The 57,671-nt window shown below is 59.4% G+C and carries 49 protein-coding genes and 1 tRNA gene (2 of these 50 only partly in view); 30 read left to right on the forward strand and 20 right to left on the reverse strand.

Annotated features, from left to right (window positions below; all coding sequences use genetic code 11):
- The 18 genes from VJU77_10670 to VJU77_10755 all read left to right on the forward strand — a co-directional run.
- Positions 1–159: the final stretch of a hypothetical protein gene (locus VJU77_10670; protein HKP03806.1), read on the forward strand. It extends 579 nt beyond the left edge of the window; the window shows 159 of its 738 coding nt (coding positions 580–738); its start codon lies off the left edge, out of view; it ends in the stop codon at positions 157–159.
- Between the two features lie 907 nt (positions 160–1,066).
- A complete protein-coding gene (locus VJU77_10675; protein HKP03807.1) occupies positions 1,067–2,374 on the forward strand; it encodes a DUF4255 domain-containing protein in 1,308 nt (435 codons plus the stop codon).
- Positions 2,371–4,320 (forward strand): AAA family ATPase, encoded by a 1,950-nt coding sequence (locus VJU77_10680; GenBank protein ID HKP03808.1) that lies wholly within the window; start codon positions 2,371–2,373, stop codon positions 4,318–4,320. The genes VJU77_10675 and VJU77_10680 overlap by 4 nt, the downstream gene beginning before the upstream one ends.
- Positions 4,321–4,418: 98 nt before the next feature.
- Positions 4,419–4,640: a hypothetical protein gene (locus VJU77_10685; GenBank protein ID HKP03809.1), complete on the forward strand. Its 222-nt coding sequence runs from the start codon at positions 4,419–4,421 to the stop codon at positions 4,638–4,640.
- Positions 4,640–6,211 (forward strand): DUF4157 domain-containing protein, encoded by a 1,572-nt coding sequence (locus VJU77_10690; GenBank protein ID HKP03810.1) that lies wholly within the window; start codon positions 4,640–4,642, stop codon positions 6,209–6,211. The genes VJU77_10685 and VJU77_10690 overlap by 1 nt, the downstream gene beginning before the upstream one ends.
- Positions 6,212–6,465: 254 nt before the next feature.
- Complete coding sequence (locus VJU77_10695) at positions 6,466–9,123, forward strand: DUF4157 domain-containing protein (GenBank protein ID HKP03811.1); 2,658 nt, start codon at positions 6,466–6,468, stop codon at positions 9,121–9,123.
- Positions 9,124–9,195: 72 nt separating this feature from the next.
- Positions 9,196–11,073, forward strand: coding sequence for an alpha-amylase family glycosyl hydrolase (locus VJU77_10700; GenBank protein HKP03812.1), 1,878 nt, complete (start codon positions 9,196–9,198; stop codon positions 11,071–11,073).
- A 189-nt stretch (positions 11,074–11,262) separates the two neighbouring features.
- Entirely contained in the window at positions 11,263–11,898 is a 636-nt protein-coding gene (locus VJU77_10705; GenBank protein ID HKP03813.1) for a hypothetical protein, read from the forward strand.
- Between the two features lie 23 nt (positions 11,899–11,921).
- Positions 11,922–12,224 (forward strand): hypothetical protein, encoded by a 303-nt coding sequence (locus VJU77_10710; protein ID HKP03814.1) that lies wholly within the window; start codon positions 11,922–11,924, stop codon positions 12,222–12,224.
- An 8-nt stretch (positions 12,225–12,232) separates the two neighbouring features.
- Positions 12,233–13,348 (forward strand): hypothetical protein, encoded by a 1,116-nt coding sequence (locus tag VJU77_10715; GenBank protein ID HKP03815.1) that lies wholly within the window; start codon positions 12,233–12,235, stop codon positions 13,346–13,348.
- On the forward strand, positions 13,345–13,845 hold the full coding sequence (locus tag VJU77_10720; protein HKP03816.1) for a phage baseplate assembly protein V: 501 nt from the start codon (positions 13,345–13,347) through the stop codon (positions 13,843–13,845). The genes VJU77_10715 and VJU77_10720 overlap by 4 nt, the downstream gene beginning before the upstream one ends.
- Positions 13,845–14,165: a hypothetical protein gene (locus tag VJU77_10725; GenBank protein HKP03817.1), complete on the forward strand. Its 321-nt coding sequence runs from the start codon at positions 13,845–13,847 to the stop codon at positions 14,163–14,165. The genes VJU77_10720 and VJU77_10725 overlap by 1 nt, the downstream gene beginning before the upstream one ends.
- Entirely contained in the window at positions 14,162–14,530 is a 369-nt protein-coding gene (locus VJU77_10730) for a GPW/gp25 family protein (GenBank protein ID HKP03818.1), read from the forward strand. Before VJU77_10725 ends, VJU77_10730 begins: the two co-directional genes overlap by 4 nt.
- Entirely contained in the window at positions 14,527–16,980 is a 2,454-nt protein-coding gene (locus tag VJU77_10735) for a putative baseplate assembly protein (GenBank protein HKP03819.1), read from the forward strand. Before VJU77_10730 ends, VJU77_10735 begins: the two co-directional genes overlap by 4 nt.
- A complete protein-coding gene (locus tag VJU77_10740) occupies positions 16,977–19,724 on the forward strand; it encodes a putative baseplate assembly protein (GenBank protein HKP03820.1) in 2,748 nt (915 codons plus the stop codon). The genes VJU77_10735 and VJU77_10740 overlap by 4 nt, the downstream gene beginning before the upstream one ends.
- The gene (locus tag VJU77_10745; GenBank protein HKP03821.1) at positions 19,721–21,805 is read left to right on the forward strand and encodes a hypothetical protein; all 2,085 of its coding nucleotides are present in this window, start codon (positions 19,721–19,723) and stop codon (positions 21,803–21,805) included. Before VJU77_10740 ends, VJU77_10745 begins: the two co-directional genes overlap by 4 nt.
- Before the next feature lie 21 nt (positions 21,806–21,826).
- A complete protein-coding gene (locus tag VJU77_10750; protein HKP03822.1) occupies positions 21,827–25,117 on the forward strand; it encodes a DUF6519 domain-containing protein in 3,291 nt (1,096 codons plus the stop codon).
- Positions 25,118–25,151: 34 nt separating this feature from the next.
- Positions 25,152–25,664, forward strand: coding sequence for a hypothetical protein (locus VJU77_10755; protein ID HKP03823.1), 513 nt, complete (start codon positions 25,152–25,154; stop codon positions 25,662–25,664).
- An 87-nt stretch (positions 25,665–25,751) separates the two neighbouring features.
- Here the strand turns inward: VJU77_10755 and VJU77_10760 are convergent.
- A tRNA-Arg gene (locus VJU77_10760) sits at positions 25,752–25,825 on the reverse strand.
- A 92-nt stretch (positions 25,826–25,917) separates the two neighbouring features.
- Between VJU77_10760 and VJU77_10765 the strand changes: the two genes are divergently transcribed.
- From VJU77_10765 to VJU77_10775, 3 genes are all read left to right on the forward strand, one after another.
- Positions 25,918–27,126: a hypothetical protein gene (locus VJU77_10765; GenBank protein HKP03824.1), complete on the forward strand. Its 1,209-nt coding sequence runs from the start codon at positions 25,918–25,920 to the stop codon at positions 27,124–27,126.
- 64 nt (positions 27,127–27,190) lie between these two features.
- On the forward strand, positions 27,191–27,475 hold the full coding sequence (locus tag VJU77_10770; protein ID HKP03825.1) for a 4a-hydroxytetrahydrobiopterin dehydratase: 285 nt from the start codon (positions 27,191–27,193) through the stop codon (positions 27,473–27,475).
- An 8-nt stretch (positions 27,476–27,483) separates the two neighbouring features.
- Complete coding sequence (locus tag VJU77_10775) at positions 27,484–27,624, forward strand: hypothetical protein (protein HKP03826.1); 141 nt, start codon at positions 27,484–27,486, stop codon at positions 27,622–27,624.
- A 40-nt stretch (positions 27,625–27,664) separates the two neighbouring features.
- Here the strand turns inward: VJU77_10775 and VJU77_10780 are convergent, their stop codons facing one another.
- Positions 27,665–28,087 carry a DUF5069 domain-containing protein gene (locus tag VJU77_10780; protein HKP03827.1) on the reverse strand — a complete coding sequence of 141 codons (423 nt, stop codon included), beginning with the start codon at positions 28,085–28,087 and terminating at the stop codon, positions 27,665–27,667.
- Between the two features lie 59 nt (positions 28,088–28,146).
- Here VJU77_10780 and VJU77_10785 point away from each other — a divergent pair, with 59 nt between their 5' ends.
- Positions 28,147–29,583, forward strand: a complete 1,437-nt coding sequence (locus VJU77_10785; protein ID HKP03828.1) for a proteasome accessory factor PafA2 family protein — start codon at positions 28,147–28,149, stop codon at positions 29,581–29,583.
- Between the two features lie 67 nt (positions 29,584–29,650).
- On the opposite strand, the gene VJU77_10790 is transcribed toward VJU77_10785, so the two are convergent.
- The 7 genes from VJU77_10790 to VJU77_10820 all read right to left on the reverse strand — a co-directional run bounded on the left by VJU77_10790 (position 29,651) and on the right by VJU77_10820 (position 38,792).
- Complete coding sequence (locus tag VJU77_10790; GenBank protein HKP03829.1) at positions 29,651–31,156, reverse strand: PDZ domain-containing protein; 1,506 nt, start codon at positions 31,154–31,156, stop codon at positions 29,651–29,653.
- On the reverse strand, positions 31,156–32,736 hold the full coding sequence (locus tag VJU77_10795) for a trypsin-like peptidase domain-containing protein (protein ID HKP03830.1): 1,581 nt from the start codon (positions 32,734–32,736) through the stop codon (positions 31,156–31,158). The genes VJU77_10790 and VJU77_10795 overlap by 1 nt, the downstream gene beginning before the upstream one ends.
- 143 nt (positions 32,737–32,879) lie before the next feature.
- The gene (locus VJU77_10800; protein HKP03831.1) at positions 32,880–33,794 is read right to left on the reverse strand and encodes a cation diffusion facilitator family transporter; all 915 of its coding nucleotides are present in this window, start codon (positions 33,792–33,794) and stop codon (positions 32,880–32,882) included.
- A gap of 76 nt (positions 33,795–33,870) precedes the next feature.
- On the reverse strand, positions 33,871–35,031 hold the full coding sequence (locus VJU77_10805) for a hypothetical protein (protein ID HKP03832.1): 1,161 nt from the start codon (positions 35,029–35,031) through the stop codon (positions 33,871–33,873).
- A 65-nt stretch (positions 35,032–35,096) separates the two neighbouring features.
- Positions 35,097–36,272 carry a hypothetical protein gene (locus tag VJU77_10810; protein HKP03833.1) on the reverse strand — a complete coding sequence of 392 codons (1,176 nt, stop codon included), beginning with the start codon at positions 36,270–36,272 and terminating at the stop codon, positions 35,097–35,099.
- A 168-nt stretch (positions 36,273–36,440) separates the two neighbouring features.
- Positions 36,441–37,031 (reverse strand): acyltransferase, encoded by a 591-nt coding sequence (locus VJU77_10815; GenBank protein HKP03834.1) that lies wholly within the window; start codon positions 37,029–37,031, stop codon positions 36,441–36,443.
- A gap of 15 nt (positions 37,032–37,046) precedes the next feature.
- Positions 37,047–38,792, reverse strand: coding sequence for an ABC transporter ATP-binding protein (locus VJU77_10820; GenBank protein ID HKP03835.1), 1,746 nt, complete (start codon positions 38,790–38,792; stop codon positions 37,047–37,049).
- A 105-nt stretch (positions 38,793–38,897) separates the two neighbouring features.
- On the opposite strand from VJU77_10820, the gene VJU77_10825 reads away from it, so the two are divergent.
- From VJU77_10825 to purB, 3 genes are all read left to right on the forward strand, one after another.
- Positions 38,898–39,542 carry a DedA family protein gene (locus tag VJU77_10825; GenBank protein ID HKP03836.1) on the forward strand — a complete coding sequence of 215 codons (645 nt, stop codon included), beginning with the start codon at positions 38,898–38,900 and terminating at the stop codon, positions 39,540–39,542.
- 150 nt (positions 39,543–39,692) lie between these two features.
- A complete protein-coding gene (locus VJU77_10830; GenBank protein ID HKP03837.1) occupies positions 39,693–39,872 on the forward strand; it encodes a hypothetical protein in 180 nt (59 codons plus the stop codon).
- Between the two features lie 114 nt (positions 39,873–39,986).
- Entirely contained in the window at positions 39,987–41,282 is a 1,296-nt protein-coding gene (gene purB, locus VJU77_10835) for an adenylosuccinate lyase (protein HKP03838.1), read from the forward strand.
- A 112-nt stretch (positions 41,283–41,394) separates the two neighbouring features.
- Here purB and VJU77_10840 read toward each other — a convergent pair whose 3' ends face one another.
- The 7 genes from VJU77_10840 to VJU77_10870 form a co-directional block, all read right to left on the reverse strand.
- Positions 41,395–43,434, reverse strand: a complete 2,040-nt coding sequence (locus VJU77_10840) for a response regulator (GenBank protein HKP03839.1) — start codon at positions 43,432–43,434, stop codon at positions 41,395–41,397.
- A gap of 101 nt (positions 43,435–43,535) precedes the next feature.
- Positions 43,536–44,771: an ABC transporter permease gene (locus VJU77_10845; GenBank protein HKP03840.1), complete on the reverse strand. Its 1,236-nt coding sequence runs from the start codon at positions 44,769–44,771 to the stop codon at positions 43,536–43,538.
- 90 nt (positions 44,772–44,861) lie between these two features.
- Positions 44,862–46,112, reverse strand: a complete 1,251-nt coding sequence (locus tag VJU77_10850; protein ID HKP03841.1) for an ABC transporter permease — start codon at positions 46,110–46,112, stop codon at positions 44,862–44,864.
- Positions 46,113–46,832: an ABC transporter ATP-binding protein gene (locus VJU77_10855; protein HKP03842.1), complete on the reverse strand. Its 720-nt coding sequence runs from the start codon at positions 46,830–46,832 to the stop codon at positions 46,113–46,115.
- Between the two features lie 65 nt (positions 46,833–46,897).
- On the reverse strand, positions 46,898–48,250 hold the full coding sequence (locus VJU77_10860; protein HKP03843.1) for an efflux RND transporter periplasmic adaptor subunit: 1,353 nt from the start codon (positions 48,248–48,250) through the stop codon (positions 46,898–46,900).
- A 183-nt stretch (positions 48,251–48,433) separates the two neighbouring features.
- Positions 48,434–49,474 carry a tRNA epoxyqueuosine(34) reductase QueG gene (gene queG, locus VJU77_10865; protein ID HKP03844.1) on the reverse strand — a complete coding sequence of 347 codons (1,041 nt, stop codon included), beginning with the start codon at positions 49,472–49,474 and terminating at the stop codon, positions 48,434–48,436.
- Positions 49,475–49,524: 50 nt separating this feature from the next.
- Positions 49,525–50,046 (reverse strand): shikimate kinase, encoded by a 522-nt coding sequence (locus VJU77_10870; protein ID HKP03845.1) that lies wholly within the window; start codon positions 50,044–50,046, stop codon positions 49,525–49,527.
- A gap of 82 nt (positions 50,047–50,128) precedes the next feature.
- Between VJU77_10870 and purE the strand changes: the two genes are divergently transcribed.
- The 5 genes from purE (at position 50,129) to VJU77_10895 (ending at position 55,836) form a co-directional block, all read left to right on the forward strand.
- The gene (gene purE / locus VJU77_10875; GenBank protein HKP03846.1) at positions 50,129–50,623 is read left to right on the forward strand and encodes a 5-(carboxyamino)imidazole ribonucleotide mutase; all 495 of its coding nucleotides are present in this window, start codon (positions 50,129–50,131) and stop codon (positions 50,621–50,623) included.
- Complete coding sequence (locus VJU77_10880; GenBank protein ID HKP03847.1) at positions 50,620–51,618, forward strand: L-threonylcarbamoyladenylate synthase; 999 nt, start codon at positions 50,620–50,622, stop codon at positions 51,616–51,618. The genes purE and VJU77_10880 overlap by 4 nt, the downstream gene beginning before the upstream one ends.
- A 410-nt stretch (positions 51,619–52,028) precedes the next feature.
- On the forward strand, positions 52,029–53,255 hold the full coding sequence (locus VJU77_10885) for a hypothetical protein (protein HKP03848.1): 1,227 nt from the start codon (positions 52,029–52,031) through the stop codon (positions 53,253–53,255).
- A 174-nt stretch (positions 53,256–53,429) separates the two neighbouring features.
- Positions 53,430–54,533, forward strand: coding sequence for an acyltransferase (locus VJU77_10890; GenBank protein HKP03849.1), 1,104 nt, complete (start codon positions 53,430–53,432; stop codon positions 54,531–54,533).
- A gap of 163 nt (positions 54,534–54,696) precedes the next feature.
- Positions 54,697–55,836, forward strand: coding sequence for a membrane dipeptidase (locus VJU77_10895; protein HKP03850.1), 1,140 nt, complete (start codon positions 54,697–54,699; stop codon positions 55,834–55,836).
- Here VJU77_10895 and VJU77_10900 read toward each other — a convergent pair.
- From VJU77_10900 to VJU77_10915, 4 genes are all read right to left on the reverse strand, one after another.
- A complete protein-coding gene (locus VJU77_10900) occupies positions 55,833–56,231 on the reverse strand; it encodes a hypothetical protein (protein ID HKP03851.1) in 399 nt (132 codons plus the stop codon). The genes VJU77_10895 and VJU77_10900 overlap by 4 nt on opposite strands.
- A 32-nt stretch (positions 56,232–56,263) precedes the next feature.
- Entirely contained in the window at positions 56,264–56,665 is a 402-nt protein-coding gene (locus tag VJU77_10905) for a VOC family protein (GenBank protein ID HKP03852.1), read from the reverse strand.
- Between the two features lie 131 nt (positions 56,666–56,796).
- Positions 56,797–57,201 (reverse strand): hypothetical protein, encoded by a 405-nt coding sequence (locus VJU77_10910; GenBank protein ID HKP03853.1) that lies wholly within the window; start codon positions 57,199–57,201, stop codon positions 56,797–56,799.
- Between the two features lie 291 nt (positions 57,202–57,492).
- Positions 57,493–57,671, reverse strand: the final stretch of a protein-coding gene (locus VJU77_10915; GenBank protein ID HKP03854.1) for a CTP synthase. It continues 1,429 nt past the right edge of the window; the window shows 179 of its 1,608 coding nt (coding positions 1,430–1,608); its start codon lies off the right edge, out of view; it ends in the stop codon at positions 57,493–57,495.

A 57,671-nucleotide genomic window follows, 5' to 3' on the forward strand; every position in this document is an offset into this window, starting at 1 on the left:
GACGTCGTTTCGTTTTTGTGGACCGAGCTGAACGCCTGGGCGCTCCGGCTTTTGCGCGACATCCATCTTCTGGCGTCCACTTACGGCTGGCGCGAAGGCGAGATTCTTTCGCTCAGTCCCACCCGGCGGCAGACCTATCTGGATCTGATTCAGGGATGAGCGATTATCTGAGCCGCGTCGCAGAACGGGCGAGTGGCGTGCCCACCGGGGTCCGGCCGCTGCTGCCTTCCCTTTTCGATCCGGAAAAAGCGTCCGCTATTTTTGCGCCGGAATTCGCTGAGGCAAATGCGGCCGCTCCCGAAGCGCGACCGCGGCGAAGAAAAGACCCGGCGCACTTGGAAGACGAGATCTCGTTCGTGCAGGAGCGCGTCGCTGGAAGCAAAGCAGCGCCGGTTGAATCGCCGGTCGAGTCGTTCGCTCGCGACGAGAAGAATGCCGCCCCCGATATTTCCGGGCCCTCGATTATCGCGCCGGTTATGGAACCAAAACCCGAAAAACCGGCCGCGAGAAAACCACCCGCTCGCCAGGTGTCTTTAGAAAGTCGAGAGCCTGCGCCTGAAACCGCATCGGATAGACCGGCGAAGCTTTCGCACGCTCGGCCAGAGTCGCCGGCGCACCTCCGTTCCTTTCTTCCAGCGCTCGAAGCTCTTCCCGCCAAATCGCATTTGGAAAAAATTCCTGCAGACGCCGAGGTGCCCCCGCCGCGGCGTCCGGCAGCGGACAACGTTTTCAGACCGCCGGCCGAACCTGTGAAAACAGATGCCGCAGCGTCCACGAAAGGGAGCCCGCAAAAGGTTTCCCCGGCGCTTGAGCGACAAGGCGCGGTAGTTCCGGCATTCGTCTCCGTTCCGCGCGAAAGCACGGCGCGATTGAGCCACGCAATGCGGGAAAATCAATCGCTGGCCAAGGAATCTTCCGCCGCGCGCACGATCCGAGTCACCATCGGACGGATCGAAGTGCGCGCCATCCACCCACCGCCCGAACCGCCGCGGCGACCGCGGCCAGTTCCTGCCGCCCCGAAAATGTCTCTGGACGATTATTTGCGTTCCCGCAATGGAGGCACCGGATGAGCAACGCCCTCGCCATCGCTGGCGTGAGCGCGGTCTTGCGGGACCTGCTCAACAACGGACTGATCGATCACCAGGTCAGTAGTTCGGTCGGGGGACCGGTAACCGTAAGCGTGCTCTCGCCGGACCGAGTGAAACTGGACGGGCAGGAAAAGGCGCAGCTGAATTTGTTCCTTTATCAGGTCACCCCGAATGCGGGCTGGAGCAATGTCGCGCTTCCGTCGCGGGACGATCGCGGTGCGCGCGTGACTAACCCGCCGCTCGCGCTCGATCTTCATTATTTGTTGACGGCGTACGGCGAGAAGGATTTCGAAAGCGAAGTCTTGCTCGGTTACGGGATGCAGCTTCTCCACGAAACGCCAGTCTTGGCGCGGGACGCGATCCGCACCGCGCTCGGGACGGGCACGGGAGGGATGCCGGTCAGCGGCACGCTCGGCGATGGCACAATCATCCCGCCCGGGCAGCTCTCTGCTTCGGATCTCGCCGATCAAATCGAGCAGATCAAGATTTCGCTGCAAACCTTGAACGCGGAGGAAATGTCGAAGCTCTGGAGCGCGCTCGGAGCGCATTACCGGCCGACAGCCGCCTACCACGTCTCGGTGGTCCTGATCGAAAGCAGCAAATCGACGAAGACCGCCCTTCCGGTCCGCAGCCGGAATGTTTACGTGCTGCCTTTCGAACAGCCGTTCATCGAGAAAGTCGCTTCCGCTGCGCCGAGCGACGCCGATCCGCGGATCACCATTAACAGCACGGTGGTGGTGACGGGCCGAAAGTTGAAAGGTGAAACCACCCTCGTTCGTGTCGGAGATGCAGAAGTGCCGGCGACCGCGCTCACCATCACCGATAGCCAAATCAGTTTTCCGCTCACTTCCATAACTTCGCTTCGTGCCGGCGCCCAAACTGCGCAGGTCGTTCAGCAACTTTCCCTGGGCACCCCGCCGGTGGCGCATCGCGGCTTCGAATCGAACGCGGTGGCGTTCATGCTGCAGCCAACCATTACGGCGGCAGTGGATAGTTCAAGTCAGGTGACTCTCACTTTCGTCCCGCGCGTCGGCCGCACTCAACGCGTGACTTTGTTGCTGAATGAATTTGATGCGCCGAACAACCGGCCGGCCCGCGCCTACAGCTTTCCCGCGCCGGCCAACAATGGGATCACCAATCAGGATCCCGACACCGATAAAATCTCATTCGCAGTGAACAGCGTGACCCCCGGCGCTTATCTCGTGCGTGCGCAGGTCGATGGCGCGCAAAGCCTGCTCGACGATACCGCTGGAAAATACGACTCGCCGAAGATCACGATTTCATGAGCGAGCAAACGAATAACTGGCCGGAGGAGAACCAGCGTTTGTTGATGGCGGCAGTCGCCACCGTGCGCGCCGCTCTGGAACGCCACGCGCACCGGACAGACGCGGAGCCCGCGCGGGAGGAAGCGCAGCCGCCAATCGCCGCCTCCGACGACTCGGCCCTGAGCAATCTTTGCCGCGCGTTTGGGCTCTCGGCCTTCGAGCGTAGCGTGCTCCTGCTCTGCGCCGGGATGGAATTGGATTCGGGTTTCGCCACGCATTGCGCCAGCGCCCAGGGCGATCCGCGCAAGACGTATCCGACTTTCAGTCTCGCGCTCGCGGCCTTGCCCGAACCGCATTGGAGCGCGCTTCTGCCCACCGCCGCGCTGCGTCATTGGCGACTGGTTGAAGCAAGCGGCGGCGACTCGCTCACCACCAGTTCGCTGCGGATTGACGAACGGATTCTCCATTATCTAACCGGCCTTTCCTATCTCGATGAACGGCTCCACGCCTATTTTCAGCCGCTCCGCGTTTGCGCCGACCTGCCGCCATCCCACACCGTCATCGCGAATCGCGCCGCTGCGTTGTGGCAGGACCAGAACGGAACTGGCTTGATCGAACTTTTCGGCGAAGACGATTCCGCCAAGCGCGCGATCGCCGCCGCCGCCAGTTCCGCGCTTGGACTGCAATTGCGCGTCTTGCGCGTCGGCGATATTCCAGCGCCGCCGGTCGAGCGCGACACCTTCATCCGGCTTTGGGAACGGGAAACCATGCTCAGCGGCGGGGCGCTCCTGGTCGATTGTTGCGGAGAAGATGATTCGACCGAAAACAAGACTCATCTGACTGCATTGCTTAGACGACTGCGAGGCCCGGTCGCGCTGGCGACACGCCAACCGCTGCGAGATATCCCGCGTCCGGTTGTTCGCCTCGAAGTGCGCCGGCCGGCGCTGGCCGAACAGCGCACGCTCTGGCGCGACGCGGTCGGGGATCTGACCCCCGCGTTAAATGGTGAACTCGACGGGATAACCGCGCAGTTCAGTCTCGGCGTCGAAGCGATTTACGCGGCCCGGGCTGAGATCAAGGAACGCCTGGAGGCGCCCGAGGCCGGGTCGGTCAATCTTGCCTTGTGGGATATTTGCCGCAATCAGACGCGGCGCGGTCTCGAAAATCTGGCTCAACGGATCGAGCCGGCGGCGACCTGGGACGATCTCGTTCTGCCCGAGGCGCAACGTCAGACCTTGCGCGAAATGGCAGCGCACGTCCGGCAACGGACCACCGTTTACGAGCGCTGGGGTTTCGCCGCCCAAAGTTCGCGCGGGCTCGGCATCAGCGCGCTCTTTGCCGGCAGCAGCGGCACCGGCAAAACCATGGCTGCCGAAGTCCTGGCGAACGAGCTCCGTCTGGATTTGTACCGGATCGATCTCAGCTCCGTCGTGAGCAAATACATCGGCGAGACCGAGAAAAATTTGCGCCTCGTGTTCGACGCCGCCGAGCAAGGCGGCGCGATCCTGCTCTTCGACGAGGCCGACGCGCTCTTTGGCAAACGAACCGAAGTAAAAGACAGCCACGACCGTTACGCCAACATCGAAGTGAGCTACCTACTCCAACGCATGGAAGCCTATCGCGGCCTCGCCATTCTCACTACGAACCGGAAGGAATCGCTCGACTCCGCCTTCCTGCGCCGGCTCCGTTTCGTGGTTCAATTCCCTTTCCCCGACGCCGTCCTCCGCGCCGAAATCTGGCGCCGCATTTTCCCGGCGAACACGCCGACCGAAGACCTCGATCCGCTGAAACTTTCCCGTCTCAACGTCGCCGGCGGCAACATCCGCAACGTCGCCCTGAACGCCGCCTTTCTCGCCGCCGACGCCAACGAGCCCGTCCGGATGAAACATCTCCTCCGCGCCGCCCGCGGCGAGTACCTGAAACTCGAAAAACCGCTCACCGAATCCGAGATCGGAGGCTGGGCATGAGGAGACGGAGGTCAGAGGTCAGAGATCAGAGATCAGAGCCAAACTCTCAACTCTCAACTCTCAACTCTCAACCTGCTGTCCAACTGCACATCGAGGAATTGGTCCTCCACGGCTTCGCGCCCGGCGATCGCCACCGCATCGGCGAAGCTGTTCAGCGCGAACTGACACGGCTCTTCACGGCCGAGCAAATGCCAGGGCCCTTAACGAACAGCGCCGCGATCGACCGGCTCGATGGCGGCTCGTTTCAAACAACTGGAACCGCCAAACCCGAAGCCACCGGCGCCCAAGTCGCGCGCGCCGTGTTTGGAGGATTGAAGTAATGAGAGCCGCACTTCAAACTAAACCCAAGGCTTCATCGAGCGCGTTCCCGACTTTTACACCAGTTGGGAGCCATCTTCTGCAACGCAAGTGCGCCTGCGGCGGCACGACGGGGCCAAGCGGTGAGTGCGAATCCTGCCGCAAGAAGAAGCGTCAGCGCCGTTCAGAGAATCTCGATCTATCCTCCATCGGCCATCCTCGATCCTCTGTCTCGGAGATTCCGCCAATCGTGGACGAAGTATTGCGGTCACCAGGCCAACCCCTCGATTCCAATACGCGTGCGTTCATGGAACCGCGCTTCGGGCATGATTTCAGCCAAGTGCGCATACACACCGACACTCGTGCGGATGAGTCCGCACAGTCCATTAACGCTCTAGCCTACACGGTAGGAGAGAACATGGCCTTCCGTGCAGGGCACTTCAGGCCCGCCACCGATTCTGGACGCCGCTTGCTCGCGCACGAGCTCACTCACGTCCTACAGCAAAAAATGGGTCACGTTGGATCAAAACAGACTGGGACAGCCGCAGCACGAATTGGGGCAAACGTAACGTTTGAGCGAGAGGCCGATGCTTGGGGGGAAAGAATCGTCCTCGACATCCCCTTTTCGAACATCCTTCGTGCCCCTCAGGTTAGTCCCTATTCTCTCTCGGGCAGCATGCTGGCAGTGCAACGACAGCAGTCGAAAGACGTCGCGAAATTTCCAGAAACTAAGACGCAAACGCCTCTCGAACAAGCGACAGAGCTGGTCGGGGAATCTCCTTCCACGGTTAAGGACCGCGCCTCTTGGATTCTTAAGGCCGCGGACCAAGGCTTCGTCACGTTCAATACTACTACGGCGAAAAATAATCTACAGGATGTGCGAGACGAAAAGAAGGTCGAGAAACTGGATCCGACCGCCGCTGGCTACGACGTACCTATTCTGGAAGTGGAGGTTGGACTCGCCAAGAAGATCATCCAGCGATGGGTCGATGCCAATGGCGCCGGCACGAAACCAAGCATTCAGTTTGGCAGCATGATTCGATCTTCCGCTGATCCGCACGGCAAAGGTAAGGCGATAGATATTAATGCGCTAAACATGGCCACCTCGGTTGATCCGACCGTCACAATTCTGAACGACTTGGACAAGAGCATTCACGCCTCGTACGGACTGGGTTTTCCCTTCCAGGGAGACTTTTTTGATCCGGCCGACAACATAGAAACGAAGAAGCGCGCCGCAGAACGCAGTGCGGCCCCTTCCGTCGAGGCGAAAACTGAGACGAGCGAAGCGGCAGTCAGCAAACCTGCTACAAATGCCCTAGTTGCGGAGAAGCCGGCAGGAAAGCCGGTGACGGCGCAAATAGAGAACGCCCTGGAAAAGAGGTCTTCACATATTTGGAAGGCAAGCGGGACGATGGGAGCGAGCGGGAAATGGTTGTGGGAAGAGAAGGACAAGATAAAGCAAGTTGGAGGTGGAGCCTACACCCGTCTCAAGAGCCAGCAGCTAAAAGACACTTTAGCCGCTCGGCGCAAAGATGGCTTCAGTTTCGTCATTTTCCCAGACAATGATAATCATCTTCATTTGGACGAGCGGTGACTAACCGGTATGCGCCGGCGCGAGAAGAAATGGTATTTCAGTGGAACCGAGCGACGCACGCGCGCCGGAGCGCGAAAAGGGGGGAAGGGTTGGAGGTGATGAAGAAATTGCGCGCTCAATAAAAAGCCATACTGCCTCCATCCTTTTCACCATACCACGCAGATAGACGGGATGAGCAACGGTGCTTTCTTAGGTTTATGACCCTCCGCCTAGCCGTTCATGCGTAACGCTCCAAGATCCGACACGCCGTCAAGATGAAAGCCCTCCTAAAAAAGCAATCTCAGGCCAAAACCGAACGGTTGATACCTTCCTCCGTAGCGTCGCAACGCAAAGACAACACATCCTCCGCCGAATCGCAGCACCAAATTGGCGTGCCAGCGACTGTGCCCGAAGTATTGCGCTCGCTAGGTCAGCCCTTGGATTACGAAACGCGCGCCTTCATGGAGCCACGCTTTGGTCACGACTTCAGTCTCGTGCGTTTGCATAACGAGAGACACGCACAAGGATCGGGGACAAAAGGTGAACCGCCTACCAGGGTATTGCCGCGCTTTGCCGACGTCTCCAAGCGCATACCCAGCCATCCGAATGCGTATTCAACCATTCAACCAAAGCTTCAGGTTGACACCTCGGGCAGCGCCGAGGAGCAAGAAGCTGATCGGATCGCAGAAGAGGTGATGCGAATGCCCGAACCGCAGTTAAGCAGCGGCGCAGGCTCAGGATGTAAGGATGAGCAAGCTAGCCGCGTGCCCTTGCAAACAAAGCGTGTCAAAGCACATGGCTCTAGGGAGGTGGCGGCGCCGCCCATCGTTGACGAGGTGATACATTCAGCCGGCCAGCCATTAGCCCCCTCTACGCGAGAGTTTATGGAGCCGCGCTTTGGGCATGACTTCAGCTGGGTGCGCGTACACACCGATGCACGCGCCGTCCAAGCCGTGTCAGCAGTCAACGCGCGCGCTTTTGCGGTGGATCGCAACATTGCGTTCGGCGTCGGCGAATATGCGCCGCAGACCGCCACCGGACGCCGTCTTCTTTCGCATGAACTGACGCACGTTCTGCAACAACGAAGCAGCGATTCCAAGCCGCTCGTCACCGGCGCGCCATTAGTCGTCGGAGGCACGTCGTCTGTGTTACAAGCCGCTCCGTCAGCAGCCATCACACTTTCGAAAGGTGTGGGCGTAAATGGGCCAAATGTTGTCACTGATTTGAAGCAGATACAGGCCAAACTGCTCGAAATGGGATTTTTGTCGCCGACAGACTACACCTTGGAAGGCGTCACTTTGCTCAAAGAGCTAAAGGACACTGACAAGGTTGGAGCAAAGAACATTCCCAAAACCATAGCAGCCATCAAGCAATATCAACGTGTCGTAGAGTATCGAGATGATACCTCTAAGTACAACAAACCTACTGGGCAAATTTCACTCACCGGAATTTCGCTAAGTTTGATGAACGCTCAGATTGCAGCTCCGACCCAAACAGAACTCACTGCAATCAGCAAGAATCGTGGGAGCCTATCTTCGACCGTAAAGGTGGGCGGAGAGCTGAAGTTGACGGGCAAAGTGGGGAGAGTCAGTGACGGAAACAATGAGGGCGACCTGACTGCCGTGCAGCAGCGATTGTCGGCCGTCGGGAAATTGGACAGCAAAGATCGTGCGGTCGAAACTCCCGCCGCCATCAAGACAAAGTATTTCCTTCAATACAAAACCGGGATCGCGAGCATAGATCAGGCACACATTCCTAAGACGATCAAGGCGATCGAGAAGTTCCAGACTGAGGGACAGTTTGAACATAAGTACTGGAGCAGGAAGAAATTTGCGGGTCAGGACTTGGGAACTCTCACCTGGACAAGTGGCGTCGTCGCCGAAGGAGGTTTGTCTGAGTTCATTCTTTCCCACTACCAAGAACTCACGTTTGGATTCAAAGATGACAAGCGGGTAGAGAAGACTGTCTCCGCAGGTAATTTTCAAAGAGCTGGCTCTAATACCAAAGACGCTGTCGGTGTGTCAATATTGGGGACAGCGGAACCCGCAAGTTTCACCGTTGATGAATTCAAAACCTACGGGATTACAGATGTTGAGGTCAGCGCTTTGCTGTTTGTCTCGAAAAACGAAGGAAAGTTCAATGGGCTCAATACCTATGACCGCACGGCCATAACTTTCGGATTTGTCCAGTTTGCAGGTGGCTCCGGCGGGGGAACATTTCCTAAATTATTGGCTAATTTGAAAAAGGACTCGCCCACCGTATTTGAGGAAAGGTTCCAGAAATATGGGATTGATGTCGAATACGTGGAGAATCAAAGCAATGTCTCCATGGCGACAGTTGTTGCAATAGACCCCGCTGGCGGCAAGGTGATGCGCGGGCGAGATGCCGAAGAGTACATCAGGAAAATGCCCGCGCTGTTGCCCGCTTTCCTCACCGCTGGTCACAGTAAAGAAGTACAACAAGCACAGGTGAAAACGGCTGTTAGCGATTACGTGATTCCGAGCCGCAACTTAAAGTTCGACAAGAACTCCTCCAACGATGTGCTCAAGTACAAGAAAGACAAAAAGGAGGTGCTGTTGGTGGGAAAAGAGGCCGAAACTTTCGCCAAGAGTCCCGAATACATGGCGTTACCACCGAGCGACAAGGAAGCCTTGACGACCTTTTCGCTTATAGGTGAAAAAATATCCGACTACCTCAGTTCCGAAAAATCTCGCGCCGTCATCATCGACCTAAGCATCAACAAAGGACTTAGCGGAGGTGCAACTGCGATCTCGCAGGGAATGGGCGCTTACATCGTCGCAAATAAGCAAATTTCTAAAGGAGCACTCAAGGCCGCGACAGAAACGGATATCCTAGCAAGTATCCAACCCTTTGCTTCTATACCCTCCAGAGTCGAGAAGGCAATCAATGATGCTTCGCTCTCTGGGTCGTAATGGGTGGTGATGTAGACGATCAACTAGAGGTAGACTCGAAGCAACTGTGAGGAGAATGCGAAGGGAAAGCCGATGCCTGGGTCCATAAACAACCGTGAGGTGCGGGAAGTCTTTGAAGGAGCGCTGACGCTGCAATCAAAGCGGGTGATGGTCGATGGCAGGGCGGTCGATGTGGCGATGCCGTTTCCGTCGCCGGAGGATTGGCGGGACCAGTGGATTTATTTTTTGATGGTCGATCGGTTCAACAATCCGAGTGCGCCGCCGAAGCATGCGCCGTTCGATGGAACGCATGGGGTGTTTCAGGGAGGGACGCTGAATGGAGTCCGCCAAAAGCTCGATTATCTGAAGGAGCTTGGGGTGGGGGCGATCTGGCTTTCGCCGGTGCAGAAGAATTGCCAATACAATCCGTTCACGTTTCACGGATACGGAATCCAGGATTTCCTAGAGATCGATCCGCGGTTCGCGTCGGATCCGGTGGCGGCGAAGGCAGACCCGAAGCCGGCGGAAGACGAGTTGCGCGCGCTGGTGGATGAGGCGCATGCGCGCGGCATCTACGTGATCTTCGACATCGTGCTCAATCATGCGGGCGATGTCTTCGAGTATGTCCTGAATGATGGACGCCGCGCGGCGGAGACGGATTTTCGGGATCAGCCTTACACGATCAACTGGCGCGATGAGACGGGGCGCGGCCGGCCGGATTGGACGGAAGCTCCCGCGGATCCGCCGCGAGACGCCGCGATTTGGCCGGCGGAGCTGCGGCGCAATGATGCTTTCCGGCGCAAAGGCCGCGGCGGAGAGGCGGGCGGCGATTTTTCTTCGCTCAAGGAAATGGTCACGGACCTTCAAGTGGTTGACGACGCGATCGGACGGCATTTCCCGGTGCGTAACGCGCTGATCCGCGCCTACCAGTATCTGATCGCGAAATTCGACGTGGACGGTTTCCGGATCGACACGCTGAAATACATCGAGCCGGAGTTCGCGCAGTCTTTTGGCAACTCCATGCGCGAATTTGCGCTCGCGATCGGCAAGAAAAACTTCTTCACCTTCGGCGAGGTTTACGACAACGAAGAGCAGATCACGCGATTCATCGGCCGGCAGGCGACCGAGCAGGGCGATCTCGTAGGAGTGGATGCTGCGCTCGATTTCCCTCTTTTTTTCAAACTCCCGGGCATGGCGAAAGGACAAACGCCGCCGGCGGAAGTGGTTCAGATGTTCGAGCATCGCAAAGAGCTGGAGCGGGGCGTCATTAGCTCGCACGGGGAAGCGAGCCGGTTTTTTGTGACGTTCCTGGACAATCACGATCAGCAGGAGCGCTTCTATTTTAGCGGGGAAGACGCGCCGGGCCGATTCGAGGACCAACTCATTCTGGGCATCGGCTGCTTGTTCACGCTCCAGGGCATTCCGTGTTTGTACTATGGGACGGAGCAAGGGCTGCATGGCCGGGGCAATGGCGACGCCGCTGTGCGCGAAGCGTTATGGGGAAAGCCGAACGCGTTCGACGAGCAGACAGAGTTGTATGGAAAGGTGCAACGGCTGGCAGCGGTTCGCGGCGCGCAACCGGCCCTGCGTTATGGCCGGCAATATTTTCGTCCGATCTCCTCCCGCGGCGGCGCCCAATTTGGGATCTCGCCGTTCTCCCCGGGCGTCCTGGCTTTTTCCAGGATCTTGAACGACCAGGAAATCCTGGTGGTCGCGAACTGCAACACCGAGGCGAGCTGGACCGGCGAGGTGATCGTGGATTTTTCACTTAACCCGGCGGGCTCGACCTACGAGGTGCTCTTCACGAACAAGACTGTGGCGGGGGCGGCCGCGCCGGGACCGGTTGTAGAGAGAAGCGCCGGAAGCATCGAGATTCACGAGGTGAACGGAAGTATAACGAATGGCCCAACGCGGGTCCTGTCCCTCACGCTTCGGGAAATGGAAATCCAAATCCTCGGTAAGCGCAGCTGAACTGGCCGCTGCTTCCCGAACAAGAAATTTCGTGCTGGAGATTTTGGCGGACGCCTGCGCATTATGCGCAAGCGATCAACCCCCGTTCGATTAGGTGCGGAATTCAATGACCTCCCCAGATATCCAACTGCTCGTCGAAGCAAAGCGGCGGATGCCGGAACATGATCTCCCGGGAGGCAGGCCCGCGCGATGAGCAGCTTCTCTGGTTCCCCGAAAGTAAGGAAGGGCGCGATCATCGGGATGGATGTGTTCAATCCATTGGCGAGCGTGATCGTCTTTCAATACAACCCGGAGAAGCTGACGCGAACGCTTACGGCCCGAACGACGGGAAGCGATAGCCCGGATTCGGACGAAGCGTTGCGCCTGACGGGACCTCCGGAGGAGACGATCACGCTCGACGTCGTCATCGATGCGGCGGACCAGCTCGAATTGGCCAGGGCACCGGCCACGAAATTGGGACTGCATCCGACGCTGGCGTCACTGGAACTGCTGCTTTATCCGAAGTCCGCGCTGTTGATCGCGAACGAGGTCCTGGCGCGGGCCGGCATTATCGAAGTGGTTGCACAAAAGGCGCCGCTAACGCTGTTCGTGTGGGGACCCAAGCGGACGCTGCCGGTGCGGATAACCAGCTTCACGATCACCGAAGACGCGTTCGATACGAACCTGAACCCGATCCTGGCTACGGTGGCGCTGAGTTTGCAGGTGTTGAATTATCAAAGCCTGGGATTCCCTAGCGTCGGGGGCGCGTTGTTCCTGGCCCATCAAGTCGCGAAGGAAGTGATGGCGACGATCGCCGGCGTGGGCGCGCTTGCCGGCGGACCCTGATTCCCCCTCCGGACGATAACCCCATGTTCGATCCCACGAGCCGCTATCAGGACACCGCCATCGCCACGCTGACGGTCACCGACAGCGACGGCCTGCCGCGCGAGATCAAGTACGTGAAACGGCGCTTCATTCCGCCGGCGGGTGACGGGACGACCCTGGTCGAACACACGGTGACCCAGGGAGAGCGTCTCGATAACATTACCGCCCGCTATCTCGACGATCCCACTGAGTTCTGGCGGGTCTGCGATGCCAACAACGTGCTCCGGCCTGACGACCTGACGGACACGATCGGAAACGTGATCGAGATCGCGCTCCCGCAAACCTAAAACTCACCATGCTCTCTGACCGGCTCGGCATTCGTCTCGTTTTGTTGATCGGCAAAACCGTTCCGTTACCAGCTTCCGCAGAGGTGACGAAGGCGCTCATCAACCTGGAGGTCACCAACGACGCGAAAGGCGGCGACGGGTTTCAAATGACCTTTTCGCTGGCCAAGGGAATCGTCGAATACAGTCTTCTCAAGGGAGGCAAATTTTCTCCGGGAACGCGCGTCGTCATCGCTGTCCTGCTGGGCGTAAGACCGGAGGTGCTGATCGACGGCATCATCACTCATCACCAGGTGAAGCCGAGCAACGAGCCCGGGATGTCGACCCTCACTGTCACGGGCAGCGATCTCAGCGTTATGCTCGATTTGAAAGAGAAGAACGAAAGATATCCGAACCAGCCGGACTTCGTCATTTTCTCCCGACTCATCGGCGCCTATGGGAAATACGGGCTGGTGCCGCAACCGACGCCGACGAAGGACGTACCGATCATGGTGAAACTGATCCCGCGTCAGTGCGACACCGACTTGAAATTCATCCAGAAAATGGCGAAGCGGAACGGCTTCGTGTTTTACATCGAGCCGGTGACGATTGGCGTAAACAAAGCCTACTTCGGTCCAGAGAAACGGCTTGGCCTTCCGCAGCCGGCCCTGAGCATGAACATGGGGCCGTCGACCAACATCGATTCGCTCCGTTTTTCGCAGGATGGATTGGCGCCAGTCGCGACCAAGGGGTCCTTCCTGGAGCCGATCACCAAGCGCCGGATTCCGATCCCGGCCTTGCCGTCTTTGAAACTGCCGCCGCTCGCCCGGTCGGCTACGCGGGCGATGCGCACCTCTTTGCTGCGCGACACCTCGAACAAGAGCGCCGGGAAAGCAGCGACCACAGCGGCCGCCGCCGTGACCAACGCGCCCGACGCGGTCACCGCCGAAGGAGAGGTGGAGAGCGTGCGTTACGGACATGTGTTACGCGCGCGCAAACTGGTGGGAGTGCGCGGCGCCGGGCTGTCCCTAGACGGATTTTATTATGTGCAGCGTGTGACCCACAACATCGCGCGCGGCCAATATACCCAGTCCTTCGCCCTGAGCCGGGAAGGCACCGGGGCGCTGTCCCCGTTCCTGAGGCCATGAGCGAAAAATACTACGGCAAGTACCGCGGCAAGGTCACCAACATCAAGGACCCGCTCATGATCGGCCGCATTCAGGCCAAGGTGCCCGATGTGATGGGCGATCAGGACAGTGGCTGGGCGATGCCCTGCGCGCCGTTTGGAGGGAGCGGGTTGGGATTCTTTGCCCTGCCCGCGGTGGACGCCGGGGTGTGGATCGAGTTCGAGCAGGGCGATCCGGATTATCCGATCTGGTCGGGTTGCTGGTTCGGTTCGGTGAAGGAAATCCCCAAGGTCCTGCTCGCGCCGCCCTACAAAAAAATGATGATCAAAACGGAAGGCGGCCACAGCATCCTGCTCGACGACACGCCGGGCACGGGCGGGATCACGTTAAAAACCTCCGGCGGCCAGAAGATCAAGTTGAGCGCGACTGGACTTGAGATCGACAACGGCACGGGTGGCACGATCAAGCTCAAAGGCCCGCAGGTCTCGATCAACCAGGGCGCCCTGGAGGTTATCTGATGCCGGGCTTTTTGCTGCATGCGAACGCGACCGTGCTTTGCGCGCATGGCGGGCAGGCGCAAGCGACGGTTCCCAATCCGCGCGTGAAAGTGGGCGGCCAACCGGTGGTGACGCAGCCCAATCCGCATTCCATCGCCGGTTGTCCTTTCAATGTCTCGGGCTCGCCGGTGCCGTGCGTGACCGCGCAATGGATCACGGGAGCGTTGCGCGTGAAGGCGGGAGGGATGCCCGTGCTGCTTCAGGACAGCCAGGCCACCTGCGTTCCGAACGGCACGCCGGTGAACATCGTTCTTACCCAGGTCCGCGTGAAAGGAACATGATGCAGCTGGATTATCCATTTCACTTCGACGGACGCGGCCGCACGGCCGAGACCGACAGCGACGAACACATCCGCGATATGATCGAGCAGGTCCTTTTCACGGCGCCGGGGGAGCGAGTGAATCGTCCGACTTTCGGCAGTGGGGTGCTGCAATTGGTCTTTGCCCCCAACAGCGACGCGCTCGCCTCGACGACTCAACAATTGGTGGAAGGCGCGCTGCAAGAATGGCTCGGCGATTTGATTGAGGTCCGGGGCGTCGAAGTCGAAAACGAAGACGCGGTTTTACGGGTGACGGTGCGTTACGTCATCCGGCGATCGCAAAGCGCGCAGGTCGCGGAATTCACTACCGGAGGAAGGGGCGGATGAATTATTTCTGTTGCGATAAATCCCGGCGAAATCTGATCGAGAAAAGCAGCTCGAACGGGATCGACTTTCTCGAGGTGCTCGATTCCGAAGCGACCAGCAACGCGGCCCGGCAACGCACACTCTACGTCCATTTCATCAACAACTGGACGAGCTCGCCCTCTTTGCAGGTGAACAACGTCCGGATCGAAGGTGGCGAACGCATTCGCGGGATCAAGGTCACGAAGGTGACCGCCGGTAGCGATTCGAAGACCTGGGAGATCGAAGTGGATAAGTACGGGGATTTCTCCACCTACACGCTGCGAATCGTTCAGGACGCCACCCATGACAATCCGCCCCCGGGAATCGATCCGTTTTTTGCCGCGGTGGAATTTTCGTTCAAGGTCGAATGCCCGAGCGATTTTGATTGCAAGCCGAAACGCATTTGCCCGCCGGCGCTCGCACCGGAGCCGGAGCTCGATTATCTCGCGAAAGATTACGCCAGTTTTCGGCAGTTGATGCTCGATCGGATGCGAGTGCTGCTGCCGCAATGGCGTGAGCGCAACGCGGCCGATCTCGGCATCGCGCTGGTGGAACTCCTGGCCTACGCCGGCGATCATTTGAGTTACGAACAGGACGCGGTCGCGACCGAAGCGTATTTGGGGACGGCACGCCGGCGGGTCTCGGTTCGCCGTCATGCGCGGCTCGTAGACTATTTCGTTCACGATGGCAGTAACGCCCGGACTTGGGCGCACGTGCAGGTGAGCGTGTCGCAGCTATCCCTGCCTCGGGGCACCCAATTGCTCAGCCGTATCGCGCAACAACCGCCGCGAATCGCGCCGAATTCAACCGCTGCCGCGGAGGCGTTCCGACAGCGCCCGGTCGTCTTCGAAACGAAACACGACGCGCTTCTCTTCCAAGCCCACAACGATTTGTATTTTTATACGTGGGGAGACGACCGCTGCTGCCTGCCGCGTAGCGCCACCCGCGCCACCCTGGCCGACGGCTCAACGCCGTCGACTCAGCTCCGCCTTGCTCCGGGAGACGTGCTCGTTTTCGAGGAGCGCATCGGTCCGAACACGGGGTTGCCGGCCGATGCCGATCCGGCACACCGCCACGCGGTCCGCCTCACGCAGGTTTCGCAATCGGTCGACCCGTTAAACGGCCAGCCGGTCGTCGCCATCGAATGGGCGGCCGACGATGCCCTGCCGTTTGCGCTTTGCCTTTCGAGCGTGAGCGACAAGCAGCACCTCGCGCAACCGCTCCAGGACGTGAGTATCGCGCATGGCAACATAATCCTGGCCGACCACGGTTTGACGGTGCCTAACGAACCGCTCGGGGTGGTGCCTCGGCCGGAAATCTTCCTTCCGCCGGTCGCGGCGGATGATCGCTGCAGCGAGCGCGATCGCATCGCGGTGCCGCCGCGTTTCCGTCCCCGCCTGCAAGAACATCCGCTTACCCATGCGGCTCCGTTTGTTTTTCCGCCGCTCTCCGCGACAGCTGCGTTACGCCAGCCAGCCCGGGAACTCCTTCCATCGATTACGCTCAACAGCGATAGCTGGCGTCCCCAGTACGATCTGCTCGGAAGCGATGCCGACGCTCATGAGTTCGTAGTCGAAACCGAGAATGATGGCACAGCCTTCCTGCGCTTTGGCGACGATGAACACGGCATCCGGCCAAAACCGGGGACGATTTTCGCGGCGCATTATCGCGTCGGCAACGGCACGGCGGGAAATGTGGGGGCCGATTCGCTGGTCCACATCGTCTCCAGCGATTCCGGGATCATTTCAATGCGCAACCCAATGCCGGCGCGAGGTGGCGTCGAGCCGGAGACCATCGAGGATATCCGGCAACGCGCGCCGAGCGCTTTTCGGACTCAGGAGCGTGCGGTCACCGAGGCGGATTACGCGGAAGTCACAGAGCGCGACGCGCGGGTCCAGCAAGCGGCGGCGACCTTCCGCTGGACCGGAAGCTGGCATACGGTTTTTCTGACGATCGATCGCTTTGGGGGTCTCGGCATTGACGCGCCTTTCAAGAAGGCGATTGAGGCGCACGTCGACCGATTCCGCATGGCGGGCCACGATCTCGAACTCAACGCGCCGCATTTCGTTTCGCTGGAAATCGAGATGCACGTTTGCGTGAAACCGGGTTATTTCCGGAGCGAGGTCAAAGCCGCGCTCCTCGATTTATTTAGCAACCGGGTGCTGCCCGACGGGCGCCGCGGATTGTTTCATCCCGATAATTTTAGCTTCGGCCAGACGGTGTATCTCAGTCCGCTCTACGCTGCCGCGCAGGCCGTGCCCGGGGTGGCGTCGGTCCAGATCACGACGTTCAGGCGCCAGGGCTCCCGCGATACCTCGCCGCTGGACAACGGCTTCCTGAAGTTGGGCCGGCTGGAAATCGCGCGGCTCGACAATGATCGCAATTTTGCCGAGCGCGGTCTCTTTAACGTCACGCTGGGAGGCGGCAAGTGAACGGCGGCGCGCTGACCGATTGCGGGTGTTGCGAAGGGCTCACGGCCGAGACGCCGGCGCTGGTGGAAAACCGAGCAGGCTTGAGCGCTATCGCCTATCGGTGCGGCACGCATGCGCAATTCAAGCAAAGCATGCTGGCCGCGCTTTCCAGCTCGAGCCGGCCGGCCTTGCGCGCACTCGGCACGCGCGAGGATGACGATTTTTCCATCGCGCTGCTCGATGCGTGGGCGGCGGTTTCCGACGTTCTCACCTTTTATCAGGAGCGGATCGCTAACGAGTCCTATTTGCGCACGGCAACCGAGCGCCTGTCGCTTCTCCAACTCGCGCGCCTGATTGGTTACGAGTTGCGGCCCGGCGTTGCCGCCAGTGTTTACCTCGCCTTTACCCTCGAAGATTCCGAAGGCTCGCCCCGCACGACGACGATCGACGTGGGGACACAAGTCCAAAGCATTCCCGGCCCGGGCGAAGAACTGCAGACTTTTGAGACCAGTGAAAAGTTCGAGGCGCGGACCGACTTCAACAGCATCAGGGTGCCGCAAACCGAACTGGTCGTACCGCACGCCGGAAGCACGCATGTCTATTTGAAGGGCACGGAAACGAACCTGAAACTCGGCGATCGGCTGTTGTTTGTCGGAGCGGAACGGGAAGCGGATCCCGCCAGCACCCAATGGGATATTCACTCAGTGACGACCATTGTTCCAGATTACGATGCCAACCGGACGCGCGTCGAATGGGCAAAAGGCCTCAAGGCGATTTCAGCGCCGCAGGTATTTGCGCTGCGCCAGCGGGCATCGCTCTTCGGATATAACGCGCCGCATCGAGCCACGCTCTCGACTGAGATACTGGCTCACTACCTCATTACCGTTAGCTCCGGTGCCGCGGTTGGTGACTGGCCATTTACAATCGGCCAAACAATCGATCTCGATACGACGTATTCCGCTATTATGCCGGAAAGCTGGCTGGTGCTTTCGCAGTCGGCAACCCAGAAACTGTACCGCGCGAATACGGTGACAGAAGCTTCCGCGGCAAGGTTTGCCATCGCCGGCAAGACCACCCGGATTGATCTCGATACGAGCCAGGATCTAATGCTATTTGAAGCCGCGTACCGCGACACGACTGTCTTCGCGCAAAGCGAGTTGCTGGAAATCGCCGAGGAGCCGCGGGCGGAGTCGGTTCATGGCAGCGAAATCGTGTTTGACCGGATCGTGGAAGGTCTTCTCCCGAAGCAGGGCCTTGCCATTAGCGGCAAACGCGCCCGTATCCAAGTGCCGGAGAACGCGACGGGATTGGTTTTTCTCCCGGCCAATGGTTCAGCGGCGGTCACGTTGAACCCTGGGGATTCGCTTCAGGTTCTCAGCGCGCCGTCGCTCGTGCCCGCGAGCGGCTGGCATCTCTCGGTGCTATCTCCCGGCAATCTGCGGGTCGCTTTGCAGTCCTTTCTTCTGCAACAAATCAAGTGGCCCGTGGCAGATCGCGATGGGCGGACCGGTTCGGTTACGGCGGGATCGAATCAACTCCTGCTGGTGCCGGCGACAAAAGACGATCCGACGATCTCCGAAATCGCCTTCATTGCCAACGGTGCGGCAGCCATCACGTCAGATCGTGATCGCACGACGGTTCAACTGCGCGATCCGCTCCAAGGCAGTTACGATCGCGCGACCTTCGCAATCAACGCGAACGTCGTGCTCGCCACTCACGGCGAAACAAAAGAGGAAGTTCTTGGCAACGGCGATGCCAGCCAGCCCTATCAGCGTTTCACGTTGCAAGAATCGCCGCTCACCTTTGTGCACGGCTCGTCGCCGAGCGGAGCGGCATCCACTCTGGAAGTTCGCGTGAACGATGTCCTCTGGCACGAAACTTCGACGCTGTTCGGACGCGGCCCGCGCGATCGCGTTTTCATCACCCGGGCAGATGACAATGGCAAGACGAGTGTGCAATTTGGCGACGGCGTAACCGGTGCGCGATTGCCGAGCGGCCAGGAAAATGTGCAGGCCACCTACCGTCAGGGCATCGGCCTGGCCGGGCTCGTAAAAGCGGGACAACTAAGTCTCCTGACTTCGCCGCCGCTCGGCGTGCAGGAAGTCACGAATCCCACCGAGGCCGCCGGCGCAGATGACCGTGAGTCCCGCGACGACGCCCGCGAGAACGCGCCGCGAACCGTGCTTACGCTCGATCGCATCGTCTCCTTGCGCGATTACGAAGATTTCGTGCGCGGTTACGCCGGCATCGCCAAGGCGCTGGCCACCTGGACGTGGGACGGACATACCCGCGGCATTTTCCTGACCGTCGCCGGGCCCAACGGCGCGGAGATAAAAATTGAAGGCGACTTCGGGCTGAGTCTTTTTCGCGCGATCCGAAATGCCGGGGATCCGTTCGTGCCGGTGCAGTTGAAGTCCTACAAAAAAGGCTCCGCTCTGTTTCATCTGGCCGCCAGAGTCAAAGTCGATCCGGATTACGAAACGCCCGTTGTGCTGGCCGCGGTGGAATCCGCGTTGCGCGGACGATTTTCCTTCGACGCGCGCGAGTTCGGCCAGCCCGTCGCATCCAGTGAAATCATCGCAGTCATGCAATCAGTGCCCGGCGTGATAGCGGTCGATCTCAACAAGCTTTATCGCGTCGGGCATTCTCCGACCGATCGGCTTTGGGCGGCGCTGCCCCAGCCCGGCGCCAGCGGCACGCTGGACCCGGCGGAAGTGCTCGTGCTCGATGCGGCGCCGCTGGATCAACTGGAGGCGGTGACATGAGCTTTGCCAAAGACGGGCTCTACAAATTGCTCCCGACGATTCATCGAATCCGGGACGCGGAACAGAGCGACATGCCGCTGGAGGCGCTGCTCGGAGTCGTGTCCGAGCAGGCTGCCGTCCTCGAAGAAAGCCTGGCGCAACTTTACGACGATCAATTCATCGAGACCTGCGCGGGCTGGGTCGCGCCCTACATCGGCGATCTTATCGGCTACCGGCCGCTCCACGGGGGCGTGCCGCAGATCAGCAGTCCCCGCTCGGAAGTTGCCGACACGATCGGCTTTCGGCGCCGCAAAGGAACGAGCAACCAATTGGAACAACTGGCGCGCGATGTGACCGGCTGGCCGGCGCGCGCGGTGGAATTTTTCCAGTTGCTCGGGTGGACCCAATTCATGAATCACATCCGGCCCCGGAACTTCTACGCTCCGGATTTGCGACAATGGGAACCGCTCGAACGGCTGGGCACGGCATTCGAAAGCACCGCCCATACAATCGACGTGCGCCGGATCGCGACGCAAAAAGGGCGCTACAATATTCCGAACGTCGGCATTTTCCTCTGGCGACTGCGCGCCTTTCCCCTGACTGCCTCGCCCGCCGTGCCGGCAGTTCCGGGCGACAAGAGCCGATTTTTCTTCAGCCCGCTCGGCAATAACACGCCCCTTTTTACTCATCCCGATTCCGAAGAGGAGATCACCCATCTGGCGGAGCCGATTAATGTGCCGGAAGCAATCAGCCGCCGGGTGCTGAACGCATATCTCGAGAGCCGTTACGGCGCTGGCAAGAGCATTTTGATTTCGGGAGTAGCGACGATGGATGTCGAAGCTTGTAATCTCAGCGACATCTCGGGCGGGCTCTGGGCGCACACGCCGAAATCCGGCAAGGTCGCCGTCGATCCCGTGCTGGGCCGCATCGCCTTCTCCGTGCCTCCGCTGCAACCGCCGGTGGTAACGTTTCATTACGGGTTCAGCGCCGAGATGGGGGGAGGGGAATACAGCCGCGCGGCTTCCTTCGACTCGGAGCCGACCCAGATCACTACCGTAAAAACGACGGCAACTATCCCCGCCTCCATTACCACAGCCGGCGTCGGTGACGTGCTGGAGATCAATGATAGCGGGCGATACGAAGGCCCGCCCCTGACGATTCACTGCGATCACGACAAGCGCATTGAGATTCGCGCCGCGGACAAGTCTCGCCCGACCATTGTCCAGCTGGGCCAGCTCAACATAACCGGCGATCCGGATTCCGAAGTAACTCTGAACGGCCTGCTCCTGATCGGCGCGACGCTTCGTGTCGTCGGCACGTCGAACCAATTGAAGAAGCTGCGGCTGCGGCACTGCACGTTCGTGCCTGGATTGAGGCTTAATCCGGATGGGAATCCGATCTCGCCGAATCGGCCCAGCCTTGTCGTCACCACCCCAAATCTGTCGGTCGAAATCGACCACTGCATTATGGGCGGATTGCGCGTGAGCGACATGGCAAACGTATCGATCCGGAACAGCATCATCGATGCAACCCGCCCGGATCGAATTGCCTATGCGGGAAACGGCAGACCTCCCGGGCGCGGCGGACCGCTGCGCATCGAAAACAGCACGGTCATCGGCAAGGTCCACACCTTTGCGATGGATTACGCTTCGAACACGATTTTCCTGGCGCGCCGCGCGGCCGGCGATCCGCCTTCGACTGCACCCATCCGCTCGGAAAAGAAACAAGCTGGCTGCGTTCGTTTTTGCTTCATCCCGGAGGGTGCCGTTTTGCCGCGGCGTTATCGCTGCCAGCCTGATCTGGCCCTGGCCCAACGCGCCACGGCCCTGGGTCTGGCTGGCGCAGGCGATCTCCCGTTCTCAATCCAGAAAAGTATCCGCGACCAGATCGTGCCGCTGTTTACTTCACTCCGTTACGGCCACCCTGGCTACGGCCAGCTCCAGCGCCAAGGCGCGCTCGAAATCCGCGAAGGCGCGGACGATGAGGCGGAAATGGGCGCCTTTCACGATCTTTTTCAACCGCAGCGTGAAACCAATTTGCGCGTTCGGTTGGATGAATATCTCCGCTTCGGACTCGAGGCGGGCGTCTTTTACTCCACTTGAAAAAACAACCCCACAGGAAAAATGAGCATCGACATTAGCCGGCAGCGGTTCAACCCCCTCAAAGATTTCAGCGGCGTTCTCATGCAGCAAGGCCGCGTCCAACTCGATTCGGACTGGAATGATTTTGTCGAGATCCTCGGCCGGCGCTCGCAAGCCGGGACGACCGATATCATCGGACGCTGCGTGGTGCCAAGAGAAACCCCCGACGGTTTCAAGATCAGCGTTTCCGGCACTGACTTATTGATTGGGCCGGGACGAATCTACGTGGACGGTCTGCTGGCAGAAAACCACGGCGAAGGTCCCTTCGTGTTCGACCCGGTGCTGGGGGAATTACGCGGAAGCAACCCGGTTCTTTACTCCAAACAACCGTATCTGCCTCCTCCGCCTCCTCCGCCCGCGCTCCCGACAACAGGAACGCATCTTGTCTACGTCGATGTTTGGAAACGCGAAGTAACCTTCCTCGAAGATCCCGATCTGGTGGAGAAAGCGGTCGGCGTCGATACCACCGCGCGCCTCCAGACGGTGTGGCAGGTCAAAGTTCTGCCGAACGTGGGAAACGCCGCGACCTGCGGTGGAGCGATCCAAGCCTGGAACGACTTGATCGCGCCATCCGCGGGCCGTTTGAGCACCGATGCCAAAGGAGTCCCGTCGCAGACCGATCCCTGTTTGATTCCACCGACGGGTGGTTTTCTGGGCCTGGAGAATCAACTTTATCGGGTCGAAATTCACGATGGCGGCCCGGTCGGGACCGCCACCTTCAAGTGGTCGCGTGAGAACGCATCCGTGACGACGAACATTAACGGGATCGTCCCGGCCACAAATCAAGTGCAGTTACAAGTCGATAGCGTCGGTCGCGATTCCGTCCTGGGCTTTACGATGGGCGATTGGATTGAGATCACCGATGACGCGCGCGAACTGGCGGGCCTGCCAGGGATTATGCGCAAAGTGGCGTCGATCGCGCCGGATGCAAAAATGATCACCTTCAACGGGACCTTCGGGACAAACGAATCGCCGGATTTGAACAAAAACGCTCGCATCACCCGCTGGGACCATTCCCAAAAGGTGTTCGATGCAAACAACCAGGCCTTTTTTGATCTCGATGCATCAACGAGTCGGGGCGTGATCCCTGTTCCTGCCGCGACCACAACCTTGCGGCTCGAGAATGGAGTCGAGGTCACTTTCTCGGTCGACCCGGCGGGCGGCAAATTTCACACCGGTGATTATTGGGTGTTCGCGGCCCGGACCGCGGACGCCTCGGTCGAGAAGCTCGATAAGGCCGCGTCGCGCGGAATTCATCATCACTTCGGCCGCCTGGCCATCGTGACGCTTCCTGGCCCGGTGAGCGACTGCCGCGTCCTGTGGCCGCCGGAGGAATGCTGCGATTGCAGTGTTTGCGTCTCGGCCGATTCGCACAATAGCGGCAGGTTCACGATTCAGCAGGCCATCGACAAAATCAAAGACGTGGGCGGCACGATCTGTCTCGGTCCGGGTCTCTACCAAATCACGAGCGCCAATCCGGTCCGGATCGACGGCGCGAGAGCGATTCGCCTCAAAGGCCAAAGCTGGTTGACGATCTTGTTGAGCATGGATGGGCCGGGCATGGTCATTTCGAACTCCCTCCGCGTGACGGTGGAGGATTTGAGCGTCGTGTCCGTGGTCCGGAGCGAGGTTGCCAGCTTCGCCGTCAGCCTTGTGAATTCCAGTGCCGTCACGCTCCAGCGTTGCGCAATCGTGCTATGGGGCGGGTCTTTCGCCGTTCCATCAGATACGGGCGGCGCGGCCATCGGACTGAGCGGGTTTGTGATCGAGACCCGGATTTGCGACAATGTGATTTACGGCGGGGACGGTGTCGAGCTGCGGACCGGCGGCAATCGCCTGGACGGGATCGGGGGCTTGCGGCAGCGGGTCGAGCCAGGGACGCTGGTGGACTTTCGGCTTAATCTCATAGCGCTTCTGCGCATCGATAATAATTGCATTTTCGCCTCCGGCAACGGCGTCAATTTCGATGCCAGCTTTGTCCATCTAGCCGAGAACCGGATCGCCGGAAACTTCATCACGGGCTGCAAGAGCGCCGGCATTGAGATGCGCGGGATGGTTCCCGGGAGAGGACTTCTCGGGTCGCGTCTCGATATTCACGGCAACGACGTTTCCACGGCCGGGCGCGGCATTGTCATCGGCACGAACCAGACGCGCATTACCGGTAACGATATCAGCTCGAGCACGATCCCAGACCAGCCGCGGATCGTCACATTCTTGAATGCCGGGATCCTCCTGGCCCCCGGTGGCGTCGATAACAGAATCGAGCAGTGCGAAATCCTGGAAAATCGCATTAACCGGATGGGCGGTCTTGGCATCAGCCTGGCGACACGCATCGGCTCGGCTATGATCAAGCAAAACATCATCGACGGCGCCGGCCTGGGCGGAATCGTGATGGATTTGGAAGGCCGGGCATCGGCGGAGGTGCTGACCATTGAGAACAATCAAATCTCAAATGTCGCAGTCGGTTTCAACGGCGGCTTCAACGGCGAGGGCGCGTCAGTAGGTTTCAACCAAGAGACTGCGTCGATCGCGGGTATCCGCGTTTCTCTCGCACAGCAGGCGACTATCGCTGGAAACACGATTGTTCGCGTAGGCCTCGATGCCACAGTCGCGGCGGAAATTGCCGGCCTCAGGATTACGGATTCGATTTCGCTGCGAATCGCGGGCAACACCATCTTCGACATCGCGCCGCCGGGCCAGTTTGCCAATCTCGCCGGGGGCATTTTGGTGAGCGGCTTGAGCGGCCGGATAGATGTGAGCGACAATCAAATAAAACGAAATCGCAGCGGGCAAGGGCAATCAATCGGCAGATGGGTTGCCCTGCTCATAGACGAAGAGCCCCCCGGCCTGGGCTCCTTCGCCCTCGAAACTGCGAGGCGAAACTTAATGCTCGTATCTGGCATCCTCATTCCAATCCCCCTGGCCCGCCGGAGCATTGGAGTCCATGACAATTTGTTTGAAGCGTACGGTGAAGGGGCCGCAGCCGTGGAAGTCGTCTCAAGCACAGCCGCGTGCCTGTTTAATGACAACCGCTGCATCTTGGAGACCAACACTTCGCAGCGGGTTGCACGGATCGAAGGAAACGCGATCATTTTGAACGCGAATTATTTCCAGGGCCCGTTGACACCAAACCCCAATTATAGGGCGGTCACGATCAACAGTCACAATGGCCCTTTCACGATCGTGGGAAATATGTTTGGCGGCCAATTGTTGGTCAACACTCTACCGGCCGTGCCGCCCCCGTGGACCGACTTGAACATCTACACTCAGTGACCACCTCGCGACTTTTCTGCGGAAAGGAAACATAATGAAATTCACCGTAACCAAGGGCGCGCGCAGTCTCAGCGAGCTCACTCATCAACTGTTCGAAATCAAAGGTTCCGGCGCGAAAGCGCGCGAGAAGGAGATCGAGGCCTCGTTGCGGGCCGCCAATCCTCATCTGGCCGATTTGGAAAATATTCCCGCCGGTATTCCCATCGTCGTGCCCGCGCTAGAGGTGGAGGCGACCCCGAAAGAATCGGCCTCCGTTGCGCCGGCTGTCGTTCAACAGGTGCGCGCACAATTGGGCAGCTTGCTTAAATCACTTGAAGAAATACGCGCCCGCCAAGTCGCCGAGCTCAAGCAAACCCAGAAAATTCTCAAGAGCAAAGATTTCAAAGCTGCCGTTGGGGAGGAGGCGGGCGGGAAAGAAAGGATCAGCCAAATCAAACTCGCGAGCGGAAACGCTCTTCAAAAACTCGAAGAGCAAAGGAAATCACAGCAGACTGGAATTGACCAGCTGGGGAAAGACTTGGATGACTTTATCGGTCGATTTCTCTAGCGGTCGGGTAAAAGTCCGCTCATCCCGGCGGGACTCTGACCCGAATTACCCTTTTTCCCCGGTGTAACGCGCGGCGCTACAGAGAAGCGCACCCGTGAAGATTCGAACTTCAAACCTTCTGATCCGTAGTCAGATGCTCTATCCAGTTGAGCTACGGGTGCTTGGCGGAAGCTAATTAGCGGATGATGGATGGGCCGTCAAATGACCAACGCCGGGCAGTTGAGGAGAGCGGTAGACGGGCGATTCTCTGGCTGTGACGGTTTTTCTGGGCTGCGGGTTTGCGGCAAAATATCCCGAAGGCGGCGGCAATTTTTCGGTGCCGCTGCAATGGATGCTGGGACTGCGGCGCCTCGGCCTGGAGGCCGTCTGGCTGGAGGTTCTGCCAGCGACCGCCGACCCGCGCGAGGATGCGTCGCGTATTCGCATTTTCCAACGGCGGCTGCACGCCCACGGATTGGGCGATTCGTATTGCCTACTCCACCAGACCCGTCCGGCTGACGCGCACGATCTCGGCGGGATGCAGTGCATTGGGCTGTCGCGGCAGGAACTGTCCCGGCGTCTGGCTGCACCCAATGTTCTTCTCAATCTCAGCTACTCGCTGCACCCTCCATTTCTGCTTCAATTCGAGCGGCGCATCTTTTGCGATCTCGATCCCAGCGAAATCTTCTACTGGATGACCAGGATGGAGATGGGCCAATCGTTCCACCACGAATTCTGGACGATCGGGCTGAATGCCGGTGCGCCCGGCAGCCGTTTACCTCGAACTGTAGCCGCTTCGCTGTTCAAACCGTCGGTTGCTGCAAACCAGACTCCCGCGTTGCGCACGGGGCGACGGCTACAGTGGAAGACATTTTATCCTCTGGCCGATACGGAGTTGCTGCGCCCGCAGCCACGGCCCGCCGCGGCCAAATTCACGACCGTTGGCCAATGGTATTGGGGCGGGGGCGTAGAAGTGGATGGTGCGTTTCCCGACCTGTCCAAAAAGTTCGCTTTCGAGCCGTACCTCGATTTGCCCCGGAGCGTTCCATCCGCCCGATTTGAGCTTGCGATGAATCTAAAAGGCGATGACCCCGAAATCCAGCGGCTCCGCCAGCGTGGTTGGCGAGTCGTTTCGCCGCATCGCGTCACTCGCACACCGGCCGCGTATCGGCGCTACGTTGCGAGCGCCACGGCTGAATTCACCGCGATCAAGGGCGTGGACGTGACGTGGCGAACAGGTTGGCTCAGCGATCGTGCCGCCGCCTTCCTGGCGCTGGGACGGCCGGTCATTACGGAGGACACCGGGGCGGGTAAATATCTCCCGGCCGAGAGCGGCCTTTTCTTTGTTCGTGATCTCGAGACGGCCGCCGCCGCGGTTCGAGAAGTAATGGCCGATTGGCCCAGGCTTTCGAAACAGGCTCGCGCCTGTGCGGTGGAAACGTTCGATTCCGCCAAAAATCTTCGACAAATCCTTGGGGTTTAGTCGAGAAAAAGAGGGTGCGATTACCCGTTGCAAAAAGATTTGAGGGTGTTACTCGTTCCCGGTTATGGCAGACCTGCTGAAAGCAGACGAGGCGAAAGCCCGGCTGAAAAAGATCCCCGAGTGGGAGCTCGAGAAGAAGCATATCGAGCGTACTTTCGAGTTCGACGACTTTACCGAATCGATCGATTTTGTGAATGGAGTAGCGGAAGTCGCCGAGGATGAGGAGCACCATCCCGACATCGATATCCGTTACAATAAAGTGCGGCTGGTTCTCAGCACGCACAGCAAAGGCGGGTTGACCGAGCTCGATTTTGCCCTCGCGGAGCGAATCGATACGCTCTCCGAGTAGCGGCTCCAATGCCGCCGCCACAGCCTAGCCGGGCGCGCCAGATCGTGGCTTGGATTGCTGTTACCGTGATCGTCCTGGCAGTCTGGAAGTACGTCGATTACCGCAATCAGCCTCCGCCGGTGACGAAAACTGTGACGAGTGACAAGTGACGGGTGATGTGATCGGAGAAGCTCTTCGACTCGTCACTCGTCACTGGCTTCGCCCCTCGTCGGCGTCGATGAACTGAAACATCGTCTCGATATCGGCGCGATCCGTCATGCCGCCTTCGCGTTTGCGGCGCTCGAGGATTTCGCTCGCTTTATCGCGCCAGCCAAACTTGCGCATGAATTCGTTCCACATCTCGATTTCGGGATCGTTGGGTCTCCGTCCCGCCGTGAAGGCCCACTCGAGCAAATCATCGTCACTTGCGCCCTGTTTGGTTCGTTCCGCCAGCTCGGCATAATCGATGTGCAAAAATGCGCAGCATTTTGCATCAAACCCTTTGCCGAGATTCGGCTGATAGTCGGGCGGCAATTCGCCGCGGGCGTGAACCCGGATCTTGTCGATCATTCGGCCAAAGTAGACGAGGCCGCCCAGCGTGGCGGTGGGACTGCGGACGGGGAATTCTTTCATTCGCCAACGAATCTCTGATTGCCTTGCGCTTTTTCAAGGGCGCGACACCATTGAACTAAATGGACCGCGTCGCCGGCATCGAGACGGAATATGGCTGCCTGGTCAGCGGGGAGGAAGGTCGCGCACATACCGACGCCTGGCCCGTGCGGGTGAAGAATTATCTGTTCCGCAAAGCGCAGGCCGGCGCCATCGACCTTCATTATCGCGATTATGAAGAGCCGCCGGGCAATGGCGGGTTTCTCCTGAATGGCGGCCGGCTCTATCTCGATATGGGCCACATCGAGTACGCCTCTCCCGAATGCCTGCATCTGCGCGACGTCATTACCTACGACCTCGCCGGCGACCATCTCCTGCAATCCGCTCTTGAGGCGTTGGACGCCGTCGAGCGGGTCTCGTTCATCAAGAACAATGTCGATCACAACACGGGCGCGACATTTGGCTGCCACGAGAACTATTTGATGAAGCGCGAAGCGCAGTTCACGCCACCCGTTCTCGGGACCCTGCTCGCGTTTCTGGCCACCCGTCAGATTTTCACCGGTGCGGGGCGGGTGGGGCAGGCGAACCCGCTCGCGTTCGACTTCCAACTGCCCCAACCAGAGGTCCAGGTCGATTTCCAGCTGAGCCAGCGAGCGGATCACATCGTGAACGACATCTACCAGTGGGTGCAGTTCAATCGCGCCATCATCAATGCCCGGGACGAGCCGCTGGCCGATTATCGAAAATATCGGCGCCTCCATTTGCTCATCGGCGATTCGAACATGAGCCCATTCGCTACCGCGCTAAAAATCGGGACGACCGCATGCGTTCTTTCGCTCCTGGAAGAAGGTCGCCTCCCGAAGAACCTGATTCTGGCCGATGCCGTCCAAAGCACGCGCGATGTCTCTCGTGATGCGACCGGCGCGTGGCTGGTGCGGCTGGAAAGCGGCAAGACGATCGGTGCGCTCGACGTCCAGTGGCAGTTCCATGAACTGGCCCGCGCTCACCTTGGCGGCATCGATGAGGAAACCGACTGGCTCCTCGAGAGCTGGAGCTTCACGCTCGAAGCGCTCAGCAACAAACCGGAGTCACTGATCGGTGGCGTCGATTGGATCACCAAGAAGTGGTTGCTGGAAACTTTCATGAAATCCGAAGGCATCGGCTGGGACGATCCCTGGCTCCAGAGTCTCGATCTCGAGTATCACAATATCGATCCCCAGAAGGGGTTGTTCTTCGGAGTAAATCCGGCGAAACGGATCGGCGAGTGGAACAACAGCGTCCGGCAGCCGAGCGCCAGCTTCCAACCGCCCGCGAACACCCGCGCGGCCGGTCGCGCCCAGGCCGTCGCCTGGTTTCAGAAAAACGAACAACCGTACGTGATCAACTGGGATTCCATCGCGTGCGACAACCGCGATTTTCTGGTGATGGGAAATCCGTTCGAAACGTATTGCGACGAAGTCGCCCGCTTCCTCTCACAGCCGCGGGCATCCAAATCGCCGCGGAGCGAAGAGCCACTGTAGGGAGGCGCTGTGTCGCCGTCTCGCACCGAGGCCGGCGCCTCGACTGAGCGAGGCGGCTACAGCTGACTCACTCCAGCCGCTGCAACGAAGGCAGACCGTAATTCTGCTGCAGCGCCGCGGCTTCGGCCTCCACCTGGGCGGCATCGAGCGCGATCTGTTTTGGGTCTTCCTCCGTCTCGATCGTGATGAAACCGTTCACCGGTTCTTTCACCGCCTCCGCCAAATCCTTGAGCGACTTCACTTCCTGGCCGTTCACTTTCCTCACGCTCAGGTAGGCGACTTCGTCGTAACCGATCGTCGTGTTCGCGGGAAGCACCTGCGTCAAAACCACTACCCGCCGATTTCCTTCGGGATAGAGCTCCGATTGGAATCGGTCCTTGTAGACGAACCGCTGGGGCGCGTCCTTGATCCAGTTTGAGCCCCATTCACGCAGGTATTGACGGGACAACTCCTCAAAAATCAGCCCGCCCAGGACATAATAGAGGGGAGGCTTGTCCAGGTTGTAGGGAGGAATCACGTAGTCGCTCGCGTTCCGGTGCTCGAGAACGAACGGCAATTCCATCGGCTTGCCCGCGCGTTGAAGGTGAACCGTGAGCGTGTCACCAGCGTAGGCACGGGCCGTGATCAGATTCGTGAATTCAATCTTCCCGTAAAGAGGATCGACATAGTTTCCGTTTTGATCGATCTCGCTGTTCCCAATCGCGATCACAATGTCGCCCACCTGCAAGCCGGCTTTCGCTGCCGGCGAGTTCGGATCGACGCTCGTCACGTAAACCCCGGCGGGTTTCCCGGTTTGCTCGGCGAACTTCCGGAGTTGCGGATCGCGCGTCGGAAAGAACCCAAATCCGGCCGATGGAAATCCCTGGTAGGGGCTCTTCTCCGCGTCCTTGAGGAAATGCGCGATGATCGGCGCTGGAATCGCGTCCACGACCTGCGTTCGCTGGTCGAACCGCAGGAGCAGACCAGCGAGTTTGTTATTTTTGACCAGCGGCACCGTGTAGCTGTTGTCCCGATACTGCATCGAGATGCTGATCCGATAAGTGAGGAACTGGCCCAGGTCAGCCGGGTAACGGGTCATCTGGATCGTCGTGACAAGTCCCTCGGTCACCACCAGGGCCCCGGTTGATTCCAACTGCCAGGCGGCGAGCCGATCGCCGACGACGGTGTCGAGCGCCAGTTGGAGGGGGACGAGGCCCTCCAGGAATTTTTGGTCGGCCGGTTCCAGAAGCGCCAGGTTCGATTCGTAATCGATGACGACGACGTTGGCCGCGCTCTTGTCGCCCGATTCGGCGCGCTCCAGCTCAACGTAATTTTGGTTCGCCACCAGGTCCGCCGTCACCAGGACGCGACCTTGCGGAAGGACGGCACCGAGAGCGCGTTTCGTAAAGGGCGCCTTCTTCTGCCATGGCCGCACGTAATCGTACGGCTGCCCAGTGACGTTCACGCGGACGAGCGAAAGTTCCTTTGGTTTCACCACCGTTTCCGGACCGGGCTCTTTTTTGGGAGCGGCCAGCATCGCACTCGGAAGCAAGACCGCGGCGCATAGAACGAGATAACGAGGAACGGCTCTCATCAGCTTTTGGTTTGGTCGGCCGGCGTTGGTTTGCTCGGTTGCTCTTCGAGATTTTGTTCCGCGACGACGTTGTAGCGCGTCTTGATTCGCTCCCGCGCCGATTCCACTTCCTTCGGATCGAGCACCAGCGGCGGGCCGTCACCGATCATCCGGAGGACAAAGCGGTCCGCTTTCTCGGCGAATGCATCCGCCAAATCGTTCAGCTTCCGGATTTTTTTCCCGTTGATCTCGTCCACGATGCTGGCGCGGTAGGGAGCGAGATAGGTGTTGGTGGGATCCGGCAGGATATTGGTCAGGATGACTACTTCGGGGTGTTCCAGATAGATTTGTTCGAGAACAAAGTAATCGAAGTAATGCCGGATCCGGATATCGGTCGGTTGATACGCGTCCATCAAATCGAGGGTGAGCGGCTGAAATAAGAGCCCCCCGTAGACGACATAACGCGGCCGAACATCGTAACCGTGCGCGAGATAAAGATAAGGCCAGACCGAGCCCAGCTCGATCGTCACGCTGAGCGGCGCTTTGTTTCGCCAGATATCGAGCTTCACCTTGTCCCCTTTAAACTTCCGTTCGACCACTTCCGGCATGTCGACCCGCGCCCCATCGAGCTCGACGGTGCCGTCACTCGCGATGGGATGATCGTCGATCGCGAGAAGGACGTCCCCAGCCTGAAGCGAGTTTGCCGCGGGCCCGGCCGCTATCACCGTCCCGACGAGGACGCCGCGATCGTCGTCCTTCAATCCCAGGAAACGGCGCTGGGAAGGATTCTGCAGTTTTATGGGAGTGATCCCCAGGTCGACATAACGATCGTAATGTCCATCGCTAATGTCCTTGAGAAAACGCTGAATCACCGGCGTCGGAATCATGTAAGCGACGCCTTGGGCGACGTCGCCGCTGTAACCTTGGAACGCAACCCCCACAACTTTCGCGTCCTGCATGACCGGGCCGCCGCTGTTCCCGGGATTAATCTGCGCGCTGATCTGAATGGCGAGGTGTGAGTCGATTGACGAATGGGTGTAAAGCTGGAAGTCGATCCGCGAGACGATGCCTGTCGTCACGGACATGCGCTCGCCGCCGAGGGGATAACCGTAGGCGGAAACGGTGGATTCCAGTTCCGGAATTCCCCCGAAGGTAAGCGGCACCATGTTCTTGAAGAAATCGGGCGACGAAACTTTCAGCAGCGCCAGATCGCAATCATGCGCCACGAACAGAACCGTGGCCGGATATTTATTCGGGTCGCCATCCCGCTCCACGGTAAGGTAGCGGCTGTTGCTGACGACGTGCGCGTTCGTCATGATGCGATTGCCCTCGATCACGAATCCCGCGCCGATGCCGCGCTGCACGCCGCCCGAATTCCACGGGGCGCGGTAATCCGGTTCCACTTCCGTCGCCGTAATTCGGACCAGGCTTTTTTGAATCTTGCCGTTCGATTTGGCGGGCGGCGCCACGATGATGTTCGGCGCGGGGGCGACCGAGGGGGCCGACGTTTCCCCGGGAGCCGCCGGCGGGGTCTTCTGTTGCGCGCGCACTTCAATCGCGAACAACGACACAAGCGACAACAAAATTAGGCTACGCCTCATCGGAAGTCCGAAAGATGAAACAGATGATTGCGAATGCAACCGACTTTCCCCCTCCTAATCGTGCTCGTGCTCCTGCTCGTGATCGAACCACGAACGATCAGAAACGATCGATTACGGTTACGAGCACGAGCAGGAGCACGACGCTAAACCACATGCACCGGCGCCTGCCGGCAATCGCGCTCGCAATGGCCGCATTCGATCTGCGTCGTCGCGTGTCCGATTCCGAACCGATTGTTCAACGTGTCGCTGACCTCGTGGAGAAACGAATCGCTGCGGGGCGCCTCTTCCATCACGAGATGCACCGTGAGCGCGACTTCCGTGGTGCTCATCGCCCAGATATGGAGATCGTGCACCGCCGTCACCCCCGTGAGATTCGCCAGATAATTTTCCACCGCATGCGGATCGATCCCCTCCGGCACCGCATCCATCGAAAGATTGATCGATTCCCGCAGCAATCCCCATGTCCCCCAGACGATCACCGCGCCGATCGCCAGACTCACCGCCGGGTCGAGCCATTGCCAGTTTGTCAGCTTGATCGCGAAGGCTGCCGCCACCACGCCCGCCGACACTGCCGCGTCGCCGACCATGTGCAAAAACGCTCCCTTCACATTCAGGTCGTGTTTCCGCCCGGCCATGAACAACAGAGCCGTTGCGGTATTGATCACGATTCCGATCCCGGCCACCAGCATCACCGTTCCACCGGCCACATCTTCGGGGTGAGCAAAGCGCCGGATGGCCTCGACCACGATGCCGCCCACCACCACCAATAAAATCACCGCATTCACGAGCGCGGCGAGAATCGACGAGCGACGCCACCCATAGGTGCGGCGCGACGTCGGCGCGGCTTTCGTCAATTGGGTCGCCCCCCAGGCAAGGAGCAGACAAAAAACGTCGCTCAAGTTGTGCCCTGCGTCCGAGATCAAGGCGAGCGAATGCGCCGCAAGCCCATACCCAAACTCCACGATCACGAACCCCAGGTTCAAACTCACCCCAATCGCAAACGCCGCATTGTTATTAGGCGGCCCGTGCGAATGCCCGGAGTGATCGTGACTGTGCACTGTTCAAGCTATGAGCGGAGACGTGATCAGCAAGGCTGCTCTTAGCGGCTACCGTCCACGCGTCGGCATCCAGGCATCACAATCCGTACACGGCTATTTCATCGAAATCGAAGATGTCGGCGTTCTTTTCCTTATGTCTGGTGAGTACGATTGCGAACCGGCGAGAATCTGGGGCCCATCTAATCGATTCGACGTCGCCTCGCAGCTTGATTGTTTTCACTGTCTTGCGTGAATCCATTTCGAGAATCTCCAAGCCAGAATCGCCGCGCCGAGCCACAAGGCGGCCGTCAGGCGAGGGAACTCCTGCGGATTCATCATTTGATTTTGCCTTGCTATTCTTGCTTTTCGTAGGCGCTGTGACCGGTTGCCAGCCGCGGTGAAAGATGATCAGATTTCCTTTCGCGTCCGAGCAAAAAGCCATCGGATACTCGTCCCGGTCTTTGGCCGGCCAGGCGTAAATCGGTTTCACTGGCGGACCGATATCCAAGAGCTCGTAAAGATAGCTACCAGCCAAGAAGGTTCCGCCGCTCGTCGGCTTTGATCTCATGGCGAGCAGGCGTTTGCCCACAAACCGCTTCGAATCAATGAGGTGATAAAGACCAAAGTCTTTCGTCGCGGGATAGAGGATTTCGTCGGCAGTTCCGTCAATTGAGACGCGACCGATGCCAATGTTTCCACCCCAAGCCCCATTGATGGCGTCAGACAATGAGTACACCACGTATTTGCCATCCGGTGCAAAGATCGGGTCGCTCAAGTACGCAGTCGCAGGAGTAGCCAGAACGGTAATTGCCTTACTCTCACGTCCAAAAAGCCTGATGTCGTTGCCAGCAAGGGTTTCAGCGAGAACCCTAAAACGCGAGATCGGCTTCTTTTGGTGGGCGTAGACTATTTGCTGTCCGTCGGGCGAAAAGGCGGGAGCCCAACCCCAATCCACTCTTGCCGCGGCATTGCTTCCGATCTTGAGGCTCACCACCTCGGGATCGGCATAACGCTCATTGGTTTCGATTGGATCGGAGAGCTTCTTTCTTTCGGATTCCGGAAGCTCTTCCGCTTCATGGAAATCAGCCGTGTGTTTCTTCCGAACCAGTACGAGCTCATCACCGTTCGTCGAAAAACTTGGACTATAGATTTCTGTGGCTGGCTCATGCCAGGACCACAACGGTCCGTCTCCGGCCCAGCCATTGGTTGATGTCAGGCCGAGGGCCAGTGCAATCAGGAGCGTTCGATTGATTTCCATCGGCGGCCAAAATTGGTGCAAGGGAGGATGCCAGATTCTGGGGAACAAGAAAAGCCGATTGAGATTCAGATTCCGGCGCGGTCGAGAAGGGAGCGGAGGACTTTTTCGGCTTCGAAGAATTGCCGGGCGATTTCGCGGGCCGCCAATGAGTGGCGGGTGTAGTCGGCGTTGATGCTTTTCACGGCTTCGGGAATTTCGCCTAACGAGTTGAAGGCGATGAGGCCGTGGCGGCCGCCACCGAACATCCGAGTGAAACCGGTCTCCTGGATAATCACGGGACGGCCAGCCGCGAGATAGCAGCCACTGCGGTCGCTGAACCAGCCGGTATTGAGCCGGACGTACTGGTCCTTCGCGACGGTGAATTCGCCCTTCGAACGACGAATGTAATCGCGATAGAGGCGGTAGTCGGCGCTCAGGTCGTGCGGAGTCCGGAACCGCCAGTCGTTGCCCAGAAATTTTTCACGAGTCCGCTCGTCCTTGATATCGGTGGCGAGCTCGAAGGTTTCGCCGGCGCGCTTCGGCGCGGCCACGAAGCGAATGAACTCGCGCGACTTGCTCCAGAGATATTTTTCGCCGCGCCATTCGATGTCTTTCAACCCGCTGGTCGACCAGTTCGCCACCGACGTAAAAACGGCGGCGGGGCCGGGAGGGCGCGTGGTTTTCCAAAGATCGGTGACGATCGGCTGGCGGGTGGGCAACCATTTCAACGTATGCGTGGGAACGGGGAACTGCTCCGTGCCGACATTTTCGCCGAAGGTGAAGAGGGCATGGTGGCGCCGGAGATATTTGAGGGTGGCTTTCTCTCCTTTATCCACTTTGATTTGCTCAACGCCGGGATCGCTTTCGATGTAGAGAATCCGATCGCTCGCCAGCAGGTCGGGATTGAACTCCTGGGTGCCGCAGACATTGAGAATGGCGTCGGCCTCGCGGTAAAGTTCGCGAATTCGGGCGAGGGGAAGGCCGGCCGTCGGGAAACCGGGGAGGTAGCGGGCGCAGAAACTCCAGCGCCGTTGGAAGCCGAATTCGGAGGCGAGGTGCCGCAGCATGCGGGCGGCGTAATCGAACTCGTTGTTTACCTCGAAGGTGTCGGGGTTGTAGGGAAGCCGCGCCGAATCTTCGATATAGAAGACGTCGTGGCCGAGCCGTTGCAGGCCAACGATGTAATGGAGGTGCTGCCAGATGACGCCGGCGATAGGGCAGGAGCCCATGAAGCCCATGACGATGAGGCGCTTTTTTTTCATTCGCATCGGCAAAGAAACAATGCCGCAGGCGCAAAAGAAAACGTCCAACGTTTAACGTCCAACGTCCAACATTGAACTAAGAAGAGCGGTGCGGCTGCTCGCTCTAAAATTGAACGTTGGATGTTGAACGTCGGACGTTGAACGTTCCGAAGAACTGACGCGGTCTTTTCAGGCATCGAGCTGTTTCGTGATGACGGCCGGATTTCCGGCGACGACGACATTGGGAGGCACGCTTTTCGTAACAACCGCCCCGGCCGCAACGACGGAATTCTCGCCAATCGTCACGCCTTTGAGAATGACGGCGTTCATGCCAATCCAGACGTTGTCGGATATGACGACCGGCGCGGTGCGAATCTCGGGACGCGGCGGGCGATCCTTGAAAAAGGGCGCCAGGGCGTGGGCGTCGATGATCCGCTGCGCCGGGGCGAGCGGGTGAAAATCGGAATCGGCGATGCCGACATTCCAGGAGATGAGGCAATGCGAACCGATCTCGATCCGGTCTTCCGCCATGACCAGCGCCCCATTCAGCAGCGTAAAGTCTCCTACGGTGCAATGGCCCTTCGCCCCCACGGAAAAGGAGCAGCCGCCGTAAACCGAGACGTGATTACCGAAGACGACGGCGCCCGGCGCCTTGCTTTTCAGATGCCGGAAGACCTGCGCGCTCTCGCAGTAAAACCCGTCACCGAAAACGACGTTGGGCGGAATGGGTTCGGCCCACCAATCGCCTTCGACTCGCCGCTCGCTATTGACGTTGCTCATGGCTGGAAATGAATCTCACGTCGGATAGTTCCCGGAGGCGTATAGTTTCGCGTAAACACCGCCTTGGGCGACCAGGTCCGGTCCGCTCCCTTGCTCGACGATCCGACCTTGGTCGAGCACGACGATCCGATCGACGCGATGGATCGTCGCGAGGCGATGCGTGACGATGAGAGTGGTGCGGCCCTGCATCAGTTCCTTGATCGTCTCCATGATGGCAGCTTCGGTGCTGGGATCGAGCGCGGAGGTAGGCTCGTCCAAGAGCAGGATCGGCGCATCCTTCAGGAAGGCCCGGGCAATCCCGATGCGTTGTCTCTGGCCGACGCTCAGGTGGCCGCCCCGCTCGCCGACCGGGCTGTCGTAACCCCCGGGCAGGCGGCTGATGAATTCGTCAGCCTGGGCGCGCCGGGCAGCCTCGCGGATTTCGTCCTCGGTCGCATCCGGCCGGCCGTAGGCAATGTTCTCGCGAATCGTCGTCGAAAAAAGGAGAGTGTCCTGCAGCACGATGGCGATTTTGGCGCGGAGCGATTTCTTGGTAATGGACCGCAAGTCGCGCCCATCCAGCGTGACACTGCCCGTGTTGGGATCGTAGAAACGCGGGACGAGGCTAAGCAGGGTGCTCTTGCCGGCCCCGGTCCCCCCAACGACGGCGACAATTTGGTTGGGCGCGACCGACAAATTGATCCCGTGAAGGACAGCCCGCTCCGTTCCATAACTGAAACCCACGCTTTCGAATCCGAGTGCTCCGCCTGTTTCGCTAATCTTAACAGCATCAGACGCATCGACAACATCATCCGCGCGATCCAGAACTTCGAAACAACGTTTTGCCCCAGCCGTGGCGCCCTCCATTGCCCATGCCGTGTAAGTGAGCGATTCGAGCGGCTGATAAAGCATGAGGAGGTAGGCGCTGAAAACGAGCAGCGAGCCGAGCGAGAGCGTTCCGGCGAGGACGTGGAGGGTGCCGAGGTAATACATGGCGGCGGTCCCCATCACCATCAACGTGCTGATGACCAGGGCGCTGTTAACGTTCGTCAGAGTCAGCCGCAGATTGGCGTGCAAGCTCTGTTGCGCCTGTAAATGGAACTGGCGCACCTCCCATTCCTCACGCCCGAAGGCATGGACCATGCGCACCGAACTCAAACCTTCCTGGGCCTGGGCCAGGAGGGCGCTTTCCTGTTCCTGGATCGTCGTCGAATCGCGCCGGATTCGATGCGCGAAGAAATATATCGCGCCAACGATAGCCGGGACGACCCCGAGCGAGAGCAGCGTCAATTGCCAGTCGATCCGGGCCATGATGCAGAAGGTGCCCACGAGGGTAATGGCGGACCCGAAAATGTTGGTAAAGCCTTTGTTGTAGATCGTCTGGACGGACTGCGAATCATAGGCGACCCGAAAGCTCGAATCGCTGGAGCGCCGGGCGTCGTGATACTTCAGGGAAAGCGATTGCAGATAGGCGTAAAGGTCGGTGCGCAATTTCAACAGCGCCTCGAGGCCGATCTTCACGAAGAGATAATTGCTCGCGAGATTGAGCAGTCCCCAAAGAATCTGGATTACGACGAGGGAGAGGCAGAGCAGGGGAATCAGCTTGGGCGAACTCCCAAACCGGGCATGGGGATTCGCCTGCAAGACGTCGTCCACGATGATCTTGAACGGCCACGGCCTGAGCAGACTCAGAGCGATCGCCAGGAGCGAAAGAATCAGGCCGAGGGCGGTTTGCCCCAGGAACGGCCGGTAATAACGGAGAACGCGACGATAAATCGACATGGATTAATTTAAGATTGCAGATTGCCGATTTCAGATTGAACTAACGAGTCCCCGTCGCGGCCATGCTAAATCTGAAATCTGAAATCTGAAATCTGAATTCTTCTCATGCATCATCTCCTCGAAATCTGGTTCGGCTGGGTCCAAGACTGGGGCTACGTTGGGATCATTGTTCTGATGGCAATGGAAAGCTCGATCTTTCCGGTCCCGAGCGAGCTGGTCATTCCGCCGGCGGCATTTCTCGCAGCCGAGGGAAAACTGAATGTGTATGGGGTGGTGGCAGCGGGAACATTTGGCTCATGGGTGGGCGCCGCGGCGAGCTATTGGGTCGCACTTTGGCTCGGCCGCGTGGTGATCGCGCGCTGGGGCCGCTATTTTTTCATCAACGAAGCCAAGCTGGAACGGGCCGAGCGCTGGCTGCACCGGTATGAGCTGGGCGGAATCTTCTTCGCCCGGCTGCTGCCGGTCATTCGGCACCTCATTTCCTTCCCGGCGGGGCTGATTCGAATGGATTTCGCGAAGTTCAGCCTGATGACGATCATCGGATCGGCCATCTGGTGTTCGGTCCTGGCCTGGTTCGGCCAGACGGTGATTACGCGGCAAATGGTGGAATCCAAGGACGTTGGAGCCCTGGTCACGGCCGTGAAGCAGAGCCAGAACTTCCATTACATCCTCATTGCCATAGTGGTTTTGACGCTCCTTTACTTCGCCGTCATGCGGCTGACAGCTCGCCCCGGCGCAAAAGAGCGCTGACACCCAAATTGTTCAGGAATCTGACACTTGTGTCAGAGGTTTGCCGACTTTCAGGCTCAAAGCGCGCTTTGCCGGCCGGAAAACCCGTCGGAAGAGCCTTCAGCGAGGTCGACTGGCACCCGAATTGCTAAAAAACAGGGCACAACCTCTATGAAAAAGACCAATCAAATTCTCAAGCCACGCACTCTTTCCCTGGGCGACCTCATTCTTGCCGTGAGCTCCTGCACCAAAAACACCGCCGAAACCGTCGCCGCCGTAGCCGATCTGCTCAGCAGCGGCCAGGTCCGGGTCGAAAATAACGGCCACTTCACGCGCGCCCGCGTTTGCTAGGCCGGATTTTCTAGAAGCTTTCAAAAAGCGTCGCTTTGCGGTCGATCCGCAGAAGCGGCGCTTTTTTGCGTACAAAACGCTTTCCGTTTCTTTTGCCGCTTTTATCTTGCGGCCGTGATCGATCGTTATTCCCGGCCGGCGATGCGCGAGCTTTGGTCGGACAAGCGCAAATTCGAAATCTGGCTGGAAATTGAGACCCTGGCCTGTGAAGCGATGGCCGAGCTCGGCCAGATTCCCAAGGAGGACGCCGCGGAAATCCGAAAGCGGGCGCGCTTTTCGATTCCGGAGATTGCGGAAATCGAGAGGCGCACCAATCACGACGTCATCGCGTTCTTGGAGAACGTCGCCACTTCAGTCGGTCCGGCAGCCCGCTGGATTCACCAGGGACTCACCTCCTCCGACGTGCTCGACACGACGCTGGCCGTCCAACTGACGGAGGCATGCGGAATTCTTGCCGAGGGGCTGGCTGCCTTGAGGAAAGCGGTCGCAGCGCAGGCCCAGCGCTTCAAGATGACCCCGATGATCGGGCGCAGCCATGGCATTCACGCCGAGCCGATCACTTTCGGGCTGAAGCTCGCCTTGATGTTTGACGAATTCGGACGGGCGGAAGAGCGGCTGGCGCAAACCAAGGAACGGATCCGGGTTGGAAAACTCAGCGGCGCGGTGGGTACGCACGCCCATCTTGATCCGGAAATCGAACGCAGGGTTTGTGAGCGGCTCGGATTGAAAGCGGCAAATATTTCCACGCAGATCATTCAGCGCGATCGCCATGCTGAATTCGGCACGACGCTGGCGCTGATCGCGTCGAGTATTGACCGCTGGGCGACGGAGTTCCGCCATTTGCAGCGCACCGAGGTCCTGGAGGTCGAGGAGTATTTTGCCGAGGGCCAGAAAGGCAGTTCGGCCATGCCGCACAAGCGGAATCCCATCACCGGGGAACGGCTCAGCGGTCTGGCACGAGTGCTTCGCGGAAACGCGATCGTCGGCCTGGAGAACGTCGCGCTCTGGCACGAACGCGACATCAGCCATTCCAGCGCGGAGCGAATCGTTCTTCCCGATTCCTGCATCCTGCTCGACTACATGCTGGCCAAGACGAGCGAGCTCGTCTCGGGCTTGCAGGTTTATCCGGAGCGCATGCAGCAAAACCTGGAGCTGAGCAAAGGGCTTTACTTCAGCCAGTCGGTGTTGCTCGCGCTGACGCGGGCTGGCGCCGAGCGGAAGAGCGCCTACGAAGCGGTGCAACGCGCGGCGATGAAGACCTGGAAAGGTTCCGATTCATTCCGGGAGAATGCGAAACAGGAACCGGAGATTACGGCGCGGCTTTCGCCGGCGGAGATCGACTCCCTTTGTTCGCTCGACGTTCACCTGCGCCACGTGAACGACACTTTTCGCGCGGTGGGCCTGGTATAACTGAAGCCCGATATCTTGGAGCCGGTACGCCCTCGTGCCGGAGGCGATGCGCAGCGACGGCTCCCGAATTACGGCCTGATGGCAGGCCGTCTCCAATGCAGGCCGTCTCCATTTATCCAGCCTTCGAAGCGAAAACGAATTCGGCAATTCGCGACGACGCGTCGAGGCGCACCTGCACGGTTTCGAATTCCGGCCCGCCCGGGCTCCGGGAGTGCGGGTCGAGCGTAACCCGGACGCGGCTACCAGCCGGATGCAACAGCAACTGCGCCACTTCAAATTGATCGGATAACTCGACGCCGGCCACTTTGAACAGGGCCACGAGCCGCATCGTCATCGGCGCCCCGCCGCGCGCGGTCAATTCGATGGAAGCGCTTTCGTTGACCAGCGCGACATCGTTAATCTCGAAGCCATTCCGGGTTTTGATCGAGTCCGCCGGGCGGTGAGTAGGAACTACGCGCATCGTTTTGATACGGCCGCTCGCATCGAGTTCAACCGGGCCGATCTCAAATCCGGCCAGCAGATTTTCGGCGGACGAGGAGCCCGCTCCATGAGCGAGGGACAAAGTCGAAGCGGTCGGCTTTGCCCGAATAGTGCCGATTTGGAAACGAGGCGTGAATTGGACGGAGATGACCTCCATGCCGAGCCCCAGCACCACCGAACTGCCGTTTGATGCCGCCAGCGCGGCAGGCGCTTTTGACAAAGGGACCGGCACAGGCGCCTCGTGAGCTTCATGGACACCAGGGGCGTCCCGAAGAGAGGGAGCGTCGTGAAAAGAAGGAGCTTCCTGGACAGCAGGGGGCTTCTGAACAACGGGAGCCGCCGGGACAGGCTGGAGCGGCGGTGGCGGGACGGAAGTGGGAACCGGGACCACTGGCTTCTCGGCGATCTCTTTGCTGGAGCTTCCCGCAGCGCCATTCTTCTTCGCAGGCTTTTCGCCGTTTTCTTGTCGTGAAGGTGCAGATGGTAGCACCGGTGCCGCGGCGGAAAGGGGACCCTGGGCCAGGGCATCCTGAACCAGAGCCACGAGCGCATCAGACATGAATGGCTTCGCGATCGTCGCGACAACATTCCGATACTTTCGCGCGGTGGCCATCATTTCCGGCACGTGGCCGGACATCATCACAACTGGGATCCGGGCCGTTGCTTCATTTTGCAGAAGCCGCTCGCAAACCTGGTCGCCGCGCAGATCGGGCAGGCTGTAATCAAGCAAGACGAGATCGGGAACCATCACTTCGGCGCGCCTTACGCCTTCGCTTCCCGTGAAAGCCGTGACGATCTGCAACGCGGGGTCCGCCGTGGCGAGTGCGTCCTCCACGAAGAGCAACAGCATCTCGGTATCATCGATAACGACGATCTTCTTCCCGCTCTTCGCCGGCGCCTTCGGTGCGGCGGCGACCGGTTCGATCGTTTCAGCGACCGGTTCCTCCGGCAGGTTGATCGTCTGTTGAAGCACTTCCAAAAAAATGTGCTGCCACGAGCCGTGAATCGTTCGGAGAGAATCGACCAATGATTCGGTTTCGCTGGCTCGCGAATTCTGCCAGCGCATCATTTGATGCAAAGCCCCAGCGCCGCTGAAATTCCCCGTGACGGCATGGGTGATCTGACCATCGAGGAAGTGAATCTCGCCCGTCCGATCTTTTCCGGACCGAAGATGCAAGACCGCGGAGGCCAGATTGAGGCATTGCAACGGAATGAGGTCGCGCGCATTCAAATCTCGCAGGGTCCCGCGCGAATCCCCGGAGGCCGGGTTTGTCCACGGTCCGAGCAGCGCCTGAATCGCGGCGCCGAACTCGATAAGCTCGAAAGGTTTCTCCACAAAATGGATCGCATTCGGTCCATAACGCTGGGAAGCGAGTTCCGGCGGAACCCCGGAGGCGATGGCGAGAAAGCGCGCGTCCGGATTGCTGCTACTGATCCGCTCGAGGAATTCGATCACATCGGCGCGCGGCGGATCGAAATCGACCACGAAAAGCTGCGGCTTGGCTTGCCTGGCGGCGGCCTCCGCTTCGGCCAGTGATTCGACCACCTGGGTGCGATGCCGCGGTGCGAATTTCTTCAGGGCGGACGTAATAGCAGCCGCCAGCGCGTCGTATTCTTCGACAAGAAGAACGCTAGGCGCTGTCCCGGCAGGAGATTCGTGGGAAGCAGGCACGGCGGTAGCGATCAGAAGGGCCGAGAATAGAGGCAGCGTGGAGCATGTCAAAGCAAAGCAGCGCAAGTTGCGTGCCTTTGCCGGCTGGGCTGGTGGCTAACCTACTCGAAACGCAAGGCTTCGATCGGATCGAGGGAAGCGGCCCGATAGGCCGGGTAAAAGCCGAACCCGATGCCGATCGCCGAACAAACAATCAGACCGGCAATTGCCCAGCCGTAAGGGAAGATCAGGTCGGCCTGGAGCCAGGCGGCCAGTAGGTCGCCGCCGATGACGCCCAGGAGGATACCAGCAATGCCGCCCGCTTCGGAAATGAAGACCGCCTCGGTCAGAAATTGACGCAAAATATCGCGGCTCCGGGCCCCGATCGATTTCCGGATGCCGATCTCCTTGGTCCGCTCGGTCACGCTAACGAGCATGATGTTCATGATCCCAATGCCGGCCGCGATAAGCGCGATCAAACTGATTACGAACGCGCCGATCCGGACCACGCCGGCGATCGAGGCGAACGCACTCTTGAGCGAATCATTCGAGTAGATTTCGAAATCGTCCGGCTGATTCGGTTTCAGCCCGCGAGCCAGCCGCATCGCGCCAATCCCGCGGTCGAGCGTGCGATTGTAGCTTTCGGATGAAAACGATTGGGTCGCGATGTTCACGGTCCGCTTGGCCGAGCCAAAATTCTCGAAGAATCGTGTAATTGGAATCGCGCAAATGTCGTCCTGGCTTTGACCAAAGGCGGAGCCCTTCTCTGCCAGCACCCCGATGACCGACATCGGATGGCCGTTAATCTTGATCACTTTCCCGATCGGCGATTCATGAGGAAAGAGATTCTTCTCGATGGTCTTCCCGATCATCACCACGTTGCGCGCCAGGTCGACATCCTCATCAGTCAGATTGCGCCCGTAGGCCAGAGTATAAGAGTTGGCGGCCAGGAAACTCTTGTTGGAGCCAACGACGGTCAGGGCCGGCGGCGTCTTCAATCCGTTGTAGGTGCACTGGCCTTTGAAGTCGAAACACTTGAGACAAACGTCGCGCGCGACTCCTTCCATCAGGGCCTGATACCGGAGAGCCTGCGCGTAGGTGACGTTGCGGCGGTTTTCGTATTTGTTCGCGTTCCGGCCGCCCTGTCCGCCGCTCACGGGATACTTGGCGAACTGGAAAATATTCGAGCCCAGGAAACTGATCCCGCCCTCGATCGAGCTTTGCAGCGCCCCAATTGCCGTCATCACCGAGATGACGGAAAACACCCCGATCGTGATCCCCACCATGGTCAGTCCCGAGCGCAATTTATTTGCGCCTAACGATTGCATCGCCATGGCCAGGATTTCGCGAAATTGCATAATCAGAAATGGAAAAATGGAGTGGGGGAGTAATGGAGTGATGGGATGAAATCCTGCCCATTACTCCAACCCTCCATTACTCCATCACTCCTATTCATACCGAAGCGCGGTGACCGGATCCAGCCGCGAGGCGGACCAGGCGGGGGCGAAGCCCGAGACCAAACCGGTGAAGACGGAGACGAACATCCCGATCAGGACCAGCCCCAGTGAAAATTGAACCGGGAAAGAAGGGAACGCCGCGCCGATCCCGAAACACATCAGGTATGCGAAGGTCAGGCCGATCAGGCCGCCGACCATGCAGATCGACGTGGATTCGATCAGGAACTGGAGCAGGATCGTGCGGCGGCGCGCGCCCAGCGCTTTGCGGGTCCCGATCTCTTTCGTGCGTTCCTTCACGCTCACGAAAGTGATGTTCATAATCCCGATCGCGCCGACGAAAAGGGAAAGACCAGTGATAAACAAACCCGCGATCGCGATCGAATTCTTGACCGGGTCGAGCGTGCTCTTGAACGCCTGCTGTTCGTTGATGTTGAAATCGTCTTTCTTTTCCGGCGCCAGCGCGCGCACTCTCCGCATCAGTCCAGTCAGTTCGCTCTTGGCGTCGGCGAGTTTCAACTTGTCGCGCACTTTGACCCGGATATCGGACTCACTCTTTGCGCTGAAGAATTTCTTAAATGTCGGCAACGGGACGATGACAATCGAGTCCAGGCTGAAGAGGCCAAGGAACGACCCCTGGCGCGAGCCGACGCCGAGAACGCGAAATTGCTGGCCGCTGATCTGGACCTCCTTGCCGATGGGGCTTTCCGACGGGAAGAGCGCGTCCGCCACGTCGTAGCCGAGAAGGCAAACGTTAGCCGCGGTCTTGTTCTCGATCTCGTTGAAAAAACGGCCTTCGTTGAAATCGACTACCGAGATCAGGGGATAATCCGCGGTCGTCCCCTGGACGAAAATGCCGGTCACCTGGTAGTCGCCTCGTTTGACGTTGCGGACGAGATTCGAAGTCGGCACCGCCAGGACGAGATTCGAGTTTGGCGTCGCTGCAATCATGCGGTTTAACGGCTCCGCGTACTCGGTTTTGATCTCGCGCCGATCGCGGTAGTTCCACCAATCGTTCACCCGCGCCCAGGGAAATTGGCTCACGTAGAGCACGTCATCGCCGAAGATCGCCATGCTTTTGTCAAAGCCAGTCTGGATTCCGGTAATGGCGGTCCCCATCAAGGTCACGGCGACGATGCCGATAATCACGCCGAGCGCGGTCAGCATCGAACGCGTCTTATTCGCCTGCATTTGGGCGAACGCAATCTTCCAGCTTTCGCTTAGCTCGTAGATCAGCCGCTTCATTCAGGTGTAGGCGAGCGATTCTTCATTCTCGTGCCGAACCGGCTCGTCGCTCTCGATCAGGCCGTCACGCAGGAACACGGTCCGCCGCGCGTGCCGGGCGATGTCTGGTTCGTGGGTGACGAGGATGATGGTGTTTCCGCTCTGATAAAGGTTTTCGAGCAACTGCATGATTTCTTCGCCCGTCCGGGAATCGAGATTGCCGGTCGGCTCGTCGGCCAGGATGATCGAGGGATCGTTAACCAGGGCCCGGGCGATCGCGACGCGTTGGCGCTGGCCGCCCGACAGTTCGTTAGGCTTGTGATGGATCCGGTCGCCGAGGCCGACATCGCGCAAAGCCTGGGCGGCCTTCTCTTCGCGCGTTTCCGGATCGAGCCCGGCATAGACCAACGGCAGCTCCACGTTCCGGAGGCTGGTGGAGCGGGGGAGCAGATTGAAGGTCTGGAACACGAATCCGATCTCGTGATTTCGGATCGCCGCCAGCTCATCGTCGTTCATGGCCGAAACGTCTTTGCCGTTAAAAAAATATCGGCCGGAGCTCGGGGTATCGAGGCAACCGAGCATGTTCATGAGCGTCGATTTGCCGCTGCCGCTCGGGCCCATGACGGCGATGTACTCGTTGCGCCGGATCTGGAGCGAGACGCCGCGCAGGGCGTGCACCGTTTCTTCACCCATCACGTAAACCTTCGTGATGTTTTCGATATCGATGACGACCGGCTGCATGGCGGCGGGTGAATGGTGAACGGTGGCTAGTGAATCGCTTTTATTCACCAGTCACTGATCACCCATCACTTCTTGGCTTCCTTCTCGATCTCCACTTTCGCGCCATCTTTGAGTTTGCGGCTGATCGCGCTGTAACTGCCGGAGATCACGTCGTCGCCCGGCTGGACGCCGCTTTTGATCTCCATGTAAGTGTCGTCCGCGATGCCGGTCGTGACTTTGACCCAGTGCGCTTTCCCATCCTTGCCCATCGTGAACACCCCTTTGATGACTTTCTCGCGTTCCGCTTTCTCGGTCTGCTTCTCGAGCTTCTGATTGCTGAACTCGGCGGCGTTATCGCCTTGGTCGGCCGCAGTCTGCTTTTGTTTGCGCTTCTCGATTTCCTCCGGGCTTAGATTGCTGTCGCCGGTGCGGATCGTGACGGCTTGCATCGGCACGGCGACGACATCCTTGACCATGTTCGTTTGAATCTCGGCGGTGCAGCTCAGGCCCGGGCGCAATTGCACGTCGTTATCGTCGATGTGGGTTCTGACTTCGAAATTGGTTACTTCTTCCTGCGTGCCGGCGCCGCTTGTCTTTCCGGTATTGGCGATCTGAATAACGGTGCCGTGAAATTTGCGGTCGGGATACGCATCGATGGTTACGATCGCTTTGTCGCCAACCTTGACGTTGACCACGTCGTTCTCGTTCACATCGACGCGCGCTTCCATGCTGGAGAGATCGGCCACCCGCATCACTTCCGTGCCGGCGAACTGGTTCGTCGCCACGACGCGCTCACCCAGCTTGCTGTTGAGCACCGTGACGGTCCCGTTGATGGGGGAATTGATGGTTGTCTTTGAAAGCTGATCGCGCGCCTGGCTCGAACCCGCCTCGGCCCGCTCGATTTCGTGCAGCATGCTTTCGTAGGTCGATGCCGCCACGTCCCGCGCCGCCTGCGCGGATGTGTATTCGGATTCCGAAATCATTTTCTTGGTGAACAAGTCCTGAGCGCGCTTCAGGTCCTGCTCCGCTTTCTGAAGAGTTGCTTTTGCCTGGAGATTGTTCGCCTTCGCGGTACTGATCGCCGCTTGTTGTTGCTCGACCAGCGCCTTGTAGGAATCCGGCTTAATCTTCAGCAGGAGATCGCCTTTTTTGATGGCCATGCCGTCCTCGACCGGCAACTCGATAATCTCACCCGCGACCTCCGGCGAAATTTTGACCTCCACCTCAGGCTGAATTTTTCCATTCGCGGAAACCGTTTGCACAATCGTCTTGCGGACCGCCTTTTCGGTCGTGACCGGAATCGGTTTTTCGCGCTTCCCCAGAAGCGCCGAGACGATAATCCAGAGCAGCAGGAGCCCGATGGAGCCAAAAATAATGTACCGCCTCCGGCGGGAGCGCCGTTTGCGGGGCGTGATGGGAGGAGCGGCAACTTGATGCATTTCAGGTGGGGGAGTTGTGGCGTTCGTGGGGATGGGACTGGTTAGAGCTTTGGAAAGCAATTTTCGTTCACTCCGAAAAGGCGAAGGCAATTACAGTTATTATAGGCCAATTATGGCCGGTATTCACGCTCATCTTCAATCAGATGCAACTGGGAGATTGAATGGATTCAGCCCGATTGCCCATCAAAAAACCTTCCCTCCGGCTGCGAGGCGCCCGCGAATCTGTTCAATCGCCCAATTGGCGTGCTCGGCAATGAGCGGCTCCGGGTCCTCCGCCGCCCTCTCCAGCGCCGGTAAATCGTCTCGATTGCCCACATTTCCCAGGGCCACGCAGACGTTTCGCAGGAATCCGCGCCGCTTGATTCGCTTGATGGGCGACCGGCGAAAGAGCTGCCGAAACCTGGCGTCGTCCAGGGCGAGGTAATCCCGCAGCGGCATGCCGATGGCGGGACCGGCGGCGAAGGCGGCTTCCCGGGAAATCGAGGCGAACCGATTCCAGGGGCAGGCGTCGAGGCAGTCGTCGCAGCCGTAAATCCGATCGCCAATGAGCGGGCGTAATTCCAGGGGGATCGAGCCCTCGAGTTCGATCGTCAGATAGGAGATGCAGCGCCGTGCGTCGAGGCGATGGGGTTCCGTGATTGCGCCGGTTGGACACGCCACGATGCAACGCTGGCAACTTCCGCAGCGCTCCGCCTGCGGCGCGTCCGGGGGGAGCTCGAGCGTGGTCAGAATCTCGCCGAGAAAAAACCAGGTGCCGAGCCTGGGGTCGATCAGCATGGTGCTTTTGCCGTGCCAGCCGAGCCCGGCTTCCGCGGCGTGGTCCCGTTCGAGAATCGGTCCTGTATCGACGTAGCACTTTTGAATGCCTCCAAATTCGGCCAGGAGCTCGCTCAATTGCTCCAGTTTCCGGAGCATCAGCTCGTGGTAATCCTCACCCCATGCATACCGCGCGATCTTTCCCTTTTCGCCAACTGACCCGGGAGCGTCTTTCAGTTCCCCTTGCCAATAATTAAGCGCGACGACAATTACCGAACGAACGCCCGGCAGCACCTGCGCCGGATCGCACCGTTTCTCTTCTCCGCGGCCCAGCCAATCCATCTCGCCCGCCGCTCCCTCGCGCAGCCACGTTCGAAAATCCTCTCCATGCCGGGGCGGGGAAGCCGGCGCGATTTTGCACGAATCAAAACCAAGCGCCCTGGCCCGATCGACGATTTGCTGCTTCAAATCTGAGCCAACCGCCGGTCGGCGCTGGTCCAACGGTGCAAGAATCGACGTCACAGCTTTCCAAAGCTCCTCAGAATTTCGTCCGCCACCTCATCGTGCCCAAGCCGCGACGTGTCCAATCGAACGTCCGCGGCCTGCCGATAGAGCGGCTCACGCGCCCGCAATAGCTCCAGCATCGTGGCTCGTGGGTTTTCCGTTTGCAAGAGCGGTCGCGTGGCCCTCCGGGAAATCCGGCGAAAAAGCGTCTCCTCGTCGGCCTCGAGGCTCACCACCTTTCCGAGCGCGCGCAGCATCTTCACGTTCTCCTGGCGCAACACGATACCGCCGCCGGTCACGATAATGGCGGGCGCCGCCGCCGAAAACTGCCGGAGAATCTCCGTTTCCGTTTCCCGAAACTTCTCTTCCCCAAACCGCGCGAAAATTTCCGAGACCGGCAAACCAAATCGGGCCGAAATCATCTCGTCGGTATCCAGGCGCGAAAGGCCCGTGCGCCTGGCCAGCGTCCGGCCGATGGACGATTTGCCGGCCCCCATAAAGCCGATCAGAACAATAGACTGGCCGCGCGCTGCCATTCGACAATGTAGAGGAGCTCGGCCCGCCATCAAAAAGGCCTTTGCAAGCGGACACGTTCTGGGGAATGGATGAAATCCAATTATGCCTGAGACAAAATCTTCCTCGCTCGTCGCCATCATCATGGGTAGCAAATCGGATTGGGAAACGATGCGCGTTTCCGGGGAAACGCTGGATGAGCTCGGCGTGCCTAACGAATCGCATGTTCTCTCCGCCCATCGCACGCCGGACGCGACCACCGAGCTCGCTCGGGCCGCCGCTGATCGCGGCGTCCGCGTCATCATTGCCGCAGCCGGCGGAGCGGCGCACCTGGCGGGAGTCGTCGCGGCTCACACCTGGCTTCCAGTTCTCGGCGTGCCGATGACTTCCGCGCTCAACGGTTTGGACTCCCTCCTCTCGATTGCCCAAATGCCCGGCGGAATCCCAGTTGGCACTCTCGCGATCGGGAAGGCTGGCGCCAAGAACGCCGCGCTCCTCGCCGCCAGCATCATCGGGCTCACCGACGACAAGGTACGAGAAAAACTTCTCGCCTTTCGGAAAGCCCAGACGGACGCCGTCCTTTCGCAGCGGGTCCCATGACCCAAATCGCTCCTTCGCGCACGCCCCAGGAGCGCGCGGAGGCCGTCGCGACTGCCGCCGGATTGCTCCGCCGCGGCGATATTGTCGCGCTTCCGACCGAAACCGTCTACGGGCTGGCGGCCGACGCGCTCAACGCTGACGCCGTGGCAAAAATTTTCGAAGCCAAAGAGCGCCCGCGCTTCGATCCGCTCATTGTTCATTTACCCGGTCGCGAATGGCTCGACCGAGTCACGACGATCGACTCCAACGCGCGCAGTCTGGTTGAGAGGTTGCTCGACCAATTCTGGCCCGGGCCGTTCACTCTTGTCCTGCCTCGGAACGAGATTGTTCCCGACATCGTCACCGCCGGTCTGCCGACCGTGGCGGTTAGGATCAGTGCGCATCCCGTCTTCTCAGAAATCCTTCAAGGCTTCGCGTCGCCGCTGGCTGCGCCGAGTGCCAACCGGTTTGGCCGGATCAGCCCCACGACCGCGCAACATGTCCTTGATGAACTGGAAGGCCGGATTCCACTGGTCGTGGATGGCGGTCCTACGGCGCATGGACTGGAATCCACCATCGTCGTCCCGCGTGAGGGGCGACTCGAAATTTTGCGGCGCGGTCCGGTTACGGAGGAGCAACTCGCCGCCTTTGGCGAAGTGGTCGTCGCCGAAACCCGCGCGCAGCCCGAAGCGCCCGGGCAACTTCCGAGCCACTACGCGCCGTCTACTCCGCTCGTTTTGGTCGATGATCCTTCGGCCTTCGCTTTGCCCCCGTACAAGAGATGCGGGCTGCTGGCCTGGAGGCCCTTGGATGAATCGAAGGGATTTGTCGAGGTCAGGCAGTTAAGCGCGCGCGAGGACCTGAAGGAAGCCGCCACCAATCTATTTCGTTATCTCCGGGAACTGGATCGTTCGAACCTCGATCTCGTTGTCGCCGAAAAACTCCCCGAAACCGGCTTGGGTGCTGCGATCATGGACCGCTTGAAACGAGCCGGCACCCCGCCAAAGGGCACTTGACGATGTGAAACTCTAACCCTTTCCTTTCCGCTTTTCCCTTTCCCGGCAGGAAGGTTAAACCTTGACCGGGCGACCGGTTTCACCCTAGAAAAAATGACGGTTAGGCCCCCGTCATGGCATCAACGCGAAAAAAGGATCCATCCGCTTCGTGGGTCAAAAGTCGTCTCTGGCTCGCGGCGGGCATAATGGCCGTCGTTACGCCCCGCCTCTCGGCTGAAATCTCACTGGTTAACCGCCTGTCGGACGCGCGCGCTTCTGCACGCAATTTGGCCCAGTTCGATTCCCCACCGCCGCAAATCCAGACGGACTTTTTACCAGCAAGTCTCAGCAACTCCGCCTTCGTGAGCGGGGAGTCCGGTGGAGGGAGTGCAGGGTCCACCAGTAATTCGTCAATGGTGGTAGATAACTCGATGGGAACCTTGCGAGTCTCGGGCGACGGAACGGCGACTGGTGATGCGATCTTAACAGATGGTCGCGCCTTCGCCGGGGCGAAGTTAGTCGTTCTCAACTTTGATGTAACAGACCTCTCGTATGTCTATTCGATAACGGGCCAGCTAACGGCATCGTGTTCTTGCGGCCGGCAGGCGCTGGCCAAGCTCACCAGGGGAGCGACGACAATATTTGACGTGAGGGCAGGCGTCGACAACCCGCCGTCGGTGGCTATCTCCAAAACTGGCACGCTCCCTCCCGGAAATTACACCCTTTCCGTTGAGATAGACACTGAGGCTTTCGGGGGTGTGGGGACAGGCGGCCACGCCAGCAGTAGCGGCAGATTTAACTTTGCTCTCGACCAAGCGCCAACCCCTACCCCCACCCCAACGACGACCGCCACGCCAACGCCCACTCCCGGCGCAGTGACACAGGCGGTCAATCTCTCAACGCGTCTTTTGGTGGGCACAGGCGACAACGTGGGCATCGGCGGCTTTATCATTACTGGCTCTGAACCGAAGCAAGTGTTACTGCGCGGCATCGGTCCTTCGTTGGCAGGCGCGGGTATCGCCAATCCGCTGGCCGATCCCGTCCTGGAATTGCACGGCCCGGATTCCTTCGTCACCGTCACGAACAACAACTGGAGGGAAACGCAGGAGGCAGCGATTAACGCGACGGGCATTGCTCCCCATCACGATCTTGAATCGGCGATTCTCGTTACGCTCGATCCCGGATCGTACACCGCCATCTTGAAAGGAAACGGAGCGACCTCTGGAGTCGCCCTGGTGGAAGTTTACGGCGTGGGAGCGTCCACCTCGAAACTGGCTAACATCAGCACCCGAGCGTTTGTCAGCACAGGCAACGACATCGTGATCGCAGGCTTTATTTTGGGTGGTGGATCGAGCAACCCCAGGATCATTCTCCGCGGGCTTGGACCGAGCCTGGCAGCCTCGGGAATTTCGCCGGTGTTGGCCGATCCAACCTTGGATCTGCGAGATAGTCAGGGAGCGCTCCTCATCTCGAACAATAACTGGCAGGATACTGCGACCGAACCTCCAGTGTTTGGAACAGGCCTCGAGCCGACCCACCTTTTGGAGGCGGCCACCGGAGCGACGCTGCCGCCGGGCGCTTATACCGCCCTGCTCTCCGGCGTGGACGGCGGCACCGGTCTTGGACTGGTTGAAGTTTACGACCTTGGCCGGCAGTAGCTCCAAGACGAGATTTGCTGCGCAGGAGCTCGGCAAACCGCATTTCTTCGACGATTTCGCCGCGGTCAACTGCTCCCACCATTGTGCGCTGGTTAGGCCTCTTCGTGAATTAACTCTGCCTGCGCCTAAGTTCCTTCTTCCTTATCCCCGCTCGGGCTGCTAGCTCCGAGGGCAATGAAGCGGCTCGTCTGGCTCGATGTTTCCAAGGGGCTGGCCATTCTGACCGTTGTTTATTTTCATTTTTTCCGAACCTACTTCGAGCATGGTTCGCTGCCGCCGCCTGACTGGAGCAATTTGTTTTCCTCGATGCGCTCCGCCTTGGGCATCGCCTGGCTCTTCGTCTCCGGGCTTGGGTTCCACGCGGTCGGCGCTTTCATCATCCTCAGTGGCTGGGCCCTGGCCCAAGCAACCGTGCGGAAAGCGGAAGCGGGTCCCATCGGGTGGGGCGGATGGTATCGAGCGCGGCTCCTCCGGCTTTATCCCATGTACTGGGTGGCGCATCTGGTTTACCTTCTCTCACCCTTCGTCGCGCGCTTCGAACGAATCGATGGCCGCATCGTGCTCAGTCTGCTTGGCCTGCGCTTTGTCGATATCAGCATGAACTTTTTCTATCTGAACGCCGCCTGGTGGTACTTCTCCATGCTAATCCAGTTCTATCTGATTTTTCCGTTGCTCTTTGGGGCGGCCAGAAAGCTTGGGCCTTTACTCTTCCTGTTGCTCGCGGGCGCGCTCGGTTTTTTCGTTCGGTACCTGATGCTCTTTCCCTATCCGCAAGATGGGTTGTGGATTCTGGGTGGCTTTGCCATTTGCCGCTTGCCGGAATTTGCTCTTGGCATGGCTTTGGGCTTGTGGTGGGCGCGCTCGGCCGCTCGCGTGGAACGATTTCTCCTCAGCGGGGCCGGTTTGTTGGGCGGTGTGATTCTATATCCTGTCGCGCTCCGCTTGTACCAGAACGGTATCACCTACATCTTTGTTGATTTCGCCACCGGCGCCTGCTGCTTTCTCGTCATGGTGGGCATCGCCGGCCTGCTCGCGCGCTTCGCGTGGCCGGCGAAAATTTTCGCCCTCGTCGGCGCCTTCTCCTACGGCATCTACCTGATCCATCATCCGTATGTCATCTGGCTGGGATTTCGGATCCGCGAACAGCCGATTTGGATGTTCCTTCTTATTTCCGTGGCCACAATGGCGGTGATCGCCGCTTGGGGCATCGCCTTGGAAAAAGCCACCAACGCGTTTCTTACCAAATTCATCACCCGGCGCAAGCCAGCGGCCGCCTGAGTCGACCGAGTCAGTACGGTCCGGGCCAGCCAAATCGCAAGGGCGGTCAACTCTTGCAATCTGAGCCCCGCCAGCCAAATGCCATCTTGGGTTCGGTTTTCAAAGAACAGGCTGGCACCCTTGGCCGAGTCAGGCAAGATGCTACCCTCCGAAATAGGTTCCAATGGTAGACCGGCGCGAGTTTTTAGTCAGGAGTAGCCTCGCTGCGGCCGGGGCGCTGATTTCTCGCCGCGTCTTTGCGGAAGGCGCGGGCGAACATTGGCCTCCCTATCGGGGCAATTTCGTAATTGATGGGCAGGGCGGGAGCGCCGTCTTCTATTTGAAGGACGACGATCCCGCGCTCGCAGCGGAGTTGCAGGCGGTCCGCGATTCCGGCCTCACCGGATTGATTGTGAGTCCGGCGCCTCAAGGTCGTTTCTGGCTGAATGATGCGGCGTTCGAGCGCAGCAAGGAAACGTTGCGACAGTGGAAAGCGCGCGTCGAAGCGCACCCCGACACCTTCCTCCACGTGCAGAAGGCAGAGGACCTCGCGCGCGCGCGCGACGAACACCGCCTCGGGATTATCTTTACCTTTCAGGGAACGGAACCGCTGGGCGAGGAGGCCGATCGCATTCCGATGTTTCGGGAAATGGGACTCCGTGTAATGCAGTTGACTCACAACCGGCGCAATCTGGTCGGGGACGGCTGCATGGAGCCGGGCAACGCGGGCCTGAGCAAATTCGGGCACCAGGTGGTGGAACGCCTGAATGCGGAAAAGCTGGTGATCGATCTCTCGCATGGATCGCAGCGCACCACCTTGGAAGCGATCCGCGCCTCGAAGACGCCGGTGCTGATCGGTCATGCCGGGTGCCGGTCGCTTTCGGATTTGCCGCGCAACGTGGCCGACGCCGAACTGCGGGCGCTGGCTGATAACGGGGGCGTGGTCGGAATTATATTCTGGCCCTATCTCCGGGTGGATACGCAACCGATGTCGATCGATGTCATTCGCCACCTCGAACACGCCATCAAAGTTTGCGGCGAGGATCATGTCGGGATCGGGACCGACAGCGATCTGGCTCCGGTAAAGCGAACGCCGGAGTGGGAACGCGAGAATCGCGAATGGGTCAAGGGCGCGAAAGAGGAGGGGACCTTCACCGCCGGCCGGCCTGACGACCTCTATACCTTCATTCCCGACCTCAACGCCGCCAATCGCTTCGAGTTGCTGGCAGCGCGCCTCTCAGCCCGCGGCCATTCTGACACGCGGATCGCAAAGATCCTGGGAGGAAATTTCGCTCGGGTGATGCGCGAAGTTTGGGGGAGTTAAGAAGCGCCGCCGTTAGAGTCGAGGCTTCGACGGCGCGGCCGCGTAAAAAACATCACTATGAGAAGAAGGATCGCGGCGGGAAGCTGGTAGGACGGGACGAGGAGAAAGACCAGCCCGCTCATCGAGCCGGGGTTGAGGAAAATAAGGTCCCCATACAGGAAGATCGCGCACGCGGTGGCCAAAGCGCAAACGACGAGGGTGGCGATGGCTCGGCCCCGGCTGCTGTTGGCCAGAAGACAGGCGCCGCCAAAGACCACATAAGGGCTCAGCGCCAACAGGCCAAATTCACCGACCAACGCCACGAACCCGGCTGTCTGCACCAGGGCGCTGCCGCTAACGAACACCCCCAGGCCGAGCGTTGCCAGGCTGGACACAGTGGTTTTCTGGAAGGTCATCGGTCGTTTACCGTGCCTTGGAGCGTACCTCGTTAGCCCTTTTCATCGACAACGGCCTCGATCCGGTAGCCGTCGGGATCGAAAGCGAAAGCGGCGAAATAGTTCGGGCCATGTTCGGGATGAAAGCCCACACCTCCATTATCCCGTCCTCCGTGGGCCAGCGCCGCCTGGTGGAAAGCGGCCGCCGCCTCTTGAGATGGCGCTCGGAAGGCCACATGGAAGCCGTCGCTCGGCGCAATAACCCCGTCCTGACGAAGGCGGATGGCAAATTCATCCTCGCCCCCGGGTCGCCCGTAGCCGATGGCCGATTCCTTGCGGCCAGCGCCGCTCTCTTGAGTGAAGACACGGAAGTAGCCAAGCGGAGCGAGCGCGGCGTCATAAAACGCGGCGGAACGCGTGAGATCAGCAACCGCGAAAGAAAGATGGTGCAGCATGAGCAGCGAACGAAGTGGACCCAAATCAGCGACGCCTGCCGGGGGCGGGCACTCAATAAGATTCTTCGTGAATAATTTTCTGCGGCTTTGTCATGCAGCTGTGAGCTTTCGCCGTATAGAATGGTTAGGCATTATTTCGTGAGGTGCAGGGGAACGAAATCGAAGCGAAGTGCCCTGCGTCCGCCCTGACATTTCAGCATAAGAGAATCTTCCTTGATCGTCCCGGCGCAGTCCTCGCGTGATTCAAAACCAATAATGGTGAAGCGAATGCTGGCTCCCTTTGCTGTAAAGTGACCGCCTGACGGTGCCCCCGGCCCGCGGTGGAACCATTGGACGACCTGTTCCGGCGTTTCACTGGCCGCGACGGAGAGCGCTGTTCCGTCGGAATAAAAGCGGAGGTACAACGTGTATTCACCCGCGTCGCCTTTACGCCGGTAGATTCCATCGTAACGCAAGGACGCCCCGCTCGCGCTGGCAGCGCAGACAAGCCACGCGCCGAGTATGACCGCGGTGAGAAGATTCCTACAATGTCGCATCGGGTGAAGGCACCTAAGTGCGTCCTTAAGAACGCAAATTTTCACATCTATCACCATCCGAATGGCGCTGAAGGGGCGTGATTGCATCATCGTATCGTCGTAGCAAATCGCGCGTCGAGCTTAAAGTCCGAGATGCCAGGGCTGAATCGCGCTTTCAGCGCTTGTTATGGACGGGGCTCGGGGTCCCTGGGGCGTTGCCCCAGGCTAAATTGAATTGCGCCTTTGGCGCAAACGGCGGTTTGGAAAGCGCCGCTCCTTGGTGGGGCGGCATCCGGAGCTCTCAACACTCAACTACCGACTCTCAACTTGCCGCGCGAGGGCGGCTTCGATGAAGCCTTTGAAGAGCGGGTGCGGCTTGTTCGGTTTGCTCTGGAATTCCGGGTGATACTGGCAGGCCATGAAATAGGGGTGATCCTTTAGCTCGATCAGCTCGGCGAGCGAACCATCGGGTGAGGTTCCCGAGATCATGA

Source organism: Chthoniobacterales bacterium (genome assembly GCA_035274845.1).
In the GTDB taxonomy this organism is placed as follows: domain Bacteria; phylum Verrucomicrobiota; class Verrucomicrobiia; order Chthoniobacterales; family UBA10450; genus AV80.

What these genes read in the sequence shown, in the direction of transcription:
- VJU77_10675 (HKP03807.1), top strand. Translation starts at nt 1,067, where the DNA reads ATGAGCAACGCCCTCGCCATCGCTGGCGTGAGCGCGGTCTTGCGGGAC.
- VJU77_10680 (HKP03808.1), top strand. Translation starts at nt 2,371, where the DNA reads ATGAGCGAGCAAACGAATAACTGGCCGGAGGAGAACCAGCGTTTGTTG.
- VJU77_10690 (HKP03810.1), top strand. Translation starts at nt 4,640, where the DNA reads ATGAGAGCCGCACTTCAAACTAAACCCAAGGCTTCATCGAGCGCGTTC.
- VJU77_10695 (HKP03811.1), top strand. Translation starts at nt 6,466, where the DNA reads ATGAAAGCCCTCCTAAAAAAGCAATCTCAGGCCAAAACCGAACGGTTG.
- VJU77_10700 (HKP03812.1), top strand. Translation starts at nt 9,196, where the DNA reads ATGCCTGGGTCCATAAACAACCGTGAGGTGCGGGAAGTCTTTGAAGGA.
- VJU77_10705 (HKP03813.1), top strand. Translation starts at nt 11,263, where the DNA reads ATGAGCAGCTTCTCTGGTTCCCCGAAAGTAAGGAAGGGCGCGATCATC.
- VJU77_10710 (HKP03814.1), top strand. Translation starts at nt 11,922, where the DNA reads ATGTTCGATCCCACGAGCCGCTATCAGGACACCGCCATCGCCACGCTG.
- VJU77_10715 (HKP03815.1), top strand. Translation starts at nt 12,233, where the DNA reads ATGCTCTCTGACCGGCTCGGCATTCGTCTCGTTTTGTTGATCGGCAAA.
- VJU77_10720 (HKP03816.1), top strand. Translation starts at nt 13,345, where the DNA reads ATGAGCGAAAAATACTACGGCAAGTACCGCGGCAAGGTCACCAACATC.
- VJU77_10725 (HKP03817.1), top strand. Translation starts at nt 13,845, where the DNA reads ATGCCGGGCTTTTTGCTGCATGCGAACGCGACCGTGCTTTGCGCGCAT.
- VJU77_10730 (HKP03818.1), top strand. Translation starts at nt 14,162, where the DNA reads ATGATGCAGCTGGATTATCCATTTCACTTCGACGGACGCGGCCGCACG.
- VJU77_10735 (HKP03819.1), top strand. Translation starts at nt 14,527, where the DNA reads ATGAATTATTTCTGTTGCGATAAATCCCGGCGAAATCTGATCGAGAAA.
- VJU77_10745 (HKP03821.1), top strand. Translation starts at nt 19,721, where the DNA reads ATGAGCTTTGCCAAAGACGGGCTCTACAAATTGCTCCCGACGATTCAT.
- VJU77_10750 (HKP03822.1), top strand. Translation starts at nt 21,827, where the DNA reads ATGAGCATCGACATTAGCCGGCAGCGGTTCAACCCCCTCAAAGATTTC.
- VJU77_10755 (HKP03823.1), top strand. Translation starts at nt 25,152, where the DNA reads ATGAAATTCACCGTAACCAAGGGCGCGCGCAGTCTCAGCGAGCTCACT.
- VJU77_10770 (HKP03825.1), top strand. Translation starts at nt 27,191, where the DNA reads ATGGCAGACCTGCTGAAAGCAGACGAGGCGAAAGCCCGGCTGAAAAAG.
- VJU77_10775 (HKP03826.1), top strand. Translation starts at nt 27,484, where the DNA reads ATGCCGCCGCCACAGCCTAGCCGGGCGCGCCAGATCGTGGCTTGGATT.
- VJU77_10780 (HKP03827.1), bottom strand. Translation starts at nt 28,087, where the DNA reads ATGAAAGAATTCCCCGTCCGCAGTCCCACCGCCACGCTGGGCGGCCTC.
- VJU77_10785 (HKP03828.1), top strand. Translation starts at nt 28,147, where the DNA reads ATGGACCGCGTCGCCGGCATCGAGACGGAATATGGCTGCCTGGTCAGC.
- VJU77_10790 (HKP03829.1), bottom strand. Translation starts at nt 31,156, where the DNA reads ATGAGAGCCGTTCCTCGTTATCTCGTTCTATGCGCCGCGGTCTTGCTT.
- VJU77_10795 (HKP03830.1), bottom strand. Translation starts at nt 32,736, where the DNA reads ATGAGGCGTAGCCTAATTTTGTTGTCGCTTGTGTCGTTGTTCGCGATT.
- VJU77_10805 (HKP03832.1), bottom strand. Translation starts at nt 35,031, where the DNA reads ATGGAAATCAATCGAACGCTCCTGATTGCACTGGCCCTCGGCCTGACA.
- VJU77_10810 (HKP03833.1), bottom strand. Translation starts at nt 36,272, where the DNA reads ATGAAAAAAAAGCGCCTCATCGTCATGGGCTTCATGGGCTCCTGCCCT.
- VJU77_10815 (HKP03834.1), bottom strand. Translation starts at nt 37,031, where the DNA reads ATGAGCAACGTCAATAGCGAGCGGCGAGTCGAAGGCGATTGGTGGGCC.
- VJU77_10820 (HKP03835.1), bottom strand. Translation starts at nt 38,792, where the DNA reads ATGTCGATTTATCGTCGCGTTCTCCGTTATTACCGGCCGTTCCTGGGG.
- VJU77_10825 (HKP03836.1), top strand. Translation starts at nt 38,898, where the DNA reads ATGCATCATCTCCTCGAAATCTGGTTCGGCTGGGTCCAAGACTGGGGC.
- VJU77_10830 (HKP03837.1), top strand. Translation starts at nt 39,693, where the DNA reads ATGAAAAAGACCAATCAAATTCTCAAGCCACGCACTCTTTCCCTGGGC.
- VJU77_10845 (HKP03840.1), bottom strand. Translation starts at nt 44,771, where the DNA reads ATGCAATTTCGCGAAATCCTGGCCATGGCGATGCAATCGTTAGGCGCA.
- VJU77_10850 (HKP03841.1), bottom strand. Translation starts at nt 46,112, where the DNA reads ATGAAGCGGCTGATCTACGAGCTAAGCGAAAGCTGGAAGATTGCGTTC.
- VJU77_10855 (HKP03842.1), bottom strand. Translation starts at nt 46,832, where the DNA reads ATGCAGCCGGTCGTCATCGATATCGAAAACATCACGAAGGTTTACGTG.
- VJU77_10860 (HKP03843.1), bottom strand. Translation starts at nt 48,250, where the DNA reads ATGCATCAAGTTGCCGCTCCTCCCATCACGCCCCGCAAACGGCGCTCC.
- VJU77_10870 (HKP03845.1), bottom strand. Translation starts at nt 50,046, where the DNA reads ATGGCAGCGCGCGGCCAGTCTATTGTTCTGATCGGCTTTATGGGGGCC.
- purE (HKP03846.1), top strand. Translation starts at nt 50,129, where the DNA reads ATGCCTGAGACAAAATCTTCCTCGCTCGTCGCCATCATCATGGGTAGC.
- VJU77_10880 (HKP03847.1), top strand. Translation starts at nt 50,620, where the DNA reads ATGACCCAAATCGCTCCTTCGCGCACGCCCCAGGAGCGCGCGGAGGCC.
- VJU77_10885 (HKP03848.1), top strand. Translation starts at nt 52,029, where the DNA reads ATGGGAACCTTGCGAGTCTCGGGCGACGGAACGGCGACTGGTGATGCG.
- VJU77_10890 (HKP03849.1), top strand. Translation starts at nt 53,430, where the DNA reads ATGAAGCGGCTCGTCTGGCTCGATGTTTCCAAGGGGCTGGCCATTCTG.
- VJU77_10895 (HKP03850.1), top strand. Translation starts at nt 54,697, where the DNA reads ATGGTAGACCGGCGCGAGTTTTTAGTCAGGAGTAGCCTCGCTGCGGCC.
- VJU77_10900 (HKP03851.1), bottom strand. Translation starts at nt 56,231, where the DNA reads ATGACCTTCCAGAAAACCACTGTGTCCAGCCTGGCAACGCTCGGCCTG.
- VJU77_10905 (HKP03852.1), bottom strand. Translation starts at nt 56,665, where the DNA reads ATGCTGCACCATCTTTCTTTCGCGGTTGCTGATCTCACGCGTTCCGCC.
- VJU77_10910 (HKP03853.1), bottom strand. Translation starts at nt 57,201, where the DNA reads ATGCGACATTGTAGGAATCTTCTCACCGCGGTCATACTCGGCGCGTGG.